Origin of the sequence: Halomonas sp. E19 (assembly GCF_052439355.1) — a bacterium.
Lineage (GTDB): Bacteria > Pseudomonadota > Gammaproteobacteria > Pseudomonadales > Halomonadaceae > Halomonas.
This window is the reverse complement of record NZ_JBNFWU010000001.1, coordinates 169,136-224,161: the sequence shown is the minus strand read 5'-3', so window position 1 is coordinate 224,161 and position 55,026 is coordinate 169,136. Positions and strand designations below refer to the sequence as shown.

Genomic DNA, 55,026 nt, shown 5'->3' with positions numbered 1-55,026 from the left:
ACGCGATGGCCTGGCGCACGCCACCGACCTAGCGCGCCGTCTCTTCCTGGTGCTGGAAGGCAGCAACACGGCGGTGGTGCTGCTGGGCATGCGGGCGGGCCTGACGGACACTCGGGCAGTGGTCGACGCCCTGCTCGCAGCGGCCCGCAGCGAGACACCATGATGCGCCTCTCACCCCTCGGCATGGCGGCGCTCGGCAGCGGGATCATCGCCATCACCTATGGGCTGGCGCGCTTCGTGTTCGGCCTGTTTCTGCCTGCCATGCGCGACGAGCTGACGATCTCTTCCACCATGGCCGGAGTCATCGGCGCCCTGCCGTTTTTGAGCTTCGTCTTCGCCATCCTGGCCGCTCCTGGGTTACCCAGCGCCTGGGGGTTCGCCGTGCCGGCGTCGCCGCCGCCGGCCTGGCCGGGGTCGGGCTGGTCGCCATTGCCGTGGCACCCTCCTCCCTGCTGCTGGCCGCGGGCGTGCTGGTCTGCGGCGTCAGCACCGGCCTCTCCTCGCCGGCAATGGCACAGGCGGTATCCCGAACGGTGCCCTCCCGGCTGCGCGGGCGGGTCAATGCCACCATCAACGCTGGCACCAGTGTGGGCATTGCGCTGGCCATGCCCGCGGTGCTGATCTGGGCCGAGGCCTGGCGCAGCGCCTATCTCGGGTTTGCCGCCCTGGCGGCCCTGGGCGCCCTGGCTGGCTTCCTGCTCCTGCCCCATGAGGATCGCACAACCCAGCCACCGCGGCTTTCCCTTGCGGCCCTGCCGGTGAGCCGAGACCAGTGGCACGCCATCGCCCGGCTGAGTGGCCTGGCCGCCGGCATGGGCTGTGTGAGCGCGGCCTACTGGGTATTCGCGCCCGATGCGGCGATCGCCGCCGGCGGGCTGGGGCCGAGCCAGACCGCCTGGATGTGGCTGGCGGTGGGCGTTGGGGGGCTGGCAGGCGGCGGCGCTGGTGATCTCATCGCGCGCATCGGTCAGGCTGCCAGCCACGCGGTAGGGCTAGTGGTGCTGTCCGCCGGCCTGGTCCTGCTGGCCGTTGCGCCCGGCAGCTTCGTCCTGGCGCTGGTATCGGCGGCCCTGTTCGGCATCGGCTACATGACACTGACCGGTTTCCACCTGGTCAGGAGCATCGAGATCATGGCCGAATCGCCCGCCTTCGGCCCGGTGCTGCCGCTGCTTGCCACGTCGGTCGGCCAGGTCATCGGTTCGCCGCTGGCCGGCTGGCTGGTCGAAGCTGAAGGCCACACCACCACCTTCTGGCTCTTCTCCGCCCTGGGGCTGGCCGTTGCCGGGCTGGGAGTGTGGTGGCTGCGCGTAGCGGGGCGAAGTGCCGCCAGGCGAGTTGCGAGCGGCAGTGACCGCGGCCTTGGGCAGCCCGCCCAGAAGGTGCGGCAGAGAGGGTGCGGGCGGCAGCCGTCACTTCATCTCGAAGCCGCGCCTGGTCAGGAATTCGCGCATATGGGCCCGCAGCTTGCTGGTGAACAGCGGGGTGAGGCTCTTCGACCAGTTGGTGTCCTTGTTGCCCCCTTGCGCTGGCCGTAGTAGGTCTGCATGGCGTCGTCGTAGGCGGCCACCAGCTCGCTGTCGTCGCAGTAGGCGTCCTCCTTGAGGATCGCCTCCACCGGCAGGCGCGGCTTGATGTCCGGCTCGTGCGCCGGGTAGCCGAGGCACATGCCGAACACCGGGTAAACGTGCTCAGGGAGGTGCAGCAGGTCGCTGACCGCCTGAGGGTTGTTGCGAATACCACCGATGTAGCAGATGCCGAGCCCTTCGGATTCGGCGGCGATGGCGACGTTCTGAGCCATCAGCGCGGCGTCGATGCTGGCCACCAGCAGCTGCTCGGTCATGCCGCGCACGACATGGGCACCGATGCGCTCGGCGGCCTCGGTGGGTCGCTTCATGTCGGCACAGAACACCAGAAAATCGGAGGCGCTGGCGACATACCCTGGCCACCGGTCAGCTCGGCGATCTTCTCGCGGTTGACCGGGTTGGTGACGTGAATGACGCTGTAGGCCTGCACGTGGTTGGAGGTCGCCGCGGCCTGGCCGGCGCTGATCAATTCCCGCAGCAGCTCGTGGGGGATCTTGCGTTCGGTGAACTTGCGGATCGAGCGATGGGATTTCAGCAGTTCGATGGTGGGGTTCATGTCGCCTCGCGAAGTGCGTGTCGTTCGTTAACCTGCTTATTATCATTCAGCCTGCGCGATATTGCATGCCTGCCGCTGAACGCTGCTGTCATGTGCTACGCTTGCCGCACAGTTAACCGGAATTTCTGCCCGTTCGACTCAGCCTCGCTGCCCACGCTGCTGACCCTTACGGCACATTCCGAAGCCTCAGCCAGCGATTGTCTCCCGCAAGGCGCCCCTTACCCATTTTTACGCAGCCACACAAAAGACGATAAAAAATTTCTAATTCTTACGCTAAAGAAGTTTTGTAACTGACGTGAAGTCGCCAGAAAAACCCCTCCCAAGGTAGCATCATCCGACCCAAAATCATCGTGAACGTCATCGGTAAACATGCTCAAGGAGGGCAGCGCTTTGCTTGCGAAAGGAGAGGACTTCACGCTCGAACGCCACTATGGTGCAGCCGGCTACCGGGAAGACATTCAGGGCCTGAGAGCCGTCGGCGCCATCACGATCATGGTGTTTCATATTTGGTTCAACAAGGTGTCCGGCGGCGTAGACATCTTCATCGTCGTCTCCGGTTTCCTGATGACCGCCCTGCTGATGCGAGGCTTCCTCGGCGAAGGGATGAGCAGCGTATGGCGCTTCTGGTCCCGAATTATCGTGAGGATCGCACCTTCGGCCTATGTCGTGCTGCTGGGTACGCTGGCGGCGGGCTTTTATCTTCTGCCGCCCTCCCTGATCAAGGGGTTCGTGAACGAAGTGATCGCGGCGATGCTGCACCTGGAGAACTTCCTGCTGATGCGGCGTTCGGTCGACTACCTGGCCTCCGATATTCCGGCCAGCCCCGTGCAGCAATTCTGGGCACTCTCCGTACAGGTGCAGTTCTATGCGCTGCTGCCCTTCGTGCTGCTGCCGCTGGCCCTGTGGGCGCGCAGGGTGCGTTCGCCCCTGCCGCTGGTGCTTGGCTTTGCGCTGCTGCTGGCCGCCTCTTTCCTCTACGCCACCGCCGCCGTGGCCCGCGACCCCGTCTCGACCTACTTCAACACCTTCGCCAGGGGTTGGGAGTTCCTGGCCGGCGGGCTGCTATTCCTGCTTTCCCCATGGGCAAGGCTGCGCAATGGGCTGGCGCCTTGGCTGAGCGTGCTGGGCCTGGCGCTGGTCGCGGCCAGCGCCGCCCTCATCCCACGGGGCGCGCATTTTCCCGGCCCGGTCGCGCTGTTCCCGGTGGCCGCCGCCCTGCTGGTGATTCTCTCGGGCCTGGGCAGCCATCGAAACAGGCTGCTGGCGTCTCGGCCGCTGGTGTTCATCGGCGGCATGTCCTTCACCCTGTACCTGTGGCACTGGCCGCTGCTGGTGTTCTACCGCGAGTTCTTCAACGCCGGCACGGTCGGCCTGGTGCCGGGCCTGCTCATCATTCTGCTCTCCTTCGGCCTGTCCTACCTGACCAAGACGCTGGTCGAAAGCCCCACCCTGCTGATACCCCGCCGCAAGGCGGTCTCTGGCTATGTCATCGGCGCGCTATTTCTCGCCCCGGTGGCTACCCTTGCCTCCTTTTACCGAAGCGAACTCAATCAGATACAAAGCAGCGTGATGGTGGCCTTGGAAAAGGGGAGATCGCCCCTCGGGAAGAGGCCGGCATACGGCTGGAGGAAGACCCCATTGCCGTGGACCGGGCGGAGCTCATCGCCGCACGCGACACCCTGCCAGCGCCCTATGAGATGGACTGCCACCAATCGCAGGAGGATGACGAGGCGATCACCTGCGAGTTCGGTGACCTAAGCTCGGAGCGGGTAGTGGTGCTCGTCGGTGGCTCGCATGCCACCCAGTGGCTGCCGGCGCTGGAAGAGATCGGCGAGGACAACGGTTTCAAGATCGTCAACATGACCAAGTCGTCATGTCCGTTCGGCGTGGTCGAGGACTCGAACGCCTCCTGCGTGGCGTGGAACGCAAACGCCCTGGAGGCGATCGTGCAGCTGGATCCGGTGGCCGTGATCACCAACTCCACCCGCACCGAGCCCGGCGAGGAGAGCGTGCCGGAAGGCTACGTGGAAAACTGGCGTGCCCTTGCCCGGCACGGTATTCCGGTGCTCGGCATTCGCGACAACCCGCGCTTCGACTTCGACGTGCCCGAGTGTCTGCATCGCAATCGCCTCGATTATCTGGAATGCGCGGTCGCCCAGGAGGAGGTGCTCGCCGAACAGGACCCGGCGCGTGAGTATGCGGCGCTGATCACTTCGATCGACATGACGGACGCTTTCTGTGCCGACGGCCTGTGCCCCGTCACCTACGAGGGGTTTTTGATCTACCGCGACACCGACCACGTCCACGTGCCCTACGTGATGTACCTGAGCGAGATGCTGGAGCGGCGCATGGAGCGTGCCTTTCCCGAGCTGTTCGGTTAGGGCGGCCGGCGGCTCAGTCGTCTTCCGCCTTGGTCTCGGCCCGGCCTGGCGCTGCCAGGGTGTCTCGCCGGGCCTCACGCTTGCGCTTGCGCCCGCGCCGTTCGAGCGCCAGGTACGCCAGGCAGGCCACAACCAGCGGCAGCAGAAAATAGAGCGCCCGGTAGCCGATCAGCGCGGCAAGCACCACGCTGGGCGCCACCTGATGCTGCAGCAGCGCCAGGAACACTGCTTCCAGCACCCCGAGACCGGCGGGTATGTGGGTAATCACCCCGGCGATGGCGCTGATCAGCAGGATGCCGAGAATGCCGGGGAAGAACAGCCCCGGCGGCAGCAGCAGGTAGATCAGCGCCGCCATCAGCGTCCAGTTCAGCGCCCCTAGGGCGGCCTGCAGCAGCGCCAGCCGCAGAGGCGGCAGTACGATCTCATGGCCGCGCACCTGCCACAGGCGCCGGCGGGAAAAGCGACAGGCAGCCAGGTAGGCGAAGGAAACGACGAGCAGTCCGACGCCGATCACCTGCAGCCCTGCGGCGCCGATCTCCCAGCTCTGCGGCAGCTCGAGCAGGCGAAACGCAAAGATCGCGCCGGCCAGAAGCATGTAGCCCAACCAGTTGGCGATCAGGCTCACGCTGAGCACCCGCGTTACGGTGGCCACACCCAGGCCCAGGCGCGTGTAGAGCCGATAGCGCATGGCCAGGCTGCCGACCCAGGCGCCCAGGTTAAGGTTGAAGGCGTAGCACACGAAGGCCACCAGCATCACCCGCCTGGCCGGCAGCGCATGGCCGGTGTAGGCCTTGCCGAGCAGGTCATAGCTGCTGAATACGAGGTAGCTGGCCGCGGCGATACCGGCACCGGCCAGCAGCGTCAGCACACCGTAGCCGCGCAGCGCTTCCGCCACGGCGGGCCAGTCCACGTTGCGCATCAGCGTCACCAGCAGGGCCGCCACCAGCACGAAGAACACCAGGGTAACGGCGCGCTTGGCCCAGCCGAGCCAGCGCTGGCGGGTCAGTGAACTAGCCGTTGCGTTCGCTTTCATACCCCTCCTTGTCGGCGTCGTTGAGCGCCTGCTGTTTCCCTGGCGGCTTGTCGGTCAACGGTTCCAGCCGCGGCGTGTGCCCCGGCTGCCAGCCCATGCTGACGGGAAAATGACGCAGGAAGTGGTAGCTCATGAACATCAGCGGGGCGCGCCACCAGCGCCCGCGTTCCGCCACTTCCGGGGTGATCAGGTGGCAGCTGTCGTCGATCAACCCCGTCAGGTGCGCGTGGAGCTGCCGGTTGAGTTCGGCATCGCGGATGAACAGGTTGGCCTCCAGGTTCAGCGACAGGCTCAGCGGGTCGAGATTGCTCGAGCCCACCGTGGCCCACTCTTCGTCGGCGATGGCGATCTTGGCGTGCAGCGGGCGCTCCTTGTACTCGTAGATACGGATGCCATCCTTCAGCAGGTAGCTATAGAGCGAGCTGGAAAGCACCCGGGCCCACGGCATGTCGGGCCGGCCCTGCAGGATCAAAATGACGTCGACCCCACGGCGCGCCGCCGTGCGCAGCTCGTGCCAGAGCCGGTAGCTGGGGAAGAAATAGGCGTTGGCGATCAGCAGCCGACGCCTGGCCGCACGAATCGCCGCGACATAGTGATCCTCGATATCGGTGCGGTGGCGGTAGTTGTCGCGAATGGCCAGGCGCATGGGAGCGTCGCCCGCGGGTGCAGTCTCGCCTTGGCTGTCGGGCAGGTCTTGCACGGCCTGGTGCTCCACCAGCAGCGCCCGGGCGGCACGGCGGATGTCACCGACGATCGGCCCGCGCACGCGCACGCCGTAATCCTGCTTGCCCATGGCGTACTTCTCGGGCAGGTGGTCCCAGCCGTAGTTGATGCCACTGATGAAGGCCAGCTCGCCATCCACTACCACAATCTTGCGGTGCAGGCGGCGAAACAGGTTGGTGCGCACGCCGAGCCGCCGCGGCTGCGGGTCGTAGCTGTGCATGTGCACGCCGGCGGCAGCCAGCTCGGCGATGTAGTCGCCGTCCAGATCCGCCGTGCCGTAGCCATCCACCGTCACTTCGATGCGCACCCCGCGCGATGCGGCATCGATCAGTGCCGCCTTGAGCGCCTGGCCGACCTCGTCATTGAAGATGATGAAGGTCTCGATCAGGATCTCTCGCCGCGCCGCCCGGATGGCGTCGAACACGGCGGGAAAGTATTCGCTTCCATTGATCAAGAGGTCGGCGCGGTTGCCTTCCTTCCATTGGAATTTCACAGGCCTATCTCTGCGATGAGGGGAACATGGTCGGACAGATGCGACCATGGCTTGCGCGAGAGGGCGCGGGGGTTGTGCACGCTGGCGTTGCGCACGTAGATGCGGTCGAGGCGCAGCAGGGGCCAGTGCGCCGGAAAGGTCTTCGCCGGGCGCCCATGGCAGTGCACAAAGGCCTCGTGCAGGCCGCACTCGGCCAGTACCGCATCGGCCCGCAGCCGCCAGTCGTTGAAATCACCCGCCACGATCACCGGCTCATCGCCCGGTAGCTCGTCAAGCAGCTGGCAAAGCAGCTTCATCTGTTCCAGGCGGTGCCCCTGACGCAGCCCCAGGTGCACGCACACGGCATGCACGGGCGGCTGGCCCGGGACATCGAGCTGACAGTGCAGCAGCCCGCGTTTCTCGGTGCCATGAATGGATACGTCGCGGTTTTCATAGTGCCGAATCGGAAAGCGCGACAGCAGCGCATTGCCATGGTCGCCATCGGGGTAGACCGCATTGCGGCCATAGGCAAACTCGGGCCACATGGTGTCGGCCAGGTATTCGTACTGGGGCACGCCCGGCCAGTCGCGAAAGCGCAGCGCGTGCTTGCGGTGTTCGCCGAGCACTTCCTGCAGGAACACCATGTCCGCCGACAGCGTGGTCACGGCATCACGCAGTTCCGGCAGGATATGGCGTCGGTTGAAGACGTTGAAGCCCTTGTGCACGTTGATCGTCATGACCTGCAGCGAACTCACCGGCGCTGCTTGGGCAATCGCCTGCTGCGGCGTCCTGTCCGTCACTTTCACTGCTGACATCCTTTTCCTGCGTTGACGATGAAGGCCTGCCTGGCCAGCCAGTCAGAAAAAGCGTAGCAGGGGATGCCGAACCATGCTTTGGCATGAAGCGGACATGACACGCCGCCATGCCCGCAGGATGAGCGCATGCCGCCCATGCACCCGCGCCGGAAACACGAAAGGCAAGGCCCCTGGCCTTGCCTTCGTTGCCGCGATGCTTGCCGGGCAAGCGCCGCTTAACGCGGCGACTTGTCAGCGCCCGGCGGCTTCACCCAGCATCAGGTTGCCGTCAACGTCGCTGTAGCGGTCTTCGTCGTAGTCGCTGGCCATGCCGTCAAGCTCGTCTTCGCCGAGGATGTCCTGCAGCACCAGCTGCTCACCTTCCATCTGCATGTCGGCCAGCGGCAGCGCCACCTCGGAGCCGCCGAAGATCCAGAAGCCGCCCACCGTGATGATCGCATGCAGGTCGCCGGCATCATCGTGGCGCACCACATTCTCGACCCGGCCCAGGTTCTCGCCGTTCTGGTTGACCACGGTCATGCCCTCTACTTCGCTGACCATCAGCCCACTCAGCGAATCGTGCAGCTGGGCACCCTGGCCCACGTCGGCCGGGCCCGTTGCCGCAAAGCCATCCGCCGCACCGGCCTGTCCCCCTTGCGCGGTTTGCCCTTCGGCACCCGGCTGGGCTGCGGCGTCGTCGGCCTGTATCGCATCGTCCTGAGCAGCCGCATCATCCTCGGCCTGCCCGGCCTCGGTGTCCCCTGCGGCGTCGGCATCGGCCCGGTCGCCATCCAGGTCATCATCGACTTCCTCGTAGTCCTCGGCGTCGTCGCCCTCATCGGGCAGCTCGCTTTCGGCATCAAGGTCATCGAGGTTGGCATCCTCCTCCTCGGTATCCTGGTCGACGGCGGTCGCCTCACCCTGGTTGCCGTTATGGTCCTCCTGGCCGCCCTGAGCCTCCTGGTTGTCGAGCAGCTGCTCCTGCTGCTGCTCGTCGTTCGCAGCCTCATTCTCAGTGGCCTGAGCCAGGGCACCGCCGGCGAGACCGGCAGAAATCGCCCCAATGGCAACGGCCAGCAGGGTTCTTTTCATCTTCATGTCACTTCCTCCTTGAGTAAGCGCCCGCTTTCCGGGCCTGTACTTGCGACTGTCCCTAGCGTCTACCCTTAGCATAGGGCCGCCCCGTTTCGCTTCCAGCAACATTGCGCAGCGTTGCGTAACGAAAAGCAATTATTTGCAAGAAAGCCCCAACTTCACGGCGCAATTTCGAAGCGATAGCCACCGGCCGTCTCGGTGCCGCCGCCGGCCATGCCGCGCCAGGCGATGCGGTGCTCACCCGGTGCCAGTGGCTCGGCCGGCACGGCACGATGATGCTCGCCCAGCTGACCTTCCGGGCTTTCGCTAAGCGCCACCATCCCCCGGGCCAGAAACCACGAAATGAGAGAGGCGCACCGGCTCGCTGAGGCGGATCTCGAGCTGGGCAGGGGGCGCATCGAGCCGCGCACCATCTTCCGGCACGCTGTCGACCAGTTGGACACCCGCTGCCAGGGCGTTGACCGGCGGTAGCGTCAGCGCTAGCCAGGCCAGCAGGACGAGCGAGGCTCGCCCTTGGAGGACGCCCCCGCCACCACGCGCCATGGCCCGCTCAGAGTCCGGGGTGGACGTAGCCGCGCCAGCCCTGAGTGGTGCCCAGGTGCGTCGCAATCCCGATCACGTCCGGCCGATGCTGCGACATGCGCGAGCGCCCTTGCTGGGTGCCCAGGTGGGTGGCCACCATGCGTTGCGGCGCTTCCTGCCAGGCAGGGATTCTGCGGGGCTCGTAGCCCGCCTGGGCGTGGCGGGCCGGGCGCCGCTGCGACCTGAGATGGGAGACGATCAGCCAGCTCAGGCCCACCCCGGTAAGCAGCACTGGCACCGGGTTCTGCTTGATCGCCTGGCTCAGGTTGGAAAGAAACCGGCGGGAACCGCCACTGGGCAGCAGCGCCCGGGCTTCCCTTTGAAGCTGTGCCGGTGAGAGACGGTGCTCCAGCGCATGCAAGGTATCGTCGAGGTGCGCCCTTGTCGCCTGAATCTCCGCTTCGATCACTTCCGCGTTGCGTTCACGCTCCATGTCATGACCTCCTTGGCATTGCCAATGGTTAACGCTGCTCCTTCAAGCTGGCCTGCCGCTGGGCTGGCGTCAAGCGCACGCCGTTCAGGCCGCGATACGCGAAAGCGCCGCCCTGATCACGGCACTGCCAGAGGGACGTACCAGGCGTTCCAGCTCCTCGCCGTCGCGAAGAAAGACCAACGTGGGCCACAGCTTGACGCGAAAGGCCCGGCCCAGGCGCCGGCCGCGACCGTCCTCGATCTTCAGGTGGAGAACCTCGTCGTACTCAGCCAGGGCCATGGCCAGCGAGGACTGGACCGAAATGCAGTAGCCGCACCAGGGCGTGCCGAATTCGAGCAGCAGCGGCCCGGCCATGGCCGTGACCTCCGCCAGGCTCGGCTCCTCGGCGAGATAGCGCTCTTGCATGGGCATGACGTCCCTCCTGCGGTGTCTCGCACACGCGTTGCTTGCCTGTGCACAACTTTAGGAGGCCATACCCGCTGCGCTCAACCCGGCCGCTGCGGGAGTCATGCACGATCACGGCGGGCGCCGGGTTCCACCGACGCCGAACGCCCCGGGTGCTCGCATCGACGCAGACCGACATAGAGCCCGGCACACATGAGCAGCAGGATCACGGCAAACGGCAGGCCCGAGATGGTGGCCACCGCCTGCAACGCCTCCAGACCACCCGCGGTGAGCAGGATCGACGCCACCAGCCCCTCCATGATCGCCCAGAACACCCGCGTGATCCTGGATGGGTGCGGGTCGCCTCCGGAGGTGATGATGTCGATGATCAGCGAGCCGGAGTCCGACGAGGTGACGAAGAAGATCGCCACGGTGGCGATCATCAGCGTCATGCTGGTCAGCACGAGCCAGTCGGGCACCTGGAAGTTGTCGAGGAACAGAAAGAAGGCCAGCTCCGGCTCGTCGTGCACGATATTGGCCAGCCCGCTCGCCTCGTACAGCTCCCGGTAGATCGCCGAGCCCCCCATCACGGTCAGCCACAGTATCGAAGTGAGGGTCGGCACCAGCAGCACCCCCAGCAGGTATTCGCGCAGCGTGCGGCCGCGCGACACCCTGGCGATGAACAGGCCGACGAAGGGCGACCAGGAGATCCACCAGGCGAAGTAGAACAGGGTCCAGTCATTCTGCCAGCGCTCGGCATCGGGGGATTGAAGGCCTCGGTATAGGTACCGCGGCTGGGAATCTGGTTGAGGTAACTGCCCAGGCTCTCCAGCATGGCGTTGAAGATGAATGCCGTGGGCCCAAGCACCAACACGTAGAGCACCAGCAGCGCACCGAACAGCAGCGCCAGCTTCGACAGCCGCTGGATGCCCTTGGCCAGGCCCGTCAGTACCGAGATCAGCGCTACCGAGGTGATGCCGGCAATCAGCGCAATCTGCACACCGAGGTTGGATGGAATATCGTAGGCATGCTCGAGCCCGGTGTTGATCTGGCGCACGCCCAGACCCAGCGAGACCGCAACGCCGATCAGGGTACCGGCGGCGGCCAGGGCATCGATACCGTTGCCGATCGGCCCTTCCACGCGCTTGCGCCCCAGCAGCGGCGTGAAGGCCGAGCGGATGGTCAGCGGCAGGCCCCGATTGAAACAGAAGTAGCACAGCGAAAGCCCCACCAGACCGTACATGGACCAGCCGTGCAAGCCCCAGTGGAAGTAGCTGTGGACCAGGGCATCGCGGGCGGCCTGCTCGCTCTCGGCCTCGCCGAAGGGCGGCTCGGAGAAGAAGGAGAGCGGCTCGGCCACGCCGTAGAACAGCAGCCCTACCCCGGTACCGGCGGCAAACAGCATGGAAAACCAGCCCCAGTTGGAGAATTCCGGGCGCTCGTCCTCGCCGCCGAGCCGCACGCTGCCGTAGCGGCTGAAGATCAGATAAAGCGCCAGCACCAGGAAGGCGTTCATCGCCAGCAGGTAGAACCAGCCGAAGTAGTCGGCGATGGCCTCCTGCACCGCCTCGGCGCCCTGCTGCATCCTGTCCGGCACTGTCACCCCGACGATGACCAGCAGCAGGATGACGGCGGCGGCCGTGAGGAAGACCGCACGGTGAACGGGCACGCCCAGCAGATTGTGGCGCTTGGCGCTGCCGTAGCGATCAGCATCGGAGTGAGTCGGCATATCCATTGCCTCCTGGGTAGCGGCTTCCGCGCCGGTTGGTGACGCCCCACATTCGACGGGCCTAAGGCAACGATAGCAGCGGCTGGGCTGCGGCGCGTGGCGGCCCGCCCGGCGTTACGCTTCACTACGCGGGACTTCATTCACTTACACAACTGCACACCCAGCCCGGCCGCGGGCGAGTGTGCTAGCCTGGGGCTGGCCTTTACGGCCGGCACACGAGGACGACATGCTGCGCATTTCCAATAACGTGACGCTTGCCGCGCATGAGATCGAGATCAGCCAGATCCGCGCCCAGGGCGCCGGCGGGCAGAACGTCAACAAGGTGGCCTCGGCGGTACACCTGCGTTTCGACATTCCCGCCTCCAGCCTGCCGCCCTTCTACAAGGAGCGGCTGCTGGCGCTTTCCGACAGCCGCATCAGCAAGGAAGGGGTGGTGGTGATCAAGGCGCAGAGCTTTCGCACCTTGGAGCTGAACCGCGAGGATGCCCTGGCCAGGCTCAAGGCGCTGATCCTCGAGGCGGTGAAGACCCGCAAGTCGCGCCAGCCCACCAAGCCGAGCCGCGCCTCGCAGCGCAAGCGGGTGGATCGCAAGACCAAGAAGGGGCAGACCAAGGCACTGCGCGGCAAGGTGAAGCTCTAGGCAACTGCGAAACGCCTCGGGCAAGCGACTGCTGAGGCTTAACGCAACGAGTGCGTACCCGAGCCAAGGAGCCGTCATGCCAACGCGAGCCAGGCCGTCGAGAGCCCCGTCTTCAAGCGATATGCCATCGAGCCAGACGCCATCGAGAAGCGTGGCGCGTCCGCTGAGCCCGGGACTGGAACGCCTTCACCTGGTCTGGGACGTTGTGATCATGGTGCTGGTGGTTGCCAACCTGGCGCTACTGCTGTTCGACAGCCTGTTCCTGCTGGCCCCCTGAATGACGCCTTCGCCGCCGTGGCGCCGGGCCTGCATGCTGCCTACGACGACACTATCCACGCCAACTTCGTCCGTATCGACCTCATCTTCGTCGCCATCTTCGTGCTCGACGTGCTGCTCGGCTGGGCGGCAGCCATCGCCGAGCGGCGCTACCACCGCTGGTTCTTCTACCCCTTCGTGCACTGGTACGACGTGCTGGGCTGCATCCCGGTGGGCGGCTTCCGCCTGCTGCGCATCCTGCGCATCATCGGGCTGCTGAACCGGCTGCAGCGGCTGGGGCTGATCGACGTACGCGGCTGGCAGCTCTACGCCTTCTACGCCAAGTACTACGACATCTTCTTCGAGGAGCTCTCTGATCGCGTGGCGATTCGCCTGCTGGGCAACATGCAGGAGCAGATCCGCTCCAACGACTCGCTCTCCACGCGGGTCGTCGATCGGGTGGTGATGCCGCGCAAGCAGCAGCTGATCCACGAAATCACCCGGCGGCTGGAGGAAATGACCGGCAACGCCTATGCGCGCAACCGCGAGGAGACCATGCGCTACGTTCGTTCGCTGGTGAACCGGACGGTGGCCGACAGCCAGGAGGTCAGGCGCCTGCGGCGCCTGCCGATGGGCGATCTGATGGCTCGCAGCATGGAGTCGAGCATCAGCGACCTGGCCTGTCGGCTGGTCCATGAAGCCATGGAGGGGCTGCGCTCGCCCGAGTTCACCGCCCTGGTGGAGCGCATGGCCGACAGCGGCATCGACACCTGGCTGCAGGTCGACGAGCACACCGATCGAGTGACCGAGCAGGTGCTCGACGACATGCTCGAGCTGGTCAAGGAGCAGATCGCCGTCAAGCAGTGGCGGCGTCGCTACGATTGATGGCGGCTGGTCAGGATGTGATGCAGCCCGCCACACTCCACCAGCGGATCGTCGCAGTTGATCACGATCTCGGAGCGCGCCAGCACGTAGCTCTTGCCGGTGATGGTGTTCTCCACCACCTGGTGCCTGCCGCCAGCTTCGCGGGCTTCGATGAACTGGCCGATGAAACCGGTTTCGCGCAGCGACACGGTTTCCAGCCGGTCGCCGGGCTTGATGGTGCCCTCGTAGTGCATCAACGCCAGCCGCGCCGAGGTGCCGGTGCCGGTGGTGCTGCGGCAGATCACGCCGGGATGCACGTAGGTGGCTGAACGCGAGCGGTAGAAATCCTCGGCGATGCGCTCCACCGGCCCCATGAAGTGGAGGAACGGCAGCGGCCCGACGTCGCCCAGCGTGTAGTGGGAGAAGCCGCTGCGCGCCTGGATCGCCTCGACGATGCGATGAGCGCATTCGGCCAGCGCCCGCTCCTCCTCGCGCTTGAGCGAAAAGCCCAGCTCGGTGGCGTCCACCAGGGCGTAGAAGCCGCCGCTGTAGGCGATGCTGTAGGTCACGTTGCCGATCGAGGGCACGTGGATGCGCTCGCGGTAGGTGTCGATGTAGCTCGGCAGGCCACCGCAGGTGATCGCCTCGACCACACCGTTCTCCACCCGCGCCTCGATCTGCACCAGCCCGGCGGGCGATTCCAGCGTGAAGTGCTGGAGACCCTCGCGCTTGGGAATTAGCCCGGTCTCGAGCAGCGCGGTGGCGGTACACAGCGTGTTGGAGCCGGAATAGATGGGGTAGCCCATCACTTCCATGATGATGTAGCCCATCTGTGCCTGCGGGTCGCAGGCCGGCACGATCAGGTCCACCGACATCTCGGGGATGCCGTAGGGCTCATTCAACAGCAGCTTGCGCAGGCCATCGGCATCGTTTTCCAGGTACTCCATCTGCTGGCGCACGGTGTCGCCCGGCAGCGGGTCGATGCCGCCTATCACGATGCGACTGACGTCGCCGCCAGCATGGGTGTCGAGCAGTTGCAGCCTGAGTTCGTGGCTCATGGAGTGTCCTTGAAAGCATCGCCCTTGGAAATATCACCCTTGGAAGCGTCGCCCTTCAGGGCAAAGCGAGCGCCATGCTCGGCCCACTGGGCATCGGGCACGATCACGATCTTGCCCAGGAAGTGGCTGCCGCGGTTGACGAAGTAGCGCTCCGCCGCGTGCAGCTCGGAAAGCGGGAACGCCGCGTGAAGCACCGGCTTGAGCTGGCCGCCGCGAATCCACTCGATGAGCTGCTCGGCCTCCTCGCGGGTGCCGTGGGAAACGCCAAAGATCTGCACCTGATAGAGGTAGATGCGCGTCCACATGATCTCGCTGAGGTTGCCGCCGCTGGCCCCGGCGATGGAGAGCCGCGGATAGGTGGTGCGCGCCTGCATGTCGCCGATCATGGTGTCGATGAACAGGTCGGTCATCTCGCCGCCGACCAGGTCCATCACCGCGTCGATGGGCGCGCCGCCGGTCGCCTGCAGCACCCGCTCGACGAAAGTGGGCAGCTCACCACGGTCGATCACCGCTTCGGCGCCCAGCGCCAGCAGCGCTTCGGCCTTGTCGGGCTGGCTCACTGCATAGGGAATCGCCCCCACGATGCGGCACAGCTGAATCAGCGCAGTGCCTACGCCTCCGCTGGCGCCGCTGACCAGTACACGCTCGCCGGCCGCGATGTTGGCGACGGTCATCATGTGGTAACCGGTCTGGTAGGAGCACATGCCCATCGCCGCCAGCTCGGCATCGGCCAGCTCGGGGTTGGGCACATGATGGAACTGGTCCGACGGCACGGCGATGTACTCAGCGAAGCCACCGTCGGCACCGTGGCCGTAGTAGTCCGGCGTCAGGTTGATGTCGCGACGGTCGTCGGGGTAGAGGTTGAAGTCGAGCAGGCCGCGCTCGCCGATGCGCGAGGCGCTCACCCCTCACCCACCGCCACCACGCGGCCGGCCACGTCGGCACCCTGGATGCGCGGGAAGGTCAGCGTGGCCTCGCCACCCATGGCGAAGGAGGTCACCTCACCCTTGTCCTTGGTCGGGTAGAGCCCCTCGCGGGCCTTGCGGTCGGTGTTGTTCTTGGCGGTGGCGGTGACCTGCACCAGCACGTCGCCCGGCCCGGGGCGCGGTGTGGCGACGTCGCTTCGATACACCAGCCGGTCGAGATCGCCATGGCCGGTCAACAGCATGGCGTGCATGGTGGCCGGAATCTGCGGCATGTTGTCGTTCGACACCTGGGTCCTCCTGGGCTGTAGTAACGGCTGCCTGCGCCGAGCCAGGCGCCTCGTCGCTTGTGTCCTCACCGCGTTAGACAAGCCGGAGCGGCTGGCAGTGGGAGGAGAGGAGAGACGGCAGGCAAGCTCACGGCAATGCCAGCGATTGAAGCACGCCCAAAGCGGCGCTGCATACCGTTGATCAGTGAGCTTTTTTCTGTTTTTCCCGGCTTGAGCGAAGGTTCTTTCTTCCTTGCTCACAGGCAAGGGAGGCGCGCTATGGCAAGGCTCACTATTCTTTCTGGCAGGACACGCCCAGGTGAAGGAGACACCATGAACTACTGGCTGATCGTCAATACCGGTGCCGGCGACGGCAGCCGCGGAGAAAGCTATTGGCGCGAGCACCTCCAGGCCGCCGGCGTCGAGGGGCTCAAGGTTCGCGATCTGGCCGATACCGAGTGGGAGGGCGACGTCGCCATCGGTGACCGGGTGCTGGTGGCGGGGGCGACGGTTCCGTCAACCGGGTCGCAACGGTGTGCGTGGAGCGTCAGGCGGTGCTCGGCGTGCTGCCGTCGGGTACCGCCAACGACTTCGCGCGCAATCTGGACCTGCCGGACGACCCCGCGACGCTGTGCCGCATCGCCACCGGCGAGGCAACCCTGGCAGTCGATGTCGCCTGGATCAACGACTGGCTCTTTCTCAACGTGGCGCATCTCGGGCTCGGCACTCTGCCGGCCAGGGAAGCCTCACAGGAACAGAAGCGCCACCTGGGCCGCTTCAGCTACCTGCTGACCCTGGCGCAGCGCATCGGCATGCAGAAGGGCATTCATGCCCGCATCGAGTGCGGCGAGCAGAGCGCCACCGGCCAGTGGCTGACGATCGCCATCGCCTCCGGCGCCTATTTCGGCGGCGGCCACACCATCGACGAAGCCTATATCGATGACGGCAAGCTGGACGTGGTGGCGGTACGCAAGCGCTCCTGGTGGCGCCTGCTGGTGGCCTTCGTCACCACCCGGCTACTGCGAATGACGAGCGATACCGACGACACCCTGGTGCATTTTCAGGCACCGAGCTGTCGCGTCACCTTGAAGCACCCGCACACCCTGACGGCAGATGGCGAAGACCTGGGCCAGACGCAGCAGGTCGAAGCCTTCACCCGCCATGGCGTGCTGCAGGTCGCCGGTCGCCCGGAAGCCTCACCACGGCTACGCTTCTCGCGCCTGGAACCCTTGGCAGCCCAGCCGAGGCCTGCCCCGCTCTGAGCCCAGACGCCACTAGGCAAGCGGCAAATGCACCACCGCGCCGCGCAGCCCGCGGCGATCCGCCCACAGCTTGCCCAGGGTGATCGGCAGGCGAAACCGGCGCCGGCCGGCCGCCCCGGGGTTGAACAGCAGCCGCCCCTGCTGCCACTCGTTGCGCGGTTTGTGCGAATGACCGTGCAGCACGGCATCGCAGGGCGTGGCCTCGTCAACGTCGGCCAGCTTGTGCACCAGGAGCAGGCGCCAGCCATTGACCACCAAATCCTGCCGCAGGGCAAGGCCTGCGCCCAGGCGGCGGTATCGACATTGCCTCGTACGGCATACAGCGCGGCACGCTCGGCCAGGCGTTCGAGAATAGCGGCATCCTGCTCCCGGGCGCCTACATCGCCCAGGTGCACGATCAGCTCGCAGCCATCCAACAGGGCCAATGCCTCATCCCGCAGCAGGCCGTGGGTATCGGCGATCACCCCGATGGGGCCCGCCACCTCCAGGGCGTCACCGCCTTTCTCGATCACCACGTCCCCGTTCCTCCTGCGTTGCCGCGGCGTGCGTGAAGGAACCATAGCGATCCCAACCCGGCGTATCAAACCGGGCGTGCCCGGGGTTTGACGCGCCCTACCCGGCTGCTAGCTTGACAAACGAGGCCCAGCCACGCCCACGCGAACAATTCAAAAGGAACGCACCATGACGAGAAGGGATTCGAGAGCCTGGCATCTGCTGGGCACACTGCCGCTGGCGGTGGTGCTCGCCGGGCAGGGCGAACCATGAACACGGCTAGCGCTGGCGACGCTCCCCACGGCTGGATCCTGCTGCGCGGTCTGGTGCGCGAGGCACGTCACTGGGAAGGGTTGCCGGAGAAGCTGGCGCTTGTGCTGCAGGCGCCGGTGTGGGCGGTGGACCTGCCGGGCAACGGCGCGCGCTGGCACGAAAGCAGCCCGACCCGCATTGATGCCATGGTCGAGGCGCTGCGTGACCAGCTGGTGCAAGCCGAACGCCCAGGGCCGCACCGGGTGCTGGCGCTTTCGCTGGGGGGCATGGTGGCGCTGCGCTGGGCCCAGCGCTATCCCGCCGAGGTGGCGGGCCTGGTGCTGGTCAACGCCAGTCTGCGCGGCGTTGCGCCTTTCTACGAGCGTCTGCGCCCACGCCAATACGGCCGCCTGCTGCTGGCCCTGGGGCCGGTGGGGCACGAGCGCCGCGAACGGCTGATCCTCAAGATGACCACCCGGCTGCAGCAGGACCCCGACAGCGTAGCGCGCCGGCACGCCCAGTGGCAGGCACAGGCGCCCGTGTCGAAGGCCAACCTGCTGCGCCAGCTGCTGGCGGCGGCACGCGGCTTCGCCCCGCCGGAGGCCGCCCCGCCCTGCCCCACGCTGCTGCTGGCCTCGCGGGCCGACCAGATGGTCTCGTGCCGCTGCTCCCAGCGCATGGCCGAACGCTGGGGCTGGCCCATCGTCTATCACGCCAGCGCCGGGCACGACCTGCCGCTGGACGCCCCTGATTGGGTCATCGAGCAGATCCGCGCCTGGCTGGCCGCCTCAGGCGGAGCGCCTCTCGCGCAGCAGCCAGGCCGCAAGCCCCACCCCCACCAGCCCGATCAGCGCCCCGGGAAAGGCGCCGAGAGCCAAGGCGGCAGCCAGCCCCAACAGTAGCGCCAGCCCGCCGCCGGCAATGGCGCCGAAGTGGCGCGTGGGAGGCACCTGGCGGCGGCGATAGCGTTCGAAGCCCACCGCCGCGAGCATGATCGGTACGGTCATCAGGGCACACAGCCCGACCCACTCCAGGCGGCCGATCCAGAATCCCGGTTCGCCCGGCATGCCGGCGTCGATCGGCCAGCCCAGCCGCTGGCCGAGCCAGGCCGCCGGCAGCTCGGCCAGCTTGTGCCACAGGTAGAGCTGCAGTCCCAGGGCGCCGGTCATCGCCATCCAGCGCCCCAGGTGGCGCCGTTCGAGAAAGCGCCGCACCGGCGTTTCGAACAGCACCACCAGCCCGGCCTGGCACCACAGCACGCCCAGCAGGGCCAGGGTGGGCGGCAGCAGGTTGGTCTCGCCGCCCACGTTACCGTTGACCATCGACGGCGGATAGCCCAACGCCACCGCCGCGACCAGCCAGGCCAGGCCAAGCAGCAGCAGGCCCGCCCCGGTGGCGCGGCCGGCCAGGCGACCCTGCCACCAGGCGATACCGAGCTGCTGGGGTAGCAGCCAGAACAGCGCGGCATTGACCCAGGCGAACAGGTCGTGGTCCTCGGTGACTCGCTGGCCCAGCGCTAGCCACTCGGCCGCTTCACCCGGACGGGCGCGCAGCAGGTCAACCAGGACGATACCCGCTACCATGGCGGCCGACACCCACAGGCCGCAGCGGCGGTCGAGCCAGACGCACAGCGGCAGCAGCAGCAGCTGGACGCCCAGCAGTACCAGCAGGAACCAGAGGTGCACGGTCAGCGAGGCGTTGAGCGGGCCGAGCACGCCATCGCGCGTGATGAAGGCGATGCCGACGAACGCCGTCAGCACCGCCAGGTAGGTGGCGGACGGCCGCGCCAGCCCCAGCGCCCGCTCCGCCCACCAGTGGCGATGCGGCTCGGCATCGGCGAGCCGCTGTCTCACCCCATCGGCGCTGACCGCCGCCGAGACGAAGATGAATAGCGGCACGACCTGGACGATCCAGGTGAAGTAGCCGGCAGGCGCCCAGGCATCCAGGATATGGCCGGTTGCAACCAGTTGGCCGCCCTCGAGGCGCGGCAGCGTGGCCACCCAGTGGCCTAACACCACGATCAGCAGCGCCAGGGCGCGTAGCGCATCGGGATAAGGGTCGCGGGTATCGCTCAACGGCACCTCCTGCGGGGCGAGACAATGCATGCCACTGCCGCCAGTAGCCTAGCCGATGCCGAAACGGCCAACCAACGACGTTCGAACCCGGCAGGCTTAGCTGCTACGTTGGCAAGGCATGGAATTGGCAAACGGAAAGGCTTCACACATGGCAGTGACATCCACGACGCAACGCGCCCTGCGTGCCGCGGCACGTGGCGTCTCCTTCCTGGTGTTGGCAGGCACGATGGCGGGCGTGCCCGTTGCCACCCAGGCCCAGGCCGGCGAAGTCGGCCTGCCCCGCTTCCCTCCATCAGCCCTGACGGCACGCAGCTGATCTTCAGCTGGCGCGGCGACCTGTGGCGTAGCGGTATCGAGGGCGGCCAGGCCATCCGCCTGACGCGCCACCACCTGGATGACCTGCATTCCAGCTGGAGCCCAGACGGCGAATGGGTGGTGTTCGCCTCCATGCGCGACGGCTATCTCAACCTGTGGCGCATGCGCGCCGACGGCAGCCAGCTCACCCAGCTCACCCACGGCGACCAGCACCTGCGCACGCCGGCCTTCGGCATCGGCGCCGACGGCGAGCCGGTGATCACCTTTTCCGGCATGCTCGAAGCCGACGTCTACCGCGACCAGCGCCCCTACCGGCTGTCGCCGCAGGGCGGCGATTTCACCCGCCTGCACGATGCCTTCGGCTCCGAGCCGCAGCTGTCGCCGGACGGCAGCCAGGTGGTGTTCACGCGCGGCGGCGCCTACCACGACTGGAACCGTCGTCACTACCGCGGCCCGGATGCCATGGACATCTGGCTGTACGACAAGCGCACGGAGCGCTTCACCGCGCTCACCGAGCGCGACGGTGACGACGGCCAGGCGCGCTGGCTCGACTCCGACACCCTGCTGTTCATGTCCGACCGCGAGGATCGGACGGTCAACCTCTACCGCCTGCACCTCGACGACCCCTCGAACGTCGAACGTCTGACCCACTTCAGCGAGCATGACCTGCAGCATTTCGATATCTCGCGCAACGGCACCACCGCGGTGCTGCAGGTCTGGGACCGGCTGCTCACGCTCGACCTGACCGACCCGCAGGCCGAGCCCGAGCCGCTGTCGCTGCGTGCGCCCGACGACGGCCGCGACAGCCATGCGCTGCGCCGCGTCGACCGCAACGTCAGCGAGGCAGCCCTGAGTCCCGATGGCCAGACCATGGCCTACGTCGCCTACGGGCGCGTCTATGTGCGCCATGTCGACGAACTGAGCCCGACGCTGCCGGTGACGCCCGGCTCCCATGCCCGCCACCACGGCCTGGCCTGGTCGCCGGACGGGGTTAGGCTTTACTTCACCAGCGACGCCGACGGCACCGAGTCGATCCAGGCGGCACGGGTGGCGCTGACCCGCGACGAGATTCGCCGCACCCATGAGCGCCAGTTGGCCACCGGCCGCCAGCCTGCACGGGACTGGGACACCTCCCAGCCCAGCGCGACCTCGCCGGAGGGGGACCATCCGCAGATCCCCTACGCCGAGTCCGGCGAACCGGACATCCTCGTGCGCGGCACGGACCCTGAGGACCCCTTCGCCCCGCAGGACCCGGGGTTCATCTTCGAACCGCTGCTGCTGCCCCGGCCTGCCGCACCGATGAACGAGCCCGAGCCGGGCGCGCAGGAGCCGGCGGTGGAACTCGAGAGCATTCCGGAGGAGGCGCTCGACGAGGAGCTGCCCGACGACATGCCGACCGCCCTCGACCCCACCCGCTGGCACGATGCGGTGCAGTTCGAGATCCGCCCCGTGGTGGCCACCGAGCACAACGACCGCGACGCCTCGCCCTCACCGGACGGCAATGCACTGGCCTTCCGTCGCGGGCGCGGCGACCTGGTGGTCCGCGACCTGCGCAGCGGCGAGGAGCGCACCCTGGTAGAAGGCTGGGATTTCTACTTGCAGTGGCGCTGGTCGCCGGACAGCCGCTACCTCGCCTACTCGCAGAATGACCTCGACTTCAGCGCCAACATCTATGTGGTGCCTGCCGACGGTTCGGCCGAGCCAGTCAACATCACCCGCCACCCGCGCAACGACCTCAACCCGCGCTGGTCGGCGGACGGTCGCAAGCTGACTTTCATCTCCAACCGTGCGGAAGAGAGCTACGATCTCTATCGCGTCTATCTCGACCGCAGCCTGCAGGGCCAGACCCCGCGCGAGCGCACCGGCTACTACCGCGATGCGCGCCAGGCCGCCGCCCAGCAGCGGCCGCTGTCACCGCTGCCGGCGGAGCGCACGCCGCGTGCCGACGATCAGGTGGCGGAGCTCGACCTGGAAAACGCCTGGCGCCGAATCGAGCGCGTGACGGCCTCGCCGTCGCACCAGAGCGCCAACGAGATGTCCCCGGGCGGCGATCGCTACGTGTTCAACGCCGGTCGCGAAGGCCTGGTGGCGATGAACTGGGACGGCGGCCAGCGTACACGCCTGGGCCCGGTGGCCGACGTGCAGCACCTAAGCCTTAGCGGCGACCAAGTGGTGTTCATCGCCAACGGCCGGGTGGGCCTGGCCAATCTGTCGGGCAGCGGCTCGCCACAGTACCTGGACATCTCCGACCGCATCCGCGTGGACCTGCAGCAAGAGGCGCTGCAGAAGTTTCACGAGGCGGCGCGAGTCATCGGCGAGCACTTCTACCGCCAGGACATGAAGGGGCTCGACTGGCCCGCCGTGGTGGAGGAGTACGCCACCCTGGTTCGGCGCTCGCGCACGCCCAGTGAATTCAGCGATATCACCAATCGCCTGATGGGCGAGCTGGCGGCATCGCACATGGGGGTCTCCAACCCCGGCCCGGTCTCGGCGCTGCGCGAGCCCTCGGGGAGGCTGGGCATCGAGCACGAGCGCATCGTCTCGCAGGAGAACGGCCGCCATGGCTATCGGGTCACCGCCATCACGCCCGAGGGGCCGGCCAGCCGTGGCCCGATGCCGCTGCAGCCCGGCGATGTGATCACCGAGATCGACCTGCAGCCCTTCGGTGAGACCGACACCCTGCGCGAACGCCTGCGCGGGCAGGTCGAGCGCGAAGTGATCGTGACCTTCGAGCGGCCCGGCAGCGACGGCTACGACGAGTTTCGCACCATGCTGCTGACGGTGGGGCTCACCGAGCTGGCGCGACTGAAATACGACGCCTTCCGGGCGCAGAGCCGCCGCTTCGTCGAAGAGCTCTCCGACGGGCGCCTGGGCTATCTGCACATCCAGGCCATGAACCAGACCTCGCTGGAAGGCTTCCAGGCCGACCTCTATGCCGCGGCGGTGGACAAGGACGGGTTGATCATCGACGTGCGCAACAACGGCGGCGGCCACACCACCGACCGCATCCTGACCTCGATCATGGCCGGGGAGCACGCCTACACGATTCCCGCCGGCGCCGATCCCGACGCCGTAGGCCATTACCCACAGGACCGCCTCGACGCACCGCGCTATACCCTGCCGATCAACATGCTGGCCAACGAGAAGAGCTACTCCAACGCCGAGATCCTGGCGCACGCGTTCACGACGCTGGAGCGTGGCAGGCTGATCGGCCAGCAGACCTACGGCGGGGTAATCTCGACCAACAGCCATACCCTGGTCGACGGCGCCACCGTGCGCCGCCCGTTCCGCGGCTGGTACCTGCCCGACGGCACCGACATGGAGCACAACGGCGCGGTGCCGGATATCCTGGTGGAGCAGCGGCCGGAGGACGAGGTGGAAGGCCACGACCGCCAGCTCGAACGGGCGGTACTCGACCTGCTCGAGCGGGTCGACGGCGAGGCGTGAGCCGCCCACGGCGGCGGCTCAGTGCCGCTTCACTCGCCAGATGCGCCAGGCCAGCAGGGCGATGATCGCCGCCCCCAGCGGCCCGAGCACGGCCGCTGCGGTCGGCGGATGCACCTCGACCCCCAGGGCGCCCAGGCTCTCCAGGCCCAGCTTGAACAGGCTGAAGATGTAGTAGCTGATGACGATGATCGAGAGCCCTTCCACCGCCTTCTGGATCTTGAGCTGGCTGCTGGCGCGCTCGTTGAGGCTGCCCAGGATGCTCGAATTCTGCTCCTCGATCTCAACCTGGGCCCGGGTGCGCAGCAGGTCGTTCAGCCGGGCCGCGCTTTCGGCCAGGCTCTCCTGGCGGCGATGAATGGCGGCACAGTAATGCACCGTGGGGTGGAAGCGCCGCAGGATGAAGGTGCCGAGCTGCGGGCAGTGGTCGACTCGCTGCTCCCGCAGCTCCTCGATGCGCGAGACGACGATGCGCGCATAGGCGTCGGTCGCGCTGAAGCGCTGCCGCGAACGCGCGCCGCTGCGCTCCAGCCGCGCCGAGAGCCGGGACAGGGCGGTCAGCAGCGGGCGCGGGTTGGTGTCCTCCTGTTCGGCGTTGCGGTCCGACAGCTCGCCCAGCTCCAGCTCGTAGGCGTGCAGTTCAAGCGCCAGCTCCTTGGCCAGGGGCAGCGACAGCGAGGCCATCATGCGGTAGGTCTCGATCTCCAGCAGTCGGCGCACCATGCGCCCGAGGCGGAAGTCGTTGAGCCCGTGGTTAAGCAGCAGCAGGCGGTTGACGCCGCCTGCATCGAGGTGGAAGTCGCTCCACACCGTGGCATCGCCACCGCCCACCTGCGAGCCGGCAGGATCGATGAAGCCGTAGGCCTCGGCGCTGCCCCGCCAGCTCTCGCCGCCCTCCACCAGCACCAGCGTGGCGCTGATCAGAGTGGCATCGTAGGCCTCGACGACCTGGGCCAGCCAGGCCGGCGGTGGCAGCCAGGGATCGCTGCCCTGCCCCTTGGGTGCCATCAGGGTCAGGGTGGAGAACTCGGTATGGCGCTCCCACTTCAGCACCCCGCCGTCGAGGGTGACGATCTGCTGGACTCGCTCGGTGTCGAAGGCAAGGCCGCTGGTCTCGCTCAGCTGCAGCAGCAGGTCGGCGTGCTGCTCGGCTTCGGCCAGGAAGGCGTAGTGGTAGAGGTGGGCCGGCTCGGAGAAGTAGATCGACGGGCGGGCGTGCAGCTCGTTGTGCAGGCGTTCGCGCTGTGGGTGCATGTCAGGGGCCTGAGAAGAGTGGACCTCCGAGACTAAAGTCTGAACACCCCATCGCCAAGCCCGCTTTCGACTAGCCTGTCTCGTCGCTTGGTCGCACTGCCTCGTCGCCGTGCGCTGCCGGTGCCTGCACGGCTGTCTCCTCGATCAGCCGCTCCAGCGCCACCGGCCCCTGCAGAAAGCGGTTCATCCAGGCCAGGGCACTGGGCAGGCTGGCACGCCACACCCGCCAGGTATGCCCACCGTTGAGCACCTCCATGACCACTCGGTCCGGCTGATGCGGAGCCAGCGCCTGGCGCACCAGCCACGCATGGTGGGCGGCGTTGTAGGCATCGCGATGACCGGCGCTGAGATAGAGCGGCACCACCTCGTCGCGCTCCAGGTAAGCGGGAAGGTGGGCGGTGTAGTTGCGCCGCTGCCACAGCTCGGTATCGAAGCGCCCGGCGGCATCCAGGAAGGCCGGATGGCGCCGAGCCGCGGAGTGGCGCGGCGGCAGCGGATGGTAGCTGGCAGGGCTCAGGGCCGCGGCGGCGGCAAACAGCTCGGGGCGTTCCAGGGCAAAATTGAGCGCGCCATATCCCCCGGCGGAAAGCCCGGCCACCGCTCGCCACTCACGCCGCGGCACGACCTGCCAGGTCGCCTCCACGTGGGGCAGGAGTTCCTCGAGAAAGGCCGAGCGCGCCGCCTCGTTGTGCCCGTCGATCCACCAACTGCTGCTGCCCGGCATGACGATCACCACGGGGGAAGCCGCCCTTCGGCAATCATGCGGTCGACGGTGTGTGCGAGCCCGCCGCGCTCCACCCAGTCGCGCTCGCTGCCGGCCGAGCCATGCAGCAGGTAGAGTACCGGATAGGCCAGGTTCGACTCGCGGTAGCCTTCCGGCAGATAGAGGGCATAGGGGTAGTCCCGTCCCAGCAGCTCAGAAGCGAAGCGGTGAAAGGTCACCTCGCCCGCCGCCTGGGCCCTGCCTTCCCACAGCAGCGCCACGCCCAGCAGCGCGGCCAGGAGGTTCTTCAGCGTCATGGCACGTCTCCTTGTGCCGCCACGGCGCGGCATGGCCCCGACATCGCATGGAATCAATCCCTCTCGCCATGGTCGGACAGCGTATCGATGAGTGATGTTCCTCGAACCAGGGAAGGCGCGGAGCGTTCATGAAGCGGATCGAAGAAATCTACTGGCTGCGTTTCTACGGTTGCCTGGCCGTGTTTGCCTACCACTTCCTCGATCGCATCAACCTGCAGGTCGAGAATGTCTATCTCGACCTGGCGCGCATTCCCACCGTGCTCGGCACGCCCCTGTTCATCTTCATTTCGATCTTCTTGTTCTCGGCCCGCTACGGCAAGCAGCCGCCGCCCGGCTTCCTGCCCAAGCGCCTGCAGTACGTGATGGTGCCCTACCTGGTCTACGGGCTGATCTACGCACTGGCCAACTACGCGAGCCTTCAGCACCAGGGCACTGCCATCGGCTTTTTCGACAATCTGGTCCAGTACCTGGTGCATGCCGGCTGGCACGGCTATTTCCTGATCATCGCCATGCAGTCCTATGCGTTCTACTGGCTCTATGCCCGCCATGACCTGGAGCGCTGGCTGACGCCCGGCCCATGGCTGGTGATCAGCAGTCTCGTCGCCATCGCCTACTGGGGGCTGACCCGCCGCTTCGGCCTCGAACCGCCCGGCTATCTGCTGTGGATCGCCCCCTCGGCTGGATCTACCTGTTCTTCCTCGCCATGCTGGTGGTGCGGCGCTACCCGCAGCTGAGCCCCGACCGGCTGCACGAGGTGCCGATCCTGCAGCGACTGGCGCACCCGGCGCTGCTGCTCGTCTACGTCGGGGTGATCGTGCTGTTCACCCTGCGTGGCTCGCTCGCCTACTCCTCCAAGGAGACCTGGGTGGTACCGCTGTTCATCCTGTTCACCCTGGTCGCCGTGACCCGGCTGCGCCAGGTGCCCGCCCCAGCGCTGGTCAAGACGATCAATCGCTATTCGTTCGGCATCTACCTGGCGCATCCAATGTTCTTCGCCCTGGTCGACGTCGGCAACGCGTACTGGCAGCTGCCGCTCTGGCTCTATGCGCTGCTGCTGGTCAGCGTGGGGATGGCCGGCTCGATCTGGCTCAATCGGGTCGCCAACCGCCTGCCCTGGGGCGGAATGCTGTTGGGCAAGACGCTGCAGGTGCCAAGCCGACGGCAGACGGCCTTCGGTCAAGTGCGTTAACCTGACGGAACGAATACGCTGCCCAGGAGATTCCCCATGAGTGAGCGCATTTCACTCGTGCTCGTGCCGGTCAACCGCTCGCCCGCGGCAGACGCCGCCACCTGCCATGCGGCCCTGCTGGCGCGCCTGCTCCAGGCGTCGCTGCAGCTGGTGCACGTCATGCCGCTCAACCCCGCCGAACTCAGCGACCTGCCGGCCAACCGGCAGACCGAGGCCGACCACGACCGAGCCCAGCGCCTGAAGGTGGCAGCCGACGCCTTCGCCCACGCCCGCCGGCTCATTGGCGACGACTTCGAGCCACCGCTGCGAGAGGTCTCGCTCGAGGAGGAGGGCTTCGTGCGCCATCCCGGACGCACCATCGCGGCGTACGCCAACCGCCAGTCGAACTGCCTGCTGGTGATCGGCGCACGGCATCTCAGCGACCTGGGCAAGTTCATTGAAGGCAGCGTCAGCGACGAGGTGGTGCACAAGGCCAACTGCCCGGTCACGGTGGTCCACCCCGAGGCGGCCCCGCGGGACATCGCCCGGATCGGCCGCGTGGTACTGCCGGTGGACGGCTCCCGCCATAGCGACGAGGCGGCTTTGCTGGCCGGCGATCTGGCTCGCAGCGCCGAGGCCCCGGTCGACCTGCTGTTCTGCCGCCCCTCACGCCCGGCTCGGTCGACACCGAGGCCCAGGTGGAGGAAGCCAGGCGGGTGCTGGACCAGGCCCGCCAGCGGCTGGGCCCGGTCGAGGCCGGTATTCGCGAGCAGGTGCTCGACGGCGACGACTATGCCGAGGCGATCGTCGGCCACGCGCATGATCAGGCGCCCTATCCGGTAATCGTGATGGGGCGGCGGGGGCTCGGGGCCTGGCGGGAGAAGCTGATGGGCAGCGTCAGCCACCGGGTCATCGACCTGGCGCACTGCCCCGTGACGGTAGTGGTGTAGCGGGACGGCTTAGGGCGTTCCGGCTTCGTAGGCGGCCTTGAGGCGATAGAACTCGGCGACGATCTCGTCCATGGCCGCATCGTCGTAGTCGCACAGGCCGCTGACCACTAGCTTCTTCGAGCCCTGACCGACGGGCTCGTCACCATCCGAGATGCGGAACTGCAGCAGCACGTCGCCGCGCTTGCCCTTGACGTCCAGCGAGGAGTCGACCAGCTCCAGCCGGGGCTGACGAAGGTCAAGCCGCTCCAGCGTGAAGCCCATGCTATCGTAGATCACCAGCGGGCGGCGCGGGTTGAACATCACGCCCTGCTCCTCCAGCAGCGGCTTGAGCACGTGCGGGAAGTTCTTGCCGGAAAAGGCGACATAGCAGCGTGAGAAGGCCTCGATCACCGCCGGGTCATGAGTGCAGTCGCCCTCGCGAACGACCTCGAGGTAGCACTTGCGCTCGTCGTCCTGCACCTGCAGACCGCCGCCGTCGGGCTCGTGGAAACATAGCGGTGTGCCGTCCCCCACCATGTTGCGGAAGTGAAAATCCATGTGGTGGCAGAGCCCGAAGCGGCTCAGGACCAGCGCGAAAAGCAGGTCGCCCGGGACGCAGAAGCGGCGCGCTTCGACGTCGTGGATAGGGTTGAAGTCACCGGCAATGCGCTTGGCGAAATCACTGGCCTGCTGGGCGCTGATGTGAAGGTGCGTGTCCGTCTGCGTATGGTAGGGGTCGAGAAACATGCGTGCTCTGGCCTGTCCTGGGTGATTTGCCACGAAGGCTTCGATGATGCCACCTTCCCCAGGTCGGGGCCACTCCCGCCACCGGGTCAACGGAGGGGTCGGCAGCACGCTCACGCAAGCGGGCCTAGGTAGGCATGCGGCATATGAAGACTCGCTCACCGACGCCGGGTTGTTACACTGTAACGATCACGACACGCTTCTCATCGTTACGGTTCCTTGCGTATATTGTGCAGAGATTACACCGACCAAGAATAACGAACGCAAGAACTCGGAGCAGAAAAACGCCGGGACGCCGGCTGATACGGCAAGGGAATCTGGGGGTCAATCGTCATGCTCGATAGAGCCTGGCAGGACATAGCTGCCAAGGAGCTGGGCGCCGGTCGTACGGCATTGCCGCGCGGGGCGGAGCCAGGCTTCGGCCGGCTGCGCCTGTTGCAACCGGCCTTGGGAAAACCATCACGTGACCATGATGCGACGCCTGCTGATGGCGCTGTTCTTGGTCATGGCACCCGGGCTTGGGGCGACAAGCGAGCGACAGGTGCTGCTTGTCGCCAATGCCGACTCGGCCGGGACGTCACTGACGCGCGATACCACGCGGGCGCTGTTTGCCATGCGCCAGCGTACCTGGCCGGATGGCCAGGCCGCGCGTGTCTTCGTGCTGCCCAACGACCATCCGGTCCATGCGCGCTTCGCCAAGGAGCGCCTCAACGTCTACCCGCACCAACTTCAACTCGCCTGGGACCGCCTGGTGTTTTCCGGCACCGGTCAGGCACCCGGGCGGGTCGACACTCAGGCCGAGATGCTGGAACGCATCGCTACTACGCCCGGTGCCTTGGGATATCTGGAAAGGAGTACCTGGATGATCGTGTCCAAGTCATCAACATGGAGTAAGCGTGGTTCGCTCTTCCTGCTGGCCGTAGCCGTTGCCTGGACCCAGGTCGCCCGGGGGCAAGAGGTTCTGGACACGCTGCAAGTGCATGGGTTCCTGAGCCAGGCACTCGTCATCACCGACGAAAACAACTTCTTCGGCCCCAGCAGCAGCGGCAAGGGCAGCCTGCAGTACACCGAGATCGGCGCCAACGCTTCATTCCGGCCCCACCAGGACGTGCTGATCGCCGCCCAGGTACTCAGCCGGCGTGCCGGAGGCGACGGCAGCGATGCGCGACCGGCGCTGGACTACGGCATCATCGACTACCAGCCGATCTCCAATCAGCAGCGCACCCTGGGCCTGCAGGTCGGACGCTTCAAGAACCCCTTCGGCTTCTACAACCAGACCCGCGACGTCGCTTTCACGCGCTCCAGCATCCTGCTGCCACAATCGATCTACTTCGATCGAACCCGCGCCCTGGGGCTGTCCGCCGATGGCATGAGCTTCTACGCCGAGGAGCGCCTGCCAAGCGGCACGCTGCACTTCAAGGGCGGGATCGGCCTGCCCACGACCCGCGACCTCGACAGCCAGCTGTTCCCCTCCCGCCTGGGGGTGAGGCTCGATGGCAACCTCTCGTCCATCGCGCAGCTGCTGTATACCCATGGCGACGGCAACTTCACCGCCGCCGTCAGCGCCGCGGATGTCAATCTCGACCTTGGCGTTGGTGCCCATGCGGGCGAGCTCAACTTCCAGCCCGTGATTCTCTCGCTGCAGTACGACAAGGAGAAGTGGGCGCTGACCGGCGAGTATGCGCTGCGGCGGGTCTCGACCACCGAGACCGGCCCGATCCGCAGCGCCGAGACCACCGGCGAGAGCTGGTACGTGCAGTACAGCCGGCGCTTCCTCGACGACTGGCAGTGGCTGGTGCGCTACGACAGCCTGGTCAACGACCGCAGCGACCGCTCGGGCAGCCACTACGCCGCCCAGGGCCGAGGCCCCGCCCACGCCCGCTATGCCGACGACATCACCCTGGGGCTGCAGTGGCGCGTCAATCCGCGGGTGCTGCTGGCCGCCGAATACCACCACATCAATGGCACGGGCTGGCTGCCGCTGCGCGACGAGCCAGACCCTGGGAGACGCAGCGACGCTGGAACATGCTGCTGTTGCAGCTTTCCCTGCGCTTCTGAGGCGGCCGCCATGTCCATCGCCTCGACGCCCGACCCGCGCCCCCGCCTGAGCCTGACCTGGCGGGTGCTCGCCATGAGCGGCCTGCTGCTGCTGCTGCTGGTGGCTCTGTTCACCTGGCTTGGCCACAGCAACCTGTCGCGTCAGTTCGACCAGAGCCGCTATGAGAGCAACCAGCGCGAAGCCCGGGAGATTCGCCTCGCCCTGCAGCGCTCCGAAGCCGGCCTGCAGCAGCTTGCCGCCCTGACTGCAGCCTCGCCGGAGCTGGGCCCGGCCCTAGCCGGCGGTGATACCGCCGCGCTGATCGGCTCGCTGGCCTCTCAATGGCCAACGCTGCAGCTGGAGTCGGGCGTCGACGAGGTGCTGGTGTTCGACGCCGACGGTCGCGAGCTGGCGGCCTGGGGCCACGGCCAGGCCGATCATGAGCGCCCGGTGCAGGACTGGGTGGCCAGGGTCATGGAGAGCGAACATCCGCTCTCGGTGCTGCGCTGCTCTAAGGACTGCCGCCAGTACGCCGCGGTGCCGATTCTGGAGGAGGGCCGCAGCGTCGGCCTGGCAATCCTGTCGCGTTCGCTGGCCGACGTGACGCGCCAGGTGCAGCAGGTGTCGGACAGCGCCGTGGCGCTGATGATCACCGGCGCGCTGACGGAAGAGGACATGCCGGAGCGCTGGCTGGATGCGTGGAACGGGCGCCTGGTCGCCATGACCCGCCCCGAGGAGTATCTAGCCCTGCTACAGCAGGCCAGCCGGATGACCACCCTGGACGACCTGCTCCATGCCCTGCTCCAACTGCACTTCGCCGGGCGCGACATCGAACTCTCCTCGGTACGCATGACGGAGGACGAGGATCGCCGCAACACGGGCTATTTCCTGATGGCCACCGACATCACCGCCCAGATTCGTGCCATTCAGCACGACACGCGCGTGCTGCTGCTGGCCGGCATCGGCGGCTGGCTGGCCGCCCTGCTGCTGGTGCTGGGCATTCTGCTGCGCCCGATGGCGCGCCTGCGCCGCCTGGCCGGCGTGCTGCCGGCCCTGGCCCACGGCGGCTTTCTCAAGACGCGCCGCGCCATTCCCCTGCCCCGCCGCCGCCTGACGGATGAGATCGACGTACTCGAAGGCACCACCCTGGCGCTCTCCGACCAGTTGGAATCGCTGGAGCACGAGGTCAAGTTGCGCGGCGCCCAGCTTGCCGAGCGGGTCGAGGAGCTCGCCGAGGAGCGCGACTTCGTTGGCAGCCTGCTGAACACGGCCCGCGTACTGATCGTCACCCACGATGCCGAAGGGCGGATCACCCTCGTCAACGCCTATGCCCAGGCGATCCTGGCGCTGCAGGAGGAAAAGCTGCTCGGCCGCCTGTTCGACGATGTCTTTTCGTCGCGCAATGCCGAAGGCGATCTGCATGGCCTTGCCTCCCAGGAGGAGCGCGTTCTGGTATCGGCCGACGGTCACCAGCGCACCATCGCCTGGTATCACGCCCCGCTGCCCAGGCGCGACGCCAACCGCAGTGCGCGCATCTCGGTGGGCCTCGACGTCACCGAGCGGAAGGTAGCCGAGGCTCGCCTGACCTGGCTGGCCGAGCGCGACCCGCTCACCGAGCTCTACAACCGCCGCTACTTCCAGGAAACGCTTGGCAACGTCATGCAGCGCGGGCGTAGCGGCGCGGTGGTGCTGCTCGACCTCGACCAGTTCAAGGACGTCAACGAACTCAGCGGGCACCACAACGGCGACCGGCTGCTGCGCATGGTGGCAGATACGCTGTTCGACACCTTCGGCCACCGCGGCATGATCGCCCGGCTGGGCGGCGACGAGTTCGCGCTGCTGCTGGAGGGCGCGGATGCCAAGCAGGCGACCTGCGTGGCCAAGCAGATCATCCCCCTGCTGGAGAGCACCGGGCTCGATGCCGGCGGCCAGCGCCACCGGGCCAGGGCCAGCCTGGGCATCGCGCTGTTCCCCGCCCACGGCAGCAACCCCGCCGACCTCATGGCCAGCGCCGACCTGGCGATGTACAAGGCCAAGGAGAGCAGCGTGCAGCGCTGGCACCTGCTCTCCACGCCCGAACGCGCCAAGGACGAGCTGCAGGAGCGCGTCTACTGGGTCGAGCGAATCCGCGAGGCGATCGCAGAGGACAGCTTCGAGCTGCTGGTGCAGCCGATCGTTCGCCTGGGCGACCGCGACATTCGCCACTATGAGATCCTGCTGCGCATGCGCGGCTCCAAGGGCGCCCACATCGCCCCGGTGCACTTCATCCCGATTGCCGAGCGCAGCGGCCAGATCGTTCAGCTCGACCGCTGGGTGCTGCGCCACAGCCTGCGGGCACTGCAACAAGTCCAAGACCAAGGGATCTCGCTGGCGGTGAACCTCTCCGGTCAGACCCTTCACGATGAAGGACTCAAGCAGTTTCTCGTCGACGAGCTGCGCGCCAGCGGCGCCGACCCGCACCAGCTGGTGCTGGAGGTCACCGAAACGGCCGCGGTCACCGACTTTGCCACCGCACGCGGCGTACTGCAGGCCCTGCGCGACCTAGGCTGTCGTACCGCACTGGACGACTTCGGCGTCGGCTTCAGCAGCTTCCACTATCTGGGCGAGCTGCCGGTCGACTTCATCAAGATCGACGGCGCCTTCATCCGCAGCTTGATCACCAATCCGGAGACGCGGGTCATCGTCAAGGCCATCGCCGACATTGCCGCCGGCTTCGGCAAGCAGGCGATCGCCGAATTCGTCGATCAGGAAGAGCTCATACCGATTCTCGCCTCCTACGGCATCGCGTATGGCCAGGGCTATCACCTGGGCCGACCGATGCCACTGCTGGAGGCCTTCCCAGGAGTGCTGCATGAACACAGCCAGGACAAGCCGTCCTGAGCCAAGCCTGACAAGGTACGGCAAGGACGCCAGCCCGCACGACATCGATACCCGTATCACCGAGTTCATCGCGCAGTACCGCTTCACCCTCGCGCTGGATCATGCCAGCCGCTATCGTGCCTACGCGCTGCGCCACCAGGTGTTTCGCGAAGAGATGCACTACCGTCTCGGCGACGCCGCCGAACCCACGTTCGAGCGCGATGCCTACGACGCCGAGGCCCTGCTCTGCCTGCTGACTCACCGCGACAGCGGCCTCGACGTCGGCTGCCTGCGGGTGGTGCTGGGCGCCGACAGCGACGGCGAACCGCGCCGGTTGCCGCTGGAAGAGAGCTGCGCCCATGGATTGTCCCATCCGACCCTGCATCCTGCCGCCTTCGCCAGGAGTGAGGTCTGCGAAGTCTCTCGCCTGGCCGTGCACCGGCACTTTCGCCGCACCCCGGGAAGCGAGGTGCCAGCCTCGCCGCAGGGCGGCGAGGCACTGCCGGTGCCTTCCCCACTGGTCAGCCTCAGCCTGTTTCTCGCTGCCACCGCGCTGGTCGGGCTTGCCGGGCGGCGTCACGTCTTCGCCATGATGGAGCCGCGCTTCGCCCGGCTGCTGCAGCTGGCCGGGCTGCGCTTCCAGCAGGCCGGAGAGATCATCGACTACTGCGGGCCGCGCGCGGCCTACTACATCGACCAGCAGCAGGCCGAACGCGACATGAAGGCCAACCTGACCCCGCTGTATCGCCACATCCAGGCGGTGCTGGTTTCGCAGCAGACCCAGACGCTGCCCGTCGTCGATGTGACGTCTCCCGGCACCACGGGCTAAGCCTCAGACGCCTGCCACCTAGCCCTGGGGCTCACTGCCGCGCTTGCGCCGCCGCTGCGGCGGGATCATGCGCACGCGAGCCTTGCCGCGCCGCCGGCGCGGCGCCTCGTCGCCGGCATTGGCTGCCAGAGCTTCGCCGGACGCAGGCGGCTCCGGCGGAGGCGGAATGATCACCCAGGCAAACACCGGCAGCGCCAGCCCCCAGTGGATGGCGGCCAGGCGCAGCCCCAGCGTGACCGCCAGCGCCAGGCCGATGGCGAAACCGACCGGCACGCCCAGGGCCCCCAGCCCCACGTAGGTGATACCGCCGGCGATGGAGGCGGTGGCGTACACCTCCTCGCGCAGCACCATCGGCACACGGCGAGCCAGCACGTCGCGCACCATGCCGCCGGCCACGCCGGTCAACAGCCCCATCAGCACCGCCACCACGCCGGGCGCCTCCAGCAGCAGCGCCTTGTGCGCTCCGATCACGGTAAAAAGCGCCAGGCCGAAGGCGTCGGCCACCGGCAGGAATACCCGCGAGAGGCGATGGATATAGTGGAAGCCAACGATGGAGAGCCCCACGGTGGCCAGGATCACCCATAGGTAGGTCGGGTCGGCAACCCAGAACACCGGCCGTACGCCGAGCACCAGATCGCGCAGGGTGCCGCCACCGATGCCAGTGACAGCGGCCAGCACCAGCATGCCGAACGGGTCCATGCGCGAACGACACGCCAGGATCACACCCGACAGGGCGAACACCACCACGCCGGCCATATCCAGCCAGTACACCAGTGCCGTCACCTGAGGCCTCCTTCCACAAACATCGTTGATGCATGCCCGCCCGTCTTCCCGGCCGTCAAGCGCATCCTGTGTATATAGTAAGTATCGTGATACGGATTGCTAGCGCCCATTGCCACCCTGGATGACAGGAAGAGAGCGATATGAAAGCACTGATCAAGAAGGAGGCCGCACCCGGCCTCTGGCTGGACGAGGTGCCCGACCCACAGGTTGGCATCAACGACGTGCTGATCAAGGTGAAGCGTACCGCCATCTGCGGCACCGACGTGCACATCTACCACTGGGACAGCTGGGCCCAGAAGACCATCCCTGTACCCATGGTGGTGGGCCATGAGTTCGTCGGCGAGATCGTCGAGGTCGGCTCCAACGTCAACGATTTCCACCCGGGGCAGATCGTTTCCGGCGAGGGGCACGTGGTGTGCGGACGCTGCCGCAACTGCCTGGCCGGGCGCCGCCACCTGTGCGCCCATACCAGCGGCGTGGGGGTCAATCGCCCGGGCGCCTTCGCCGAGTACGTCGCCCTGCCCATGTCCAACGTGTGGGAGCACAAGCCCGGCATCGACCTCGACGTGGCTGCCATCTTCGACCCGCTGGGCAACGCCGTGCATACCGCGCTGCAGTTCGACCTGCTCGGCGAGGATGTGCTGATCACCGGGGCCGGACCGATCGGCGCCATGGCCGCGGCGGTGTGTCGGCATGCCGGGGCGCGCCACGTGGTGGTCACCGACCTCAACCCAGGGCGCCTCGAGCTGGCCAGGCGCCTGGGCGCCACCCGCACCGTGGACGTACGTCACGAAACGCTCCCCGACGTGCAGCGCGAACTGGGGCTGACCGAAGGCTTCGACGTAGGCCTGGAGATGTCCGGCAGCCCCGCCGCCTTCCGCGACATGCTGGCCAACATGTGCCACGGCGGCAAGGTGGCCATGCTCGGCATTCCCGCCGAGGAGATGGCCATCGACTGGAACACGGTGATCTTCAACATGCTGACGCTCAAGGGGATCTACGGCCGCGAGATGTACGAGACCTGGTACAAGATGTCGGTGATGATCGACTCCGGCCTCGACATCGCGCCGGTGATCACCCATCGCCTGCCCTACACCGAGTACCAGCAAGGCTTCGACGCCATGCTCAGCGGCGAAGCGAGCAAGGTCGTCCTCAACTGGGAGTCATGACATGTACGGAGCCTTCAAGCAGCACCTGAGGGGCGAGCTCGACGCCATTCGCCAGGCCGGGCTTTACAAGCACGAGCGCCAGCTGACCACCCCCAGGGGGCCCATGTCGGCATCAATGCCGGCACCGAGGTGCTCAACCTGTGCGCCAACAACTACCTCGGCCTGGCCCAGCACCCGGAGGTCAATGCCGCCGCCGGAGCCGGCCTCGAGGAGTGGGGCTACGGCCTGGCCTCGGTGCGCTTCATCTGCGGCACCCAGAGCCTGCACAAGCAGCTCGAGCAGCGCCTGACCGACTTCCTCGGCACCGAGGACACCATCCTCTACCCCTCCTGCTTCGATGCCAACGGCGGGCTGTTCGAGACCCTGCTGGGCGCCGAGGACGCGGTGATCTCCGACGAGCTCAACCATGCCAGCATCATCGACGGCGTGCGGCTCTCCAAGGCGCGGCGCTACCGCTACCGCAACAACGACATGGCCGACCTGGAGGAGCAGTTGAAAGCCGCCGACCGCGACGGCGCGCGCTTCAAGCTGATCACCACCGACGGTGTGTTCTCCATGGACGGCTACATCGCCCGGCTCGACGAGATCTGCGACCTGGCCGAACGCTATGACGCCCTGGTGCACTTCGACGACTGCCACGCCACCGGCTTTCTCGGCGAGGGCGGCCGCGGCACCCATGAGTACCGCGGCTGCATGGACCGCATCGACATCACCACCGGCACCCTGGGCAAGGCGCTGGGCGGCGCCAGCGGCGGCTATACCAGCGGCAAGCGTGAGGTGATCGAGCTGCTGCGCCAGCGCTCGCGGCCCTATCTGTTCTCCAACACCGTGGCGCCGCCGGTGGTGGCCGGCGCCCTCAAGGCGATCGAGCTGGCCGCCGAGTCCCGCGAGCTGCGCCGTCGGCTCAGCGACAACACGGCCTTCTTCCGCGAGGGCCTCGAGCGGCTGGGCTTCGAGCTGCTGCCCGGCGAGCACCCCATCGTGCCGGTGATGCTGCACGACGCGGGCCTTGCCGCCCGCTTCGCCGAGGAGATGCTCAAGGAGGGCGTCTACGTGATCGCCTTCTCCTACCCGGTAGTGCCCCAGGGCAAGGCGCGCATCCGCACCCAGATGTCCGCCGCGCTAAGCCGCGACGACCTGGAGTTTGCGCTGGCCGCCTTCGGCCGGGTCAAGGAGCGCCTGGGGCTATAACCCACAGGGGCGGAAGACAACGGGACGGGCCTGGGCCCGTCCAGCCTTGGCCAGGTTGTGAGGCCAGGAGTCTATTCAGCGTCGTAGCCGTGCTTGGCCAGCCAGTCGCGCAGGAAAGCGATCTCCTCCTCCTGGGCCTCGATGATCTCGCGAGCGAGGTCGCGAATCGCCTCGTCCTCGCCGTGCATCAGCACGACATTGGCCATGTCGATGGCCCCCTGGTGATGCGGGATCATGCCGCGGGCAAAATCGGCGTCGGGGTTGCCGGTGAACTCGACTGCCATGTCCTCGTGCATACGCCGATTGACCTCACGGTAGGCCTGCACGGCCTCATTGTCGGTATGCTCGTCGGGCTCATGAACGTGGGCGTGGTCCTCCTCGGTTGCCTCCTCCTCGTCGCCGTTGACCTCATCGGCCTCGTCACCGTTGGCCTCGTCGTCATCGGCGGCTTCGTTCTCGTCATCGATCTCAGCGTCCTGCTGCGGCTCGGCCTGCTCGATCTGCTGCTGGGCCTGAGCCTCCTCTTCCGCCGCCAGGGCCGGAGCGGCCAGCAGGGCACTGCCGGCCAGCACGACGGCCAGCGCCGACCAGGTACGTATCGTGAGGATGTGCGACATGCTGCTCTCCTTTACCATGTGGGTCGTACGACTACGATAGCACCAAGCGCCGCGCAGTGCGTTGCAGCGACGCATCGGGAAACAATTCATTACCGAGGCTACCATGGACTGGAACCCCGCCTTGATCTGGCTGGCCATCGCCCTGCTGCTGGGTCTGGCCGAACTCTCCTCCGGCGGCCTGGTGCTGCTGTCGCTGGGGGTGGCCGCCGCCCTGACCTCGGCGCTGGCGGCACTCGGCCTTACGCTGCCCTGGCAGCTACTCGCCATGGGGGTGTTCTCGGGCATCTTCATCCCGCTCGCGGTCAAGGTGATCCGCCCTTGGTTCTCGCCTAGAGGGGTGGCCTACGGCACCACCGGCACGGGCGTGGAGAAAGGCCATACCTACACCACGCTCCAGCGCGACTTCGACGGCGCCAGCGGCGTCAAGATCAACGGCGACTTCTATCGCCTGCGCGTGGCCGAAACCGGCGAAACCGAGCTGCCAGAAGGCAGCCTGGTGACCTTCGAGCGCTTCGACGGCACCACCGCTATCGTCCGTCGCCCGCAGCCGCGGTAAAGCCGGCACAAGCACAGCGGGCCTGGCGCCGGCCAGCCTCACCCGTTTCATCGCACCTACTGCAAGGAGTCAACATGGACATGGACCTTCCCATCAACCCCGGGCTGCTGATCGCCCTTATCGTCGTCGTCATCGGCATCCTGATCATCGCCAAGGGGCTGGTGATCGTGCGTCAGTCGGAAGTGATGGTGATCGAGCGCCTCGGCTCGTTCAATCGCCTGCTGGAGAGCGGTATCAACATCATCATTCCGTTCATCGAGCAGCCCCGCGCCATCACCATGATCCGCTACCAGAAGCGCGGCGAGGAGTACCTTCCCATCACCACCAGCGAAGTACGCATCGACCGCCGCGAGACGGTGATGGACTTCCCCGGCCAGCCGGTGGTGACCACCGACAACGTCACCGTGCGCATCAACGGCGCACTCTACTTCCAGATCATCGACCCGCGCCGCGCCGTCTACGAGGTGGAGAACATGAGCCAGGCGGTGGAGGTGCTGGCCAAGACCACCCTGCGCTCGGTGGTGGGCAAGATGGAACTCGATAAGCTGTTCGAGTCCCGCGCCGAGGTCAACAACGAGATCCAGACCGCCATGGAGGAGCCCGCCTCCAAGTGGGGGTCAAGATCTCGCGGGTCGAGGTGCAGGACATCGCCATGCCGGACGAGGTCGAGACGGCCATGCGCCTGCAGATGGCCGCCGAACGCAAGCGCCGCGCCACCGTGACCGAAGCCGAGGGCGAGAAGGCCGCCGCCATCGCCAAGGCCCAGGGCCAGCGCGAATCGGCGATCCTCAATGCCCAGGGCGACAAGGAGTCGGCCATTCTGCGCGCCCAGGGCGAGCAGGAGTCGATCAAGCTGGTGCTGAGCGCCATCGGCGACAGCGACGAGCATAAGCGCACCGTGGTGGGCTACCTGCTCGGCCAGAGCTATATCAAGGCGCTGCCGACCATGGCCCAGAACGGCGAGCGGGTGTTCGTGCCCTACGAATCCTCCGCCCTGCTCGGTTCCATGGGCATGTTCCGCGAAATGGCCGGCTCGCCGGAAGACACCGTGGCGAAGCACCTGCGCGACAGCGAGCGCCAGGGTGGCTTTCGCAGCGGCATCGTCGGCGGAGCGGCCAGCAGCTAAGCGCCAACCCCAAACCTCGCCAGCTGCATTTCCTGCAGCCGGCTGAGGGTGCGCCGGAAGGCGAAGGCCAGGTAGCCATCGGCATAGAGTTCGTCCATGGCGACCTCGGCTTCGATATGGAGCGGCACGCGGCGGTCGTAGCACTCGTCGACCAGGGCGATGAAGCGGCGCACGCCATCGTCGCGTCGCGACAGCGGCGGCAGCTCCTGCTCCCCGGTTTCGATGCGCTCGGCGCCATCCTCGGTGCCACGGGCGATACGCCCCGCTGCGGCGACGTCGCTCAGTCGCGGCACGTCGCTGAGCAGAACGTGATCGAACTCGTCGGCCAGGGCGATGAAGTCGAGCGCGGCCAGCGGCTGCTCGCACAGCTCGGCGTAGCGACACCACACCACGCGCTGGCTGCGCCGTTCCACCGCAATGCGGCGATGGCCCAGCTCGATGGGCTCGTCGCTCGTCGGCTGGCCCTCGCTCAGGCGCGCGAAAACGCCGGTGAGGGCGCTCGGCCGGCCGGGCTCAGCCACCCAATAGCGCTGGCACCCCCGACCGGGATGCAGGCGGTGATCGAAGCCGCCGTCCAGCTCCACCACCTCCATACAGCGTTCGATGGCGGCAATGGCCGGCAGCAAGCGCTCGCGGTTGAAGCCGTCGGCATAGAGCTGGCTCGGCGCCTGATTGGAGGTGCACACCAATACCACGCCATGCTCGAAGATCGCCTGCAACAGGCGACCGAGCAGCATGGCATCGGCGATGTCGCTGACGAACAGCTCATCGAGGCAGAGCACGCGCACCTCGGATGCCAGCTCCCGCGCCAGTGCGGAGAGGATCGGCGGTGCCGCTCAGCTGGAACTGGCGCTGGTGCACCCAGCGCATGAAGTGATGAAAATGCAGGCGCCGGGAAGGCACCTGCAAGTGGCGGTGGAAACCGTCCATCAGCCAGGTCTTGCCGCGCCCCACCGGCCCCCATAGATAGACGCCGGGTACGACCCTGCGCGACTGCGCGCCCCCTTGTCGTACAGCGCCTGGAAACAGGCATCGAGCCGTACCGCAGCGCGCTGCTGGGCTGCGTCCGGGGCGAAGCCTTGGCGCTCCACCGCCTCGCGATAGCGCGTCAGCGGCGAGGCCGCCGTCATGCCTCGAGCTGGCGCAGCATGATGGTGACCGCCTCACCCCGGTAGTTCAGCTCCTCGAGGTTCTGCCAGCCGAGGCGGCGATAGAGCCCCTGCTGGTCGGGGGTGTAGAGGTAGAACTGACTGAAGCCGCTGTCCACGGCTTCCTCCTCGACGCAACGAATCAGGCGGGCGGCGATACCCTGCCCGCGCCACTCCGGCAGCACGAACACCGAGGCCAGCCAGGGGTCAGTTCGGGCCGACTGTCCATGTCCTCGGCCAACAGCGCCGCCGTGCCTACCGGCCGATTGCCCTGCATGGCCACGAACACCGAGGGCACGCCGCCCTCGCCGCACTCGCGACGAAAGGCCTCGCGATAGGAGTCGGCGGTGCTGCCGGGGTGCAGGTGGCCCCACTCGGCGAAGGTCCAGCTCGCCACCGTATCAACGTGGTCCGACTCGGGAATCAAACGTACGATGGTGATATCGCGCATGACGACGTCCTTATCCATTGGCTCTCACTGTCGCGCCGAGCGCCCAGCCATGGGACGAAAAAGCGCAGGCCTGGGCTAACCCAGCTGGAAGGGATAGACCGATCCAATCTGCAGGATGCGGGTCAGCTCGTCCAGCGCAGTGAGAGTCTCGTCGGCCAGCTGCGGGTCGGCCAGGTCGTCCGGGGCCAGGCGGTCGCGGTAGTGGCGCTCGACCCAGGCGCTGAGTTCGCCGTGCAGCGCGTCGCTGAGCAGCACGCGGCCGGTCAGCGCGGCGCGCTCCTCGGCGGAGAGCACCACCCGCAGGCGCAGGCAGGCGGGGCCGCCGCCGTTGCGCATGCTCTGCTTGACGTCCTTGACGATCACCTCACCGATGGGGTTGTGGCCGGCCAGCAGCAGGTCCTGGATGGTGCGCCACACCGCCTCGCGCTCCTGGCACTCGCCGGGCACCACCAGGGTCATGCTGCCGTCGGGGTTGCTCAGCAGCTGCGAATTGAACAGATACGACGCCACGGCGTCCGCCATGCTCACCGCCTCGCTAGGCACGCACACCGGGATCAGAGGCGTGGCCATCTTGGTGCGCAGCTCATCAAGCGTGGCCTGCTCGTCGAGGAAGGCCATTTCGTGGTAGAGCAGCACCGGCCCGTTGCCCACCGCGATCACGTCGTTGTGGAACACGCCGGCGTCGATGGCCTCGGGGTGCTGCTGGGCGAATACCGTCTGCGCCGCGGCGAGCCCATGCTGACGTGCCACCGCCTGGCTCGCCTCAAGGGTCTGGCGCGCGGGGAAGCGCTTGGGCCCCACCTCGCCACCGAAAGACTGGCGGCCATAGACGTAGAGGTGAACGCCGGCCTCGCCGTGTTCGCCGCACAGGCGGGTATGGTTGGCCGCCCCTCGTCGGAGAAGGCCGGCGTGGCCGGCAGCGCCGGGTGGTGAGCGAAGTGCGACTCGTGGCGGAAGATCGCCGCCAGCACGCGGCCGGTGGTCTCCGGCTCCAGATAGCGATGAAAGCTCGACTGCAGGTTGGCCGGGGTGAAGTGCACGCGGCCGTCCGCGGCGTCACGACTAGGGGTCACCGTGGCGGCGTTGGCCGTCCACATGCTCGAGGCCGAGCACACCGCGCGCAGCACCTGGGGCGCTTCCTTGGCCGCCCGCGCCAGCACCTCGCGATTGCTGCCGGTGAAGCCGAGCGAGCGCAGCGCGCCGAGGTCGGGGCGCTGCTGGGGCGGCAGCACGCCCTGGGCGTAGCCGGCATCCATCAGCGCCTTCATCTTGGCCAGGCCCTGCAGTGCCGCCTCGCGGGGTTGGAGACCAGCCCACCGTGGCGCATCGAGGCCACGTTGCCGTGGGCCAGCCCCGAGTAGTTGTGGGTGGGCCCCACCAGGCCGTCGAAGTTGACTTCCCGGTAGTCGGTGTTCGTCGCTTGGCTCATAACACCACTCCGGGCGGCAGGTTATCGGGCAGGCTCAGGGTCTCGGCCTCCATCGAGGCCACCGGGTAGGCGCAGTAGTCCGCCGCGTAATAGGCGCTGGGGCGATGGTTACCGCTGATGCCCACGCCGCCGAAGGGCGCATCGCCGGAAGCGCCGGTGGTCTGGCGGTTCCAGTTGACGATGCCGGCGCGGATGCGCAGCAGGAAGTCGTCCCAGTCGGCGCGCTCGCCGCCGATCAGACCGGCGGCCAGGCCGTAACGGGTATCGTTGGCCAGCCGCAGCGCCTCGTCCCAATCGCGGTAGCGGTAGACCTTGAGCAGCGGACCGAAGTGCTCCTCGTCGGGCACGTCGAGCCCGGTGACGTCGATCAGCGCCGGCGACAGCAGGCTGGTGCCCTCCTCAAGACAGGCCATGCGCGCCAGCACCACACCGCCCAGCGCCTCCAGCTCGTCCTGCGCCTTGAGCAGCCCCTCGGCCGCTTCCTGGCTGACCAGGCCGCCATAGAACGGCGCCGGTTCCTCGAACTGTCCTGCCACTCGCAGGCGGGCGATGGCGTCGACAAGAGCGTCGAGCAGGTGATCGCCGATCTGCCCCTCGGGCACGATCAGCCGCCGTGCACAGGTGCAGCGCTGGCCGCCGGAGAGGAAGGCGGACTGCAGGATGGTCAGCACCGTGGCGTCCTGATCGTGCACGTCCTTGACCACCAGCGGGTTGTTGCCGCCGAGCTCCAGGGCCAGGATCTTCTCCAACTGGTCAGCGAACTGGCGGTTGAGCAGGCCGCCGACCCGGGCGCTGCCGGTGAACAGCAGGCCGTCGATGCCCGGGTGCGAGGAGAGCGCCTGCCCCACCGGGGCGGCCCCCTGCACCAGGTTGATCACCCCGGCGGGCAGGCCCGCCTCTTGCCAGCACTGCAGGGTGAGATCGGCGGTCAGCGGGGTTTGCTCGCTGGGCTTGAACACCACGGTATTGCCGGCCAGCAGCGCCGGTACCATGTGGCCGTTGGGCAGGTGGCCGGGGAAGTTGTAGGGGCCGAACACGGCCATCACGCCATGCGGGCGATGGCGCAGCACGGCGGTGGTGTCGCCGAGGTCGCGGCTACGCTCGCCGGTGCGCTCCTGATAGGCGCGCACGGATATCGCCACCTTGCCGATCATGGCGCCCACTTCGGTGCGCGCCTCCCACAGCGGCTTGCCGGTCTCGCCGGCGATGGCCCGGGCCAGATCCTCGCGATGGGTCTCGAGCAGCTCGCGGAAACGTTCCACCACGCTCAGGCGCTCGGCGAAGCCCAGCCGGGCCCAGCCCGGGAAGGCACCGCGAGCGGCTTCCACCGCTGCCGCTACCTGGCTGTCGCTGGCCGCCGCGCCCTGCCACAGGGTCTCGCCAGAGACCGGATCGCGCTTGGTGAATGGCATCGCTTCGCCCGGCTGCCAGCGCCCGCCGATCATCAGCTGTTGCATCGCTTTCATGGTGTCTCCTCGGTATCCAGGACGCGCAGGGAGTCGCCGGCCGTCACGCCCAGCCGCTGCGCCTCCGTCTCGCTCAGGGTGAGGGTGCCCTCCTCGTCGGGGCCGCAGGCCACCCAGGCGGCGCGGAAGTCGGCCATCGTCGTGCTGGCCGCCAGCCAGCGTGGCCGGGCGGGGGCGTGTCGCTGCCACTGCGGATCTCGACCCGGCAGCAGCGCGACTTGCGCACCGCGCGTACGTCGTCGATATAGGCTTCCACCGTCGGCCCACCATCGAAGATGTCGATGTAGCCTTCCCAGCGCAGGCCTTCCTTCTTGAGCATGGCCAGCGCCGGGCGCGTATCGCGGTGCACCTGGCCGATGCAGGCCCGCGCCTCGTCGGAGAGAAACGGCGTGTAGATCGGGAACTTGGGCATCAGCTCACCGATGAAGCTCTTCTGCCCCAGCCCGGTGAGACGGTCGGCCTCGTCGAAGTCGAGGGGAAGAAGTGACTGCCCAGGCACTCCCAGAACGGGCTCTTGCCGCGCTCGTCGAACACCCCGCGCATCTCGGCCAGCACCTTGTCGGGGAACTGGTCGCGGAACTCGGCCATGAACAGCCAGCGCATCATCGACAGCAGCGCGCCGTTGCGCTGGTGCCGGCGCTCCTTGCCGCGGAAGGCAGGGCGCAGGAACAGCGAGGCCACCTCGGCATCGCCGGTGTGGTCGGAGCTGAGGAACAGAGTGTCGATGGTGCGGTGCAGGTCGAGTTGCACCGAGGAGTGGGCCAGCGTGCCCAGGCGGTAGTGATAGAACGGAACCTCGCGGCCCACCTGGCCTTCGATGGCGCAGCAGCCCGCCAGCTCGCCGCTCTCCTCGTCTTCCAGCACGAAGAAGTAGTTGCGCCGGTCGGCTGGGGTGCGCTGCTCGAAGGCGGCCACTGCGGCGGCGATCTTGGCGCTCAGGAACTCGCGGTTGTCAGGCAGCGAAGTGAAGCCGACCCCGGTTTCACGAGCGATCTTCTGCAGTTCGTCCAGGTCGCCCTCGGCAATCGGTCGAATACGCATCACAGCTCCCCTCGTCGAAGCCCGCTTCCTCTTCGCCGTTGGACGGCAGCGTCAGCGGTGCGGCCAGTACTGCCCGCCCCTCCTCCACGCCGAGCAGTTCGGCGTGCTCCGGCGAGAGCATCAGCTGGCCGGTGGGTGACAGCGCGTAGCGTGCCACCACGCAGCGGAAGTCGGCCAGGCGCTGGTTGGCGACCATCGCCGGCTCGGCGTCGGGCAGCGCATGGGCCGGACGCACCCGTACCGGGTGCCAGGCAGCACGGCGGAAAGTGTGCAGGCGATTGCGCTCGCCCTTGATCACCGGACCGGCGTCGAACAGGTCGACGTGACGCGAGCGCATGAAGCCCTCGGCCAGCATCTCGGCCATGGCTGCCTCGTGGGCGGGGTGCTCGCGGCCGATGGCGGCCCGCGCCTGGGGCGTGAGCAGCGCCAGGTAGAGCGGGAACTGCGGCATCACCTCGGCGATGAAGCTCTTCGAGCGCACCCCGGCGAGGTAGTTGATGTCGTGATAGTCGCGCACGAAGAAGTGGCGCCCCACGCTGTTCCAGAACGGCGATTCGCCCTGCTCGTCGAGATAGCCGGGGAAGGCCATCGCCAGCACCTCGGCGAAACGCTCCGGGTACTGGGCGATGAACATCAGCCTTGAGCGGCGCAGCAGACTCTCGGCGCTGGTGCCGCGATAGCGCGGATCCAGCGACAGCGCGCACAGCTGAGTGGTTTCGGACACCTCGTGGGAGAGCGAGAGGGTCTGCACCTCGCGGCGCACGTTGAGCTGCTGCGAGGCATGGATCAGGGTTTCCTGGCGGTAGGTGTAGTAGGCCTCCCGCGCGCCGGCCTCGGCGCGCAGGGTGGCGGTACCCACGACCTCGTCGCGTTCGAGATCCTCGAGCACGAAGGTGTAGTGTTCGTCGCCGGGAAAGTCCACCTCGCGCCCGAACGACTGCCGCGAGCGGGCGATGCGCTCCTCGAGGCGGTCGCGGTGGGCCGGCAGGTTGGTCAGGCTCGGCGTGGCCAAGCCCGCCAGCCGCTCCAGGGCCGGCAGGTCGGCCGGCCGAACAGGGCGTACGACCATCATGGCAGGATCTCCTGGTCGATTGGCGGTGTCGCGCATGGCTCGGCCAGCCTTCACCCGGCCGCCACCAGCTGCTCGATGGCACGTTCCAGCCGCGCCATGCCCTCGGCGATGTCGGCCTCGGGGATCACCAGCGACGGCGCCATGCGCAGCACGTTGGGGCCGGCGATCAGCGCCATCAGCCCTTCCTCGATGGCCAGCGGCAGGATGTCCTTGGCCCGGTCCTTGTATTCGGGGGTCATCTCGGCGCCGATCAGCAGCCCCATGCCGCGGATCTCCTTGAACACCCCATGCTTGCGGTTGATCGCCTCGAGATGCTCGCGGAACAGGTCATGCCGCTGCTTGACGCCGCCCAGCACTTCCGGCGTGTCGATGTGTTCCACCGCGGCCAGGGCCACCGCCGAGGCCAGGGCGTTGCCGCCGTAGGTGGAGCCGTGGGTGCCGATGGCCAGCGCCGGGGCGACCCGGTCGGTGGTGAGCATGGCACCGATGGGGAAGCCGCCGCCCAGTGCCTTGGCACTGGTGAGGATGTCGGGCGTGATGCCGTACTCCATATAGGCGTAGAGCGAGCCGGTACGGCCCACGCCGGTCTGCACCTCGTCGAAGATCAGCAGCGCATCGTGGGCATCGCACAGGTCGCGCAGGCCCTGCAGGAACTCCTGGGTGGCCGGCGTGATGCCGCCCTCGCCCTGCATCGGCTCGACCATCACCGCGCAGGTGTCGTCGTTGATCAGGTCGCGCACGCTGTCGAGATTGTTGAACTCGCCGTGGACGATGCCGCCCGGCACCGGACCGAAGCCCTGGGAGTACTTGGGCTGCCCGCCGACGCTGACGGTGAAGAAGGTGCGGCCGTGGAACGACTGGTAGAACGAGACGATGCGATGCTTGTGCTCGCCGAAGTTGTCGTGCGCCCAACGCCGCGCCAGCTTGAGCGCCGCCTCATTGGCCTCGCCGCCGGAGGAGCAGAAGTAGGCCTTGTCGGCGAAGGTGCGCTCCACCAGAGTCTTGGCCAGCTTGAGCGAGGGCTCGTTGGTGTAGACGTTGGAGAGATGCCAAAGCTTGTTGCCCTGCTCGGTGAGGGCCTTGACCAGCACCGGATGGCAGTGACCCAGGGAGTTCACGGCGATGCCGCCGGCAAAATCGATGTACTCGCGCCCTTCCTGGTCCCACAGTCGGCTGCCCTCGCCGCGCACCGGGATGACCTTCTGAGGGGAGTAGTTGGGCACCATGTACTGGTCGAAGTCGGCGCGGGTCGGGGTATGGCTCATCTCGATCTCCATTGCGGCTGGGGTGGTAGCATGTCAATCGAGTATAAGGAGCCTGGCCGGCGCCGGCTTTCAGCAATGGGACCCCGACTTCTACAAAAGGCTGTTCACGATGCCAAAGGCTGTACGAAAGGGAGGCGGCCATGATCAACACCACCGCCTGGAATCGAATCCGCTACGGGCTCTACGCGCCCATCTACGACCTCGTAGCCGACCGCACCTTTCGCCGCGCGCGCCAGCTGTCGCTCGACGCGGTGGCATGGCAGCCCGGCATGCGGGTGCTGCTGGTAGGAGCCGGCACCGGGCTGGACCTGCCCTGGCTGCCCGGCGATGTGGAGGTGCATGCCACCGACCTCTCGCCGCGCATGGTAGGACGCATGCAGGAGCGGGCCGAGCAGCTGGGGCGCAACGCCACTTGCCGGGTCATGGACGCCGAAGCGCTCGACTACCCCGACGCCCACTTCGACGTGGTGGTGATGCACCTGATCCTGGCGGTGATGCCTCGCCCCGAGCGCGGCCTGGCCGAAGCCAGGCGCGTGCTGGCGCCAGGCGGCCAGCTCTGCGTAATGGACAAGTTCCAGTGCGACGAGCGGCCGGCCGGGCTCTTGCGCCGCCTGCTCAACGTGGCGACCAGCGCCGTGGCCACCGACATCACGCGCCAGGCCCGCCCGCTGCTGGAGCAGGCCGGCTTCGCCATCGAGCGTGATCGTCCGGTCATGCTGGGCTCGCTGTTCCGTGCGCTGCTGGCGCGCCCGGCATGACCGGCCTTCGCCGCGCTAGAGGCGCTCCTCGCGAGGCGTGACGCCAAAGTGGTTGCGATAGGCCGTGGAGAAGTGCGCGGGCGAGGAGAAGCCGGTCTTCATGGCGATCTCGCCGGCAGGAAGGTCGCTCTCGCGCAGCAGGCGCCGCGCCTCCTTCAGGCGCAGGTCGAGATAGTAGCGGCCGGGCACCGCCTGCAGGTATTTCTTGAACAGGCGCTCGAGCTGGCGCCGCGAGATACCGAGGTGCTCGGCCAGCTCGTGGGTGGCCAGGGCTCCTCGATGTTGGCTTCCATCAGAATCACGGCGTCCACCAGCGGCGCCGGCGCATGGCCCAGCCGGGCACGCAGCGGCACCTGCTGCGGCTCGTCGGCCATGCGTACCCGCTCCATCACGAAGTGCTCGGACACTCGCTCGGCCAGCTCGCTGCCGTGGTGAGAGGCGATCAGCGTCATCATCATGTCCATCGCCGCGGTGCCACCCCCGCAGGTGAGGCGGTCGCGGTCGATCTCGAACAGCTGCTGGGTGAGGCGCACGCGGGGAAAGTCGCGGGTGAAGGCGGCAAAGCGCTGCCAGGGCAGCGTGGCACGGTGGCCGTCCAGCACCCCGGCACGGGCCAGCAGCTCGGTGCCGCCGCCCACGCCCACCAGCACCACGCCGCTGCCTCCGAGCTGGCGCAGCTTACTCGGCAGCGCACTGTCATGCATGGCAGGCAGCGGGCTCGGTGCACAGACGATCAGCATGTCCAGCTCGGTCGAGGCCAGCGCGAAGGGCGTGCAGGCCGACAGACTGAGCTCGGCCATGCTGGCCACCTCGCCGCCTTCAGGGGTAAAGGGCTGCAGCCGGTAGAGCCGCTTCCCGGCCAGCAGGTTGGCCACCACCAGTGGCTCCAGGGCACAGGCCTGGGCCAGCAGTGAAAAACCCGACAGCGTGAGCACCCCTACCCAGCGGGTCGGGGTGACATGCGGATCGAGTCGGAAAGTGTCGGGCATTGCGCAACGCCATGTGCCGGAAAGAAACGGAAATGGTACTCGATCGGCAGCGGTGGCAATACCGCAGAAACGAGCACCCCCGTGGCGAAACCACGGGGGTGCTGTACTCAACGAAGTTGCGGATCAGACCCAGGCGGCCGACATCAGCCGATATGCCAGGAACAGGCCTGCCGCAATGGCCACGCCCAGCACCAGCCAGTGCCAGCCCTTGGCGGGACGCTTGGCCTCGGGCTGCTCGGCATCCGGCTCGCGGTGCTCGAAGTCCTCGGGCATCCTCACTTCCTTCATATGCTCGTATTCTTCCTGCGGCGTCTTGCTCTCCCGGGTATCCATGGGCACCTCCTTTTGACGCTGGATTCGCCCGCCGGATCGCGTTCCGTTGCAGCGGGCCTATAAGGTGACGACATCAAACTGCACGTTCGGGTTCACTTCGGCGTCGTAATCGACGTCGTCGCGCTCGAACCCGAACAGCTTCAGGAAGTCGTGCTTATAACCAGCATAGTCGGTGATGGCGAACAGGTTCTCGGTGGTCACCTGGGGCCACAGGTCCTTGCACGCCTGCTGCACGTCGTCGCGCAGCTCCCAGTCATCCAGCCGCAGGCGGCCGGCCTCGTCGGTGGTGAGTTCACCACCCTGCCCTTGAGAGGAGTAGAGGCGCTCGCCGAACAGGCGATTGAGCTGCTCGATGGTGCCCTCGTGCAGGCCCTTCTCCTTCATCACCTTGTAGACCATGGCGATGTAGAGCGGCATGACCGGGATCGCCGCGCTGGCCTGGGTCACCACCGACTTGAGCACCGCCACGTTGGCACCGCCGCCACTGGCCTTGAGCCTGGCGTCGATCTCACCGGCGGCGCGGTCGAGATCCTCCTTGGCCTTGCCCAGGGCGCCGTGCCAGTAGATCGGCCAGGTGATCTCGGTGCCGATATAGCTGAACGCCACGCTGCGCGCACCGGGGGCCAGCACGCCAGCCTTGTCCAGAGCATCGATCCACAGCTCCCAATCCTCGCCGCCCATCACCGCCTTGGTATCCTCGATCTCCTGCTCGGTGGCGGGCTCGACCTCGGCCTCGATGATGGTGTCCTTGTTGGTGTCGATGGCGGTGGCGCGGTAGGTCTCGCCGATCGGCTTGAGGCTGGAGCGCTTCAGCTCACCGCTGTCGGGCAGCTTGCGCACCGGCGAGGCCAGCGAGTAGACCACCAGGTCGACCTGGCCCAGGTCCTGCTTGATCAGCTCGATGGCCTTCTCGCGCGCCTCGTGGGAGAAGGCATCACCGTTGATCGACTTGCTGTAGAGCCCCTCGGCCTTGGCGAACTTGTCGAAGGCAGCGGCGTTGTACCAGCCGGCGGTGCCGGGCTTCGTCTCGCTGCCGGGCTTCTCGAAGAACACGCCCAGAGTATCGGCACCGTAACCGAATGCCGCGGTGATGCGCGCCGCCAGGCCATAGCCGCTGGAGGCCCCTACCACCAGCACCTTCTTCGGCCCGTTGGCCTTGTCGAACCGGCGCGCACGAGTGGCCTCGATCTGCTCGAGCACGTTCTTCTCGCAGCCGAGCGGATGGGTGGTGGTGCAAATGAAACCACGAACCTTGGGTTTGATGATCACGACAGACCTCGTTATAGGTAATGCAGCGCCGCTTCGAGCGCCTTGACGATACGAATGGGCAGTGGCGACATTCTAGCGGCCACTCGGGCGTCTGTCCGCACTTGAGCACGGGAGGCGCCTGGGGCACGATGCATCCCTGACCCCGCGCAGGAGAGAACCATGGATGCACAGACGCTGGTGGATGAACGCGGCGAACTGTGGCTGGCACTTGCCCCGCTGTGGCTCGACCGCGAGCCCAGCGAACGCCAGTACGCCCAGATGGTCGATGTGATCCAGCGCCACGACCTGACGCTGCACGAGCTGGAGTGGATATTTCGGCTGGAGCTGGCGCCGGTGCTGGCGCGCAACCAGCTGTCGCTGGCCAGCGAATGGCGCGCCTTCGACGACTATCGGCTGATGAAGCGGCTGGTGGCGCACAACCTGCGGCTCAACGGATGGCGGCGCAAGAGCTGGGCGCTGTTCTCGGGGCTGACCACGATGATGACCCGCCACCGCTGGAACGAGCTGATCGCCCGCGTGATGATGGCCCGCGGCGAGTTGGCGAGCGATTAGCGACTCGCTTCAGCCGCCGAAAGGCTCGTCGAGCACCTGCTCGAGCACCGGCTCCAGCGCCTCGCGCTTTTCGCCCGGAGCGAAGCGGCGAATGACCCGCCCGTCCCTGCCGACCAGGAACTTGGTGAAGTTCCACTTGATGAGGGTGGTGCCCAGCATCCCCGGCGCCTGGCGCTTGAGCTCCTTGAACAGCGGGTGAGCACCGGCGCCGTTGACCTTGACCTTCTGCATCACGGGAAAAGTGACCCCGTACTGGCTGCTGCTGAAGGCGCAGAAGTCCAGCGCCGTTTCCGGCGACTGGCGCGCAAACTGATTGCAGGGGAAGGCCAGCACGGTAAAGCCGCGGTCGCGGTGCCGCCGGTACAGCCGCTCCAGCTCGCCAAGCTGAGGGGTATAGCCACAGCGGCTCGCCACGTTGACGATCAGCAGCACCTGCCCTGCAGGGCGCCGAGATTGAAGGGTTCGCCGCGATGGGTGCGGCATTCGTGCTCATGTATGGCCATGCAGTGCCTGCCTCGGTATCGGCATTCACGATGCCACGTCGAAGCGCATGACACCACCCCGTATCCGCTTCACCGGCGCCGGCAGCTCCCCTCCGCCCCACCGGGCTCAGCCCAGCAGGCCAATCACCACGCGCAGCGCCAAGGCCAGCAGCATCATGCCGGTAATGCGATGGAGCCAGTGGGCGCGCGCCTGCAGCCAGGGCAGCACCCGGGAGTGCGTCAGCGAGACCGCCACCAGCACGTACCAGGCCCCGTCGATAATCATGGCGGTGAGCACAATGACCGCCTTGGCGAACAGGCTCATGTCGGGGGTGACAAACTGGCTGAGCAGCGCGATGAAGAAGAGAATCAGCTTGGGATTGCCCAGCGCCACCAGCATCCCTTCGCGGGCCGCCTGGCGGCGGCTGGTGGCCATGCCGACAGCGTCGAGCACCGCCGACCGGCCGGCGCGCAGCGCCTTGATGCCGAGCCAGGCCAGGTACGCCGCGCCGGCCCAGGTAATGGCCTGGAACAGCATCGGAAAGCGCACGATCAGCGCCCCCAGCCCCAGCACCGTCAGCAGGGCATAGAAGCCCACGCCCAGCGCGTGGGACAGCGCCGCGGCAATGCCGGGGGCACGACCGCCGCCCAGCGTATGCCGCAGCACCAGCGCCAGGCTCGGCCCCGGCGACATCGCCCCCATGGCGCATACGGCGACCAGGGACATCCAAAGCGAAAGCGGCATAGTAGGCTCCTGTGGACTCGATGCGCCATGCACCGGCTCAGCGGTGGAACTGCCCTTCGCGTTCGGGCTGCCAAAGAATGGCATCGATACGCAGCCGCACCGAGGCGCCACCGGGCAGCGGCCAGTCAATCTCGTCGCCGATACGCAGCCCGATCAGCCCCGCACCGATGGGCGCCATCACCGAGATGCCATCCTCGGTGGTGGCCAGCGCATGGGGGTAGACCAGGGTGCGGATCATCTGGCGATTGCGCGTCAGATCGGTGAACTGCACCTGACTGTTCATGCTGACCACGTCCGCCGGGATCTCCTCCGGATCGATCACTTCTCCTCGTTCGAGCTCCTCCTCGAGGCAGTCGGCCACGAAGCGATCCTTGTCGCTGGCCTGGTCGATCAGGCGCTGCAGCCGCTCCGCATCCAGGCGGTTGATGATGATGGTGGGACGGGACGACATACGACCTCCTTGGCACCGTCAGCGCTGCGCACTGCCGGCCATGCAACGAAAACAGCCCTTCGCCCCGGTGGGGGAGAAGGACTGTGACTGCGCCTATCATAAGCCCAAGCTGGGAGAAAGTCAGGCCCGGCGGCCGCCAGGCAGCGCTAGCTCGGGCGCCGGCCCGACGTTGCCAGCACCACCGCACCCACCACCGCCAGCGCCAGCCCCACGAACGCCGCCGGGTTCCACGCCTGCCACCCGTAGAGCGCCAGCCCCGCGCCCAGCACGATCAATGCTAAGGCAAACCCCTTCACGCCCATGTGCCGCTTCCTTGTCTTGAGAAAAGCTTGTGTACTCGGGTTCTTTTGCCAACTTCACTCAGCATGCCGCCGAAGGCAGCCTGGCATCAAGTCATGCGTAGCGCTTCGCCTGGCCGTGCCGGGGCACCGTAACAGTGAACGCTGCCAGCCCGGGCCGGTCGAAGTAGTAGCCTCTGCCAACCGGAAACAGCATGCACACCACCGACGCCTGCGAGCCGCTCACGGCCACCCTGGAAGCCAACGAACGCCACTACTCCGACACCGGCTTCTGGAACAAGATACGCCACAGCGCCGGCAAGGCGAGCAGCCGCACCCTGGAGCCCGCCCTCAAGATGTACTACTCGGCCCAGGACCCCAGCACCCCGCGCTGGGCCAAGGCCACTATCTACGGTGCGCTGGGGTACTTCATCTCCCCCATCGACGCCATTCCCGACCTCACCCCCTGCTCGGCTACACCGACGACATGGGCGTGCTGGCCGGCGCGCTTGCCATCGTGGCCGTGCATATCAACGACACGCACCGGGAGAAGGCCCGGGCCACGCTGGCCAGGTGGTTCGGCTAAGCGCGCAGCACCCAGACGGCGATCCAACGCGAAGGAAAGGCCACCCGGAAACGCAAACAGCCGCTCGTAAGCGGCTGTTTTAAATATCAATTCAAGGATGGTACCGGCGGTCGGACTCGAACCGACAAGGGCTTGCACCCGGCGGATTTTGAATCCGCTGCGTCTACCAATTCCGCCACGCCGGCAGCGCCGAGCATTATACGTGGCCGGTGCGGCAGGTCAATCGCCGCACCTGACGCGCCGCGCGATTTTGGGTATCCTTGCCGGCTGTTTTCGGCTGCTCCGGCGGCCCTGTCGACCCTCTATCTGCGGACCCATCAGCCATGCAGCGCGCCGACTTTCATTATGAGCTTCCCGAGGAGCTGATCGCCCGCTATCCGTCAGAGCGGCGCAGCGACTGTCGCTTGCTGTGCGTGGATGGCCAAAGCGGCGAACTGGCCCATCGCCGTTTTACCGACCTGCTGGAAATGCTCGAGCCCGGCGACCTGCTGGTGTTCAACGACACCCGGGTGATCCCGGCGCGGCTGCACGGCCACAAGGCCAGCGGCGGGAAGGTGGAGATGTTGCTGGAACGCCCGCTGGACGCCCACCGCGGCCTGGCGCACATTCGTTCCAGCAAGTCGCCCAAGCCGGGCATGGAGCTGGAACTGGAAGGGGGCGTGCGCTGCGTGGTCGAAGGCCGCCGCGAGGCGCTGTTCGAGCTGCGCTTTCTGGGCGACACGCCGCTGATCGAGCTGCTGGAGCGCCACGGCCATATGCCGCTGCCGCCCTACATCGATCGCGAAGATGAACTGGCCGACCGCGACCGCTACCA

General features: G+C 67.1%; 49 protein-coding genes, 1 tRNA gene and 14 pseudogenes (2 of these 64 only partly in view). 25 read left to right on the top strand and 39 right to left on the bottom strand.

Going from position 1 to position 55,026, the window contains the following annotated elements:
- Positions 1–163 carry the final stretch of a TetR/AcrR family transcriptional regulator gene (locus ACUDAL_RS01255; RefSeq protein WP_444676840.1) on the top strand. Its footprint begins 404 nt before the window's first position, so the window shows 163 of its 567 coding nt (coding positions 405–567); its start codon lies beyond the left edge, outside the window; it ends in the stop codon at positions 161–163.
- 199 nt (positions 164–362) lie between these two features.
- Positions 363–1,277, top strand: a pseudogene (locus ACUDAL_RS01250) (MFS transporter); the annotation flags it as partial.
- A gap of 132 nt (positions 1,278–1,409) precedes the next feature.
- Here the strand turns inward: ACUDAL_RS01250 and nfsA are convergent.
- A pseudogene (gene nfsA, locus ACUDAL_RS01245) lies at positions 1,410–2,139 on the bottom strand (oxygen-insensitive NADPH nitroreductase).
- 390 nt (positions 2,140–2,529) lie between these two features.
- Here nfsA and ACUDAL_RS01240 point away from each other — a divergent pair.
- Complete coding sequence (locus ACUDAL_RS01240) at positions 2,530–3,897, top strand: acyltransferase family protein (RefSeq protein WP_444676839.1); 1,368 nt, start codon at positions 2,530–2,532, stop codon at positions 3,895–3,897.
- Entirely contained in the window at positions 3,837–4,520 is a 684-nt protein-coding gene (locus ACUDAL_RS01235) for an SGNH hydrolase domain-containing protein (protein WP_444676838.1), read from the top strand. Before ACUDAL_RS01240 ends, ACUDAL_RS01235 begins: the two co-directional genes overlap by 61 nt.
- Before the next feature lie 13 nt (positions 4,521–4,533).
- Here the strand turns inward: ACUDAL_RS01235 and ACUDAL_RS01230 are convergent, their stop codons facing one another.
- The 10 genes from ACUDAL_RS01230 to ACUDAL_RS01185 all read right to left on the bottom strand — a co-directional run bounded on the left by ACUDAL_RS01230 (position 4,534) and on the right by ACUDAL_RS01185 (position 11,771).
- Complete coding sequence (locus ACUDAL_RS01230) at positions 4,534–5,553, bottom strand: lysylphosphatidylglycerol synthase domain-containing protein (RefSeq protein WP_444676837.1); 1,020 nt, start codon at positions 5,551–5,553, stop codon at positions 4,534–4,536.
- On the bottom strand, positions 5,531–6,769 hold the full coding sequence (clsB, locus tag ACUDAL_RS01225) for a cardiolipin synthase ClsB (protein ID WP_444676836.1): 1,239 nt from the start codon (positions 6,767–6,769) through the stop codon (positions 5,531–5,533). The genes ACUDAL_RS01230 and clsB overlap by 23 nt, the downstream gene beginning before the upstream one ends.
- The gene (locus ACUDAL_RS01220) at positions 6,766–7,554 is read right to left on the bottom strand and encodes an endonuclease/exonuclease/phosphatase family protein (RefSeq protein WP_444676835.1); all 789 of its coding nucleotides are present in this window, start codon (positions 7,552–7,554) and stop codon (positions 6,766–6,768) included. Before ACUDAL_RS01220 ends, clsB begins: the two co-directional genes overlap by 4 nt.
- Positions 7,555–7,794: 240 nt before the next feature.
- On the bottom strand, positions 7,795–8,640 hold the full coding sequence (locus tag ACUDAL_RS01215; protein ID WP_444676834.1) for a PRC-barrel domain-containing protein: 846 nt from the start codon (positions 8,638–8,640) through the stop codon (positions 7,795–7,797).
- 155 nt (positions 8,641–8,795) lie between these two features.
- Positions 8,796–8,957: a hypothetical protein gene (locus tag ACUDAL_RS01210; RefSeq protein ID WP_444676833.1), complete on the bottom strand. Its 162-nt coding sequence runs from the start codon at positions 8,955–8,957 to the stop codon at positions 8,796–8,798.
- Positions 8,944–9,180, bottom strand: a complete 237-nt coding sequence (locus ACUDAL_RS01205) for a copper resistance protein CopC (RefSeq protein WP_444676832.1) — start codon at positions 9,178–9,180, stop codon at positions 8,944–8,946. The genes ACUDAL_RS01210 and ACUDAL_RS01205 overlap by 14 nt, the downstream gene beginning before the upstream one ends.
- Positions 9,181–9,187: 7 nt before the next feature.
- Positions 9,188–9,652, bottom strand: coding sequence for a DUF3618 domain-containing protein (locus ACUDAL_RS01200; protein ID WP_444676831.1), 465 nt, complete (start codon positions 9,650–9,652; stop codon positions 9,188–9,190).
- Between the two features lie 84 nt (positions 9,653–9,736).
- Positions 9,737–10,063 (bottom strand): thioredoxin family protein, encoded by a 327-nt coding sequence (locus ACUDAL_RS01195; protein ID WP_444676830.1) that lies wholly within the window; start codon positions 10,061–10,063, stop codon positions 9,737–9,739.
- Positions 10,064–10,158: 95 nt separating this feature from the next.
- Complete coding sequence (locus ACUDAL_RS01190; RefSeq protein ID WP_444679274.1) at positions 10,159–10,746, bottom strand: BCCT family transporter; 588 nt, start codon at positions 10,744–10,746, stop codon at positions 10,159–10,161.
- Positions 10,629–11,771 (bottom strand): BCCT family transporter, encoded by a 1,143-nt coding sequence (locus ACUDAL_RS01185; protein ID WP_444676829.1) that lies wholly within the window; start codon positions 11,769–11,771, stop codon positions 10,629–10,631. The genes ACUDAL_RS01190 and ACUDAL_RS01185 overlap by 118 nt, the downstream gene beginning before the upstream one ends.
- Positions 11,772–11,991: 220 nt before the next feature.
- Between ACUDAL_RS01185 and arfB the strand changes: the two genes are divergently transcribed.
- Together arfB and ACUDAL_RS01175 are read left to right on the top strand one after the other, a co-directional pair.
- Positions 11,992–12,405, top strand: coding sequence for an alternative ribosome rescue aminoacyl-tRNA hydrolase ArfB (arfB, locus tag ACUDAL_RS01180; protein ID WP_444676828.1), 414 nt, complete (start codon positions 11,992–11,994; stop codon positions 12,403–12,405).
- A 121-nt stretch (positions 12,406–12,526) separates the two neighbouring features.
- A pseudogene (locus ACUDAL_RS01175) lies at positions 12,527–13,545 on the top strand (ion transporter).
- Here the strand turns inward: ACUDAL_RS01175 and ACUDAL_RS01170 are convergent.
- On the bottom strand, positions 13,536–14,582 hold the full coding sequence (locus tag ACUDAL_RS01170; RefSeq protein WP_444676827.1) for a proline racemase family protein: 1,047 nt from the start codon (positions 14,580–14,582) through the stop codon (positions 13,536–13,538). The pseudogene ACUDAL_RS01175 and the gene ACUDAL_RS01170 sit on opposite strands and share 10 nt — an antisense overlap.
- Positions 14,579–15,780 (bottom strand): annotated as a pseudogene (locus ACUDAL_RS01165) (zinc-binding dehydrogenase). Before ACUDAL_RS01165 ends, ACUDAL_RS01170 begins: the two are co-directional and overlap by 4 nt.
- Before the next feature lie 506 nt (positions 15,781–16,286).
- Between ACUDAL_RS01165 and ACUDAL_RS01160 the strand changes: the two are divergent.
- Positions 16,287–16,439, top strand: a pseudogene (locus ACUDAL_RS01160) (diacylglycerol kinase family protein); the annotation flags it as partial.
- 39 nt (positions 16,440–16,478) lie between these two features.
- Positions 16,479–17,036 carry a diacylglycerol/lipid kinase family protein gene (locus ACUDAL_RS01155; protein WP_444679273.1) on the top strand — a complete coding sequence of 186 codons (558 nt, stop codon included), beginning with the start codon at positions 16,479–16,481 and terminating at the stop codon, positions 17,034–17,036.
- A 12-nt stretch (positions 17,037–17,048) separates the two neighbouring features.
- On the opposite strand, the gene ACUDAL_RS01150 is transcribed toward ACUDAL_RS01155, so the two are convergent.
- The gene (locus ACUDAL_RS01150) at positions 17,049–17,291 is read right to left on the bottom strand and encodes a metallophosphoesterase family protein (protein ID WP_444676826.1); all 243 of its coding nucleotides are present in this window, start codon (positions 17,289–17,291) and stop codon (positions 17,049–17,051) included.
- 74 nt (positions 17,292–17,365) lie between these two features.
- Positions 17,366–17,596: pseudogene (locus ACUDAL_RS01145) on the bottom strand (hypothetical protein); the annotation flags it as partial.
- A 201-nt stretch (positions 17,597–17,797) separates the two neighbouring features.
- Between ACUDAL_RS01145 and ACUDAL_RS01140 the strand changes: the two are divergent.
- Positions 17,798–18,682 carry an alpha/beta fold hydrolase gene (locus tag ACUDAL_RS01140; protein WP_444676825.1) on the top strand — a complete coding sequence of 295 codons (885 nt, stop codon included), beginning with the start codon at positions 17,798–17,800 and terminating at the stop codon, positions 18,680–18,682.
- Here the strand turns inward: ACUDAL_RS01140 and ACUDAL_RS01135 are convergent.
- Entirely contained in the window at positions 18,569–19,855 is a 1,287-nt protein-coding gene (locus ACUDAL_RS01135; RefSeq protein WP_444676824.1) for an acyltransferase family protein, read from the bottom strand. The genes ACUDAL_RS01140 and ACUDAL_RS01135 overlap by 114 nt on opposite strands.
- Before the next feature lie 148 nt (positions 19,856–20,003).
- Here ACUDAL_RS01135 and ACUDAL_RS01130 point away from each other — a divergent pair, with 148 nt between their 5' ends.
- Together ACUDAL_RS01130 and ACUDAL_RS01125 are read left to right on the top strand one after the other, a co-directional pair.
- Complete coding sequence (locus ACUDAL_RS01130; RefSeq protein ID WP_444676823.1) at positions 20,004–20,171, top strand: hypothetical protein; 168 nt, start codon at positions 20,004–20,006, stop codon at positions 20,169–20,171.
- Positions 20,172–20,287: 116 nt separating this feature from the next.
- Positions 20,288–23,617, top strand: a complete 3,330-nt coding sequence (locus ACUDAL_RS01125) for a S41 family peptidase (RefSeq protein WP_444676822.1) — start codon at positions 20,288–20,290, stop codon at positions 23,615–23,617.
- A gap of 18 nt (positions 23,618–23,635) precedes the next feature.
- Here ACUDAL_RS01125 and ACUDAL_RS01120 read toward each other — a convergent pair whose 3' ends face one another.
- The 3 genes from ACUDAL_RS01120 to ACUDAL_RS01110 all read right to left on the bottom strand — a co-directional run bounded on the left by ACUDAL_RS01120 (position 23,636) and on the right by ACUDAL_RS01110 (position 25,888).
- The gene (locus tag ACUDAL_RS01120) at positions 23,636–24,868 is read right to left on the bottom strand and encodes a DUF3422 domain-containing protein (protein WP_444676821.1); all 1,233 of its coding nucleotides are present in this window, start codon (positions 24,866–24,868) and stop codon (positions 23,636–23,638) included.
- 70 nt (positions 24,869–24,938) lie between these two features.
- Complete coding sequence (locus tag ACUDAL_RS01115; protein ID WP_444676820.1) at positions 24,939–25,604, bottom strand: alpha/beta hydrolase; 666 nt, start codon at positions 25,602–25,604, stop codon at positions 24,939–24,941.
- Positions 25,598–25,888 (bottom strand): alpha/beta hydrolase, encoded by a 291-nt coding sequence (locus tag ACUDAL_RS01110; protein WP_444676819.1) that lies wholly within the window; start codon positions 25,886–25,888, stop codon positions 25,598–25,600. Before ACUDAL_RS01110 ends, ACUDAL_RS01115 begins: the two co-directional genes overlap by 7 nt.
- Positions 25,889–26,016: 128 nt before the next feature.
- On the opposite strand from ACUDAL_RS01110, the gene ACUDAL_RS01105 reads away from it, so the two are divergent.
- The 4 genes and pseudogenes from ACUDAL_RS01105 to ACUDAL_RS01090 all read left to right on the top strand — a co-directional run bounded on the left by ACUDAL_RS01105 (position 26,017) and on the right by ACUDAL_RS01090 (position 28,006).
- Positions 26,017–26,622 (top strand): acyltransferase family protein, encoded by a 606-nt coding sequence (locus tag ACUDAL_RS01105; RefSeq protein WP_444676818.1) that lies wholly within the window; start codon positions 26,017–26,019, stop codon positions 26,620–26,622.
- Complete coding sequence (locus tag ACUDAL_RS01100; RefSeq protein ID WP_444676817.1) at positions 26,550–27,077, top strand: acyltransferase family protein; 528 nt, start codon at positions 26,550–26,552, stop codon at positions 27,075–27,077. The genes ACUDAL_RS01105 and ACUDAL_RS01100 overlap by 73 nt, the downstream gene beginning before the upstream one ends.
- 36 nt (positions 27,078–27,113) lie before the next feature.
- Positions 27,114–27,563 (top strand): annotated as a pseudogene (locus ACUDAL_RS01095) (universal stress protein); the annotation flags it as partial.
- Between the two features lie 191 nt (positions 27,564–27,754).
- Entirely contained in the window at positions 27,755–28,006 is a 252-nt protein-coding gene (locus ACUDAL_RS01090; RefSeq protein WP_444676816.1) for a universal stress protein, read from the top strand.
- A 9-nt stretch (positions 28,007–28,015) separates the two neighbouring features.
- On the opposite strand, the gene ACUDAL_RS01085 is transcribed toward ACUDAL_RS01090, so the two are convergent.
- On the bottom strand, positions 28,016–28,732 hold the full coding sequence (locus ACUDAL_RS01085; protein WP_444679272.1) for a DUF3581 family protein: 717 nt from the start codon (positions 28,730–28,732) through the stop codon (positions 28,016–28,018).
- Between the two features lie 466 nt (positions 28,733–29,198).
- On the opposite strand from ACUDAL_RS01085, the gene ACUDAL_RS01080 reads away from it, so the two are divergent.
- Both ACUDAL_RS01080 and ACUDAL_RS01075 read left to right on the top strand, forming a co-directional pair.
- A complete protein-coding gene (locus ACUDAL_RS01080) occupies positions 29,199–33,647 on the top strand; it encodes an EAL domain-containing protein (protein ID WP_444679271.1) in 4,449 nt (1,482 codons plus the stop codon).
- Entirely contained in the window at positions 33,619–34,455 is an 837-nt protein-coding gene (locus ACUDAL_RS01075) for a PEP-CTERM/exosortase system-associated acyltransferase (RefSeq protein ID WP_444676815.1), read from the top strand. Before ACUDAL_RS01080 ends, ACUDAL_RS01075 begins: the two co-directional genes overlap by 29 nt.
- 18 nt (positions 34,456–34,473) lie before the next feature.
- Here the strand turns inward: ACUDAL_RS01075 and ACUDAL_RS01070 are convergent, their stop codons facing one another.
- Positions 34,474–35,238, bottom strand: a complete 765-nt coding sequence (locus ACUDAL_RS01070) for a trimeric intracellular cation channel family protein (RefSeq protein ID WP_444676814.1) — start codon at positions 35,236–35,238, stop codon at positions 34,474–34,476.
- A 140-nt stretch (positions 35,239–35,378) separates the two neighbouring features.
- On the opposite strand from ACUDAL_RS01070, the gene tdh reads away from it, so the two are divergent.
- Together tdh and kbl are read left to right on the top strand one after the other, a co-directional pair.
- The gene (gene tdh, locus ACUDAL_RS01065) at positions 35,379–36,407 is read left to right on the top strand and encodes an L-threonine 3-dehydrogenase (protein ID WP_444676813.1); all 1,029 of its coding nucleotides are present in this window, start codon (positions 35,379–35,381) and stop codon (positions 36,405–36,407) included.
- A 1-nt stretch (position 36,408) separates the two neighbouring features.
- Positions 36,409–37,598, top strand: a pseudogene (kbl, locus tag ACUDAL_RS01060) (glycine C-acetyltransferase).
- A 71-nt stretch (positions 37,599–37,669) separates the two neighbouring features.
- Here the strand turns inward: kbl and copM are convergent.
- Positions 37,670–38,215: a CopM family metallochaperone gene (copM, locus tag ACUDAL_RS01055; RefSeq protein WP_444676812.1), complete on the bottom strand. Its 546-nt coding sequence runs from the start codon at positions 38,213–38,215 to the stop codon at positions 37,670–37,672.
- 103 nt (positions 38,216–38,318) lie between these two features.
- Here copM and ACUDAL_RS01050 point away from each other — a divergent pair, with 103 nt between their 5' ends.
- A complete protein-coding gene (locus tag ACUDAL_RS01050) occupies positions 38,319–38,771 on the top strand; it encodes an NfeD family protein (protein WP_444676811.1) in 453 nt (150 codons plus the stop codon).
- Positions 38,772–38,851: 80 nt separating this feature from the next.
- Positions 38,852–39,897 (top strand): annotated as a pseudogene (locus ACUDAL_RS01045) (SPFH domain-containing protein).
- On the opposite strand, the pseudogene zapE reads toward ACUDAL_RS01045, so the two are convergent.
- From zapE to ACUDAL_RS01000, 9 genes and pseudogenes are all read right to left on the bottom strand, one after another.
- Positions 39,894–40,851, bottom strand: a pseudogene (gene zapE, locus ACUDAL_RS01040) (cell division protein ZapE). The pseudogenes ACUDAL_RS01045 and zapE overlap by 4 nt on opposite strands.
- On the bottom strand, positions 40,827–41,027 hold the full coding sequence (locus ACUDAL_RS01035; protein ID WP_444676810.1) for a hypothetical protein: 201 nt from the start codon (positions 41,025–41,027) through the stop codon (positions 40,827–40,829). Before ACUDAL_RS01035 ends, zapE begins: the two are co-directional and overlap by 25 nt.
- Complete coding sequence (locus tag ACUDAL_RS01030; RefSeq protein ID WP_444676809.1) at positions 41,024–41,236, bottom strand: GNAT family N-acetyltransferase; 213 nt, start codon at positions 41,234–41,236, stop codon at positions 41,024–41,026. Before ACUDAL_RS01030 ends, ACUDAL_RS01035 begins: the two co-directional genes overlap by 4 nt.
- Positions 41,188–41,496 (bottom strand): hypothetical protein, encoded by a 309-nt coding sequence (locus tag ACUDAL_RS01025; protein ID WP_444676808.1) that lies wholly within the window; start codon positions 41,494–41,496, stop codon positions 41,188–41,190. Before ACUDAL_RS01025 ends, ACUDAL_RS01030 begins: the two co-directional genes overlap by 49 nt.
- Positions 41,497–41,571: 75 nt before the next feature.
- Positions 41,572–42,925: pseudogene (gene astB, locus ACUDAL_RS01020) on the bottom strand (N-succinylarginine dihydrolase).
- On the bottom strand, positions 42,922–44,391 hold the full coding sequence (gene astD, locus ACUDAL_RS01015; protein WP_444676807.1) for a succinylglutamate-semialdehyde dehydrogenase: 1,470 nt from the start codon (positions 44,389–44,391) through the stop codon (positions 42,922–42,924). The pseudogene astB and the gene astD overlap by 4 nt, the downstream one beginning before the upstream one ends.
- A pseudogene (gene astA / locus ACUDAL_RS01010) lies at positions 44,388–45,432 on the bottom strand (arginine N-succinyltransferase). The gene astD and the pseudogene astA overlap by 4 nt, the downstream one beginning before the upstream one ends.
- Entirely contained in the window at positions 45,374–46,504 is a 1,131-nt protein-coding gene (locus tag ACUDAL_RS01005; protein ID WP_444676806.1) for an arginine N-succinyltransferase, read from the bottom strand. Before ACUDAL_RS01005 ends, astA begins: the two are co-directional and overlap by 59 nt.
- 50 nt (positions 46,505–46,554) lie before the next feature.
- Entirely contained in the window at positions 46,555–47,769 is a 1,215-nt protein-coding gene (locus ACUDAL_RS01000) for an aspartate aminotransferase family protein (RefSeq protein ID WP_444676805.1), read from the bottom strand.
- Positions 47,770–47,909: 140 nt separating this feature from the next.
- On the opposite strand from ACUDAL_RS01000, the gene ACUDAL_RS00995 reads away from it, so the two are divergent.
- Entirely contained in the window at positions 47,910–48,527 is a 618-nt protein-coding gene (locus ACUDAL_RS00995; protein WP_444676804.1) for a class I SAM-dependent methyltransferase, read from the top strand.
- A gap of 15 nt (positions 48,528–48,542) precedes the next feature.
- Here ACUDAL_RS00995 and ACUDAL_RS00990 read toward each other — a convergent pair.
- The 3 genes and pseudogenes from ACUDAL_RS00990 to fabV all read right to left on the bottom strand — a co-directional run bounded on the left by ACUDAL_RS00990 (position 48,543) and on the right by fabV (position 51,118).
- Positions 48,543–49,516, bottom strand: a pseudogene (locus ACUDAL_RS00990) (GlxA family transcriptional regulator).
- 123 nt (positions 49,517–49,639) lie between these two features.
- On the bottom strand, positions 49,640–49,849 hold the full coding sequence (locus ACUDAL_RS00985; RefSeq protein ID WP_444676803.1) for a hypothetical protein: 210 nt from the start codon (positions 49,847–49,849) through the stop codon (positions 49,640–49,642).
- Between the two features lie 57 nt (positions 49,850–49,906).
- On the bottom strand, positions 49,907–51,118 hold the full coding sequence (gene fabV / locus ACUDAL_RS00980) for an enoyl-ACP reductase FabV (RefSeq protein ID WP_444676802.1): 1,212 nt from the start codon (positions 51,116–51,118) through the stop codon (positions 49,907–49,909).
- A 159-nt stretch (positions 51,119–51,277) separates the two neighbouring features.
- Here fabV and ACUDAL_RS00975 point away from each other — a divergent pair, with 159 nt between their 5' ends.
- Positions 51,278–51,670 carry a DUF7079 family protein gene (locus ACUDAL_RS00975; protein ID WP_444676801.1) on the top strand — a complete coding sequence of 131 codons (393 nt, stop codon included), beginning with the start codon at positions 51,278–51,280 and terminating at the stop codon, positions 51,668–51,670.
- 9 nt (positions 51,671–51,679) lie between these two features.
- Here the strand turns inward: ACUDAL_RS00975 and ACUDAL_RS00970 are convergent.
- From ACUDAL_RS00970 to ACUDAL_RS00955, 4 genes and pseudogenes are all read right to left on the bottom strand, one after another.
- Positions 51,680–52,173: pseudogene (locus tag ACUDAL_RS00970) on the bottom strand (glutathione peroxidase).
- Positions 52,174–52,279: 106 nt separating this feature from the next.
- Complete coding sequence (locus ACUDAL_RS00965) at positions 52,280–52,897, bottom strand: LysE family translocator (protein ID WP_444676800.1); 618 nt, start codon at positions 52,895–52,897, stop codon at positions 52,280–52,282.
- Between the two features lie 37 nt (positions 52,898–52,934).
- Positions 52,935–53,348: a nucleoside diphosphate kinase regulator gene (gene rnk / locus ACUDAL_RS00960; protein WP_444676799.1), complete on the bottom strand. Its 414-nt coding sequence runs from the start codon at positions 53,346–53,348 to the stop codon at positions 52,935–52,937.
- A 146-nt stretch (positions 53,349–53,494) separates the two neighbouring features.
- The gene (locus tag ACUDAL_RS00955; RefSeq protein WP_444676798.1) at positions 53,495–53,650 is read right to left on the bottom strand and encodes a hypothetical protein; all 156 of its coding nucleotides are present in this window, start codon (positions 53,648–53,650) and stop codon (positions 53,495–53,497) included.
- Between the two features lie 191 nt (positions 53,651–53,841).
- On the opposite strand from ACUDAL_RS00955, the gene ACUDAL_RS00950 reads away from it, so the two are divergent.
- On the top strand, positions 53,842–54,282 hold the full coding sequence (locus tag ACUDAL_RS00950) for a YkvA family protein (protein ID WP_444676797.1): 441 nt from the start codon (positions 53,842–53,844) through the stop codon (positions 54,280–54,282).
- Between the two features lie 28 nt (positions 54,283–54,310).
- Here ACUDAL_RS00950 and ACUDAL_RS00945 read toward each other — a convergent pair.
- Positions 54,311–54,397 (bottom strand) — tRNA-Leu (locus ACUDAL_RS00945).
- A 138-nt stretch (positions 54,398–54,535) separates the two neighbouring features.
- Here ACUDAL_RS00945 and queA point away from each other — a divergent pair.
- Positions 54,536–55,026, top strand: partial view of a tRNA preQ1(34) S-adenosylmethionine ribosyltransferase-isomerase QueA gene (queA, locus tag ACUDAL_RS00940; protein ID WP_444676796.1) — the beginning only. 550 nt of this gene lie beyond the right edge of the window; only the first 491 of its 1,041 coding nucleotides appear in the window; the start codon lies at positions 54,536–54,538; its stop codon lies beyond the right edge, outside the window.

What these genes read in the sequence shown, in the direction of transcription:
- ACUDAL_RS01235 (WP_444676838.1), top strand. Translation starts at nt 3,837, where the DNA reads ATGGACTGCCACCAATCGCAGGAGGATGACGAGGCGATCACCTGCGAG.
- ACUDAL_RS01230 (WP_444676837.1), bottom strand. Translation starts at nt 5,553, where the DNA reads ATGAAAGCGAACGCAACGGCTAGTTCACTGACCCGCCAGCGCTGGCTC.
- ACUDAL_RS01215 (WP_444676834.1), bottom strand. Translation starts at nt 8,640, where the DNA reads ATGAAGATGAAAAGAACCCTGCTGGCCGTTGCCATTGGGGCGATTTCT.
- ACUDAL_RS01210 (WP_444676833.1), bottom strand. Translation starts at nt 8,957, where the DNA reads ATGGTGGCGCTTAGCGAAAGCCCGGAAGGTCAGCTGGGCGAGCATCAT.
- ACUDAL_RS01205 (WP_444676832.1), bottom strand. Translation starts at nt 9,180, where the DNA reads ATGGCGCGTGGTGGCGGGGGCGTCCTCCAAGGGCGAGCCTCGCTCGTC.
- ACUDAL_RS01200 (WP_444676831.1), bottom strand. Translation starts at nt 9,652, where the DNA reads ATGGAGCGTGAACGCAACGCGGAAGTGATCGAAGCGGAGATTCAGGCG.
- ACUDAL_RS01195 (WP_444676830.1), bottom strand. Translation starts at nt 10,063, where the DNA reads ATGCCCATGCAAGAGCGCTATCTCGCCGAGGAGCCGAGCCTGGCGGAG.
- ACUDAL_RS01185 (WP_444676829.1), bottom strand. Translation starts at nt 11,771, where the DNA reads ATGGATATGCCGACTCACTCCGATGCTGATCGCTACGGCAGCGCCAAG.
- arfB (WP_444676828.1), top strand. Translation starts at nt 11,992, where the DNA reads ATGCTGCGCATTTCCAATAACGTGACGCTTGCCGCGCATGAGATCGAG.
- ACUDAL_RS01170 (WP_444676827.1), bottom strand. Translation starts at nt 14,582, where the DNA reads ATGAGCCACGAACTCAGGCTGCAACTGCTCGACACCCATGCTGGCGGC.
- ACUDAL_RS01140 (WP_444676825.1), top strand. Translation starts at nt 17,798, where the DNA reads ATGAACACGGCTAGCGCTGGCGACGCTCCCCACGGCTGGATCCTGCTG.
- ACUDAL_RS01130 (WP_444676823.1), top strand. Translation starts at nt 20,004, where the DNA reads ATGGCAGTGACATCCACGACGCAACGCGCCCTGCGTGCCGCGGCACGT.
- ACUDAL_RS01120 (WP_444676821.1), bottom strand. Translation starts at nt 24,868, where the DNA reads ATGCACCCACAGCGCGAACGCCTGCACAACGAGCTGCACGCCCGCCCG.
- ACUDAL_RS01110 (WP_444676819.1), bottom strand. Translation starts at nt 25,888, where the DNA reads ATGACGCTGAAGAACCTCCTGGCCGCGCTGCTGGGCGTGGCGCTGCTG.
- ACUDAL_RS01105 (WP_444676818.1), top strand. Translation starts at nt 26,017, where the DNA reads ATGAAGCGGATCGAAGAAATCTACTGGCTGCGTTTCTACGGTTGCCTG.
- ACUDAL_RS01085 (WP_444679272.1), bottom strand. Translation starts at nt 28,732, where the DNA reads ATGTTTCTCGACCCCTACCATACGCAGACGGACACGCACCTTCACATC.
- ACUDAL_RS01080 (WP_444679271.1), top strand. Translation starts at nt 29,199, where the DNA reads ATGATGCGACGCCTGCTGATGGCGCTGTTCTTGGTCATGGCACCCGGG.
- ACUDAL_RS01075 (WP_444676815.1), top strand. Translation starts at nt 33,619, where the DNA reads ATGAACACAGCCAGGACAAGCCGTCCTGAGCCAAGCCTGACAAGGTAC.
- tdh (WP_444676813.1), top strand. Translation starts at nt 35,379, where the DNA reads ATGAAAGCACTGATCAAGAAGGAGGCCGCACCCGGCCTCTGGCTGGAC.
- copM (WP_444676812.1), bottom strand. Translation starts at nt 38,215, where the DNA reads ATGTCGCACATCCTCACGATACGTACCTGGTCGGCGCTGGCCGTCGTG.
- ACUDAL_RS01050 (WP_444676811.1), top strand. Translation starts at nt 38,319, where the DNA reads ATGGACTGGAACCCCGCCTTGATCTGGCTGGCCATCGCCCTGCTGCTG.
- ACUDAL_RS01035 (WP_444676810.1), bottom strand. Translation starts at nt 41,027, where the DNA reads ATGACGGCGGCCTCGCCGCTGACGCGCTATCGCGAGGCGGTGGAGCGC.
- ACUDAL_RS01025 (WP_444676808.1), bottom strand. Translation starts at nt 41,496, where the DNA reads ATGCGCGATATCACCATCGTACGTTTGATTCCCGAGTCGGACCACGTT.
- astD (WP_444676807.1), bottom strand. Translation starts at nt 44,391, where the DNA reads ATGAAAGCGATGCAACAGCTGATGATCGGCGGGCGCTGGCAGCCGGGC.
- ACUDAL_RS01005 (WP_444676806.1), bottom strand. Translation starts at nt 46,504, where the DNA reads ATGATGGTCGTACGCCCTGTTCGGCCGGCCGACCTGCCGGCCCTGGAG.
- ACUDAL_RS01000 (WP_444676805.1), bottom strand. Translation starts at nt 47,769, where the DNA reads ATGAGCCATACCCCGACCCGCGCCGACTTCGACCAGTACATGGTGCCC.
- ACUDAL_RS00995 (WP_444676804.1), top strand. Translation starts at nt 47,910, where the DNA reads ATGATCAACACCACCGCCTGGAATCGAATCCGCTACGGGCTCTACGCG.
- ACUDAL_RS00985 (WP_444676803.1), bottom strand. Translation starts at nt 49,849, where the DNA reads ATGGATACCCGGGAGAGCAAGACGCCGCAGGAAGAATACGAGCATATG.
- ACUDAL_RS00975 (WP_444676801.1), top strand. Translation starts at nt 51,278, where the DNA reads ATGGATGCACAGACGCTGGTGGATGAACGCGGCGAACTGTGGCTGGCA.
- ACUDAL_RS00965 (WP_444676800.1), bottom strand. Translation starts at nt 52,897, where the DNA reads ATGCCGCTTTCGCTTTGGATGTCCCTGGTCGCCGTATGCGCCATGGGG.
- rnk (WP_444676799.1), bottom strand. Translation starts at nt 53,348, where the DNA reads ATGTCGTCCCGTCCCACCATCATCATCAACCGCCTGGATGCGGAGCGG.
- ACUDAL_RS00955 (WP_444676798.1), bottom strand. Translation starts at nt 53,650, where the DNA reads ATGGGCGTGAAGGGGTTTGCCTTAGCATTGATCGTGCTGGGCGCGGGG.
- ACUDAL_RS00950 (WP_444676797.1), top strand. Translation starts at nt 53,842, where the DNA reads ATGCACACCACCGACGCCTGCGAGCCGCTCACGGCCACCCTGGAAGCC.